The sequence below is a fragment of the Rhizobium oryzicola genome, from assembly GCF_030504645.1.
GTDB classification, from domain to species: domain Bacteria; phylum Pseudomonadota; class Alphaproteobacteria; order Rhizobiales; family Rhizobiaceae; genus Neorhizobium; species Neorhizobium oryzicola.
This window is the reverse complement of the sequence record NZ_JAUKWQ010000005.1, coordinates 1-57,671: the sequence shown is the minus strand read 5'-3', so window position 1 is coordinate 57,671 and position 57,671 is coordinate 1. Positions and strand designations below refer to the sequence as shown.

Annotated in this window: 47 protein-coding genes and 1 pseudogene (1 of these 48 running past the window's edge); 11 read left to right on the top strand and 37 right to left on the bottom strand. The window is 58.9% G+C overall.

From position 1 onward, the window contains the following. A protein-coding gene (gene mfd, locus Q2T52_RS16265) for a transcription-repair coupling factor (RefSeq protein ID WP_302077847.1) crosses the window boundary here: on the bottom strand, positions 1-2,226 show its 5' portion. 1,284 nt of this gene lie to the left of the window's left edge; the window shows 2,226 of its 3,510 coding nt (coding positions 1-2,226); its start codon is at positions 2,224-2,226; its stop codon lies off the left edge, out of view. Continuing rightward, positions 2,226-2,552, bottom strand: a complete 327-nt coding sequence (locus Q2T52_RS16260; RefSeq protein ID WP_302078153.1) for an FAD assembly factor SdhE — start codon at positions 2,550-2,552, stop codon at positions 2,226-2,228. The genes mfd and Q2T52_RS16260 overlap by 1 nt, the downstream gene beginning before the upstream one ends. Positions 2,553-2,646: 94 nt before the next feature. Between Q2T52_RS16260 and recG the strand changes: the two genes are divergently transcribed. Next, the gene (recG, locus tag Q2T52_RS16255; protein ID WP_302077846.1) at positions 2,647-4,752 is read left to right on the top strand and encodes an ATP-dependent DNA helicase RecG; all 2,106 of its coding nucleotides are present in this window, start codon (positions 2,647-2,649) and stop codon (positions 4,750-4,752) included. A gap of 43 nt (positions 4,753-4,795) precedes the next feature. On the opposite strand, the gene Q2T52_RS16250 is transcribed toward recG, so the two are convergent. From Q2T52_RS16250 to pcsA, 11 genes are all read right to left on the bottom strand, one after another. Continuing rightward, the gene (locus tag Q2T52_RS16250; RefSeq protein WP_302077845.1) at positions 4,796-6,277 is read right to left on the bottom strand and encodes an esterase-like activity of phytase family protein; all 1,482 of its coding nucleotides are present in this window, start codon (positions 6,275-6,277) and stop codon (positions 4,796-4,798) included. A 162-nt stretch (positions 6,278-6,439) separates the two neighbouring features. Next, entirely contained in the window at positions 6,440-7,135 is a 696-nt protein-coding gene (locus Q2T52_RS16245) for a DUF502 domain-containing protein (RefSeq protein WP_302077844.1), read from the bottom strand. Between the two features lie 109 nt (positions 7,136-7,244). Continuing rightward, positions 7,245-9,071 (bottom strand): glutamine--fructose-6-phosphate transaminase (isomerizing), encoded by a 1,827-nt coding sequence (gene glmS / locus Q2T52_RS16240; RefSeq protein WP_302077843.1) that lies wholly within the window; start codon positions 9,069-9,071, stop codon positions 7,245-7,247. A 107-nt stretch (positions 9,072-9,178) separates the two neighbouring features. Beyond that, entirely contained in the window at positions 9,179-10,540 is a 1,362-nt protein-coding gene (gene glmU / locus Q2T52_RS16235) for a bifunctional UDP-N-acetylglucosamine diphosphorylase/glucosamine-1-phosphate N-acetyltransferase GlmU (protein WP_302077842.1), read from the bottom strand. Positions 10,541-10,574: 34 nt separating this feature from the next. After that, positions 10,575-11,075 (bottom strand): GNAT family N-acetyltransferase, encoded by a 501-nt coding sequence (locus Q2T52_RS16230; protein WP_302077841.1) that lies wholly within the window; start codon positions 11,073-11,075, stop codon positions 10,575-10,577. A 37-nt stretch (positions 11,076-11,112) separates the two neighbouring features. Further along, positions 11,113-11,505, bottom strand: a complete 393-nt coding sequence (locus Q2T52_RS16225) for a pentapeptide repeat-containing protein (RefSeq protein ID WP_302077840.1) — start codon at positions 11,503-11,505, stop codon at positions 11,113-11,115. Between the two features lie 90 nt (positions 11,506-11,595). Further along, positions 11,596-12,669 (bottom strand): BMP family ABC transporter substrate-binding protein, encoded by a 1,074-nt coding sequence (locus Q2T52_RS16220; protein ID WP_302077839.1) that lies wholly within the window; start codon positions 12,667-12,669, stop codon positions 11,596-11,598. Positions 12,670-12,716: 47 nt separating this feature from the next. Next, positions 12,717-13,637 carry an ABC transporter permease gene (locus Q2T52_RS16215; RefSeq protein WP_302078152.1) on the bottom strand — a complete coding sequence of 307 codons (921 nt, stop codon included), beginning with the start codon at positions 13,635-13,637 and terminating at the stop codon, positions 12,717-12,719. Then, complete coding sequence (locus tag Q2T52_RS16210) at positions 13,634-14,725, bottom strand: ABC transporter permease (RefSeq protein WP_302077838.1); 1,092 nt, start codon at positions 14,723-14,725, stop codon at positions 13,634-13,636. The genes Q2T52_RS16215 and Q2T52_RS16210 overlap by 4 nt, the downstream gene beginning before the upstream one ends. Then, positions 14,715-16,304 (bottom strand): ABC transporter ATP-binding protein, encoded by a 1,590-nt coding sequence (locus tag Q2T52_RS16205; protein ID WP_302077837.1) that lies wholly within the window; start codon positions 16,302-16,304, stop codon positions 14,715-14,717. The genes Q2T52_RS16210 and Q2T52_RS16205 overlap by 11 nt, the downstream gene beginning before the upstream one ends. A 180-nt stretch (positions 16,305-16,484) precedes the next feature. Continuing rightward, positions 16,485-17,219, bottom strand: a complete 735-nt coding sequence (gene pcsA / locus Q2T52_RS16200) for a phosphatidylcholine synthase (RefSeq protein WP_302077836.1) — start codon at positions 17,217-17,219, stop codon at positions 16,485-16,487. A 140-nt stretch (positions 17,220-17,359) separates the two neighbouring features. Here pcsA and Q2T52_RS16195 point away from each other — a divergent pair, with 140 nt between their 5' ends. After that, on the top strand, positions 17,360-18,574 hold the full coding sequence (locus Q2T52_RS16195) for a UbiH/UbiF family hydroxylase (protein WP_302077834.1): 1,215 nt from the start codon (positions 17,360-17,362) through the stop codon (positions 18,572-18,574). A 6-nt stretch (positions 18,575-18,580) separates the two neighbouring features. Here the strand turns inward: Q2T52_RS16195 and Q2T52_RS16190 are convergent, their stop codons facing one another. The 9 genes from Q2T52_RS16190 to Q2T52_RS16150 form a co-directional block, all read right to left on the bottom strand. After that, complete coding sequence (locus Q2T52_RS16190; RefSeq protein ID WP_302077833.1) at positions 18,581-19,525, bottom strand: AEC family transporter; 945 nt, start codon at positions 19,523-19,525, stop codon at positions 18,581-18,583. A gap of 2 nt (positions 19,526-19,527) precedes the next feature. Then, on the bottom strand, positions 19,528-20,274 hold the full coding sequence (locus Q2T52_RS16185; protein ID WP_302077832.1) for a cytochrome c biogenesis CcdA family protein: 747 nt from the start codon (positions 20,272-20,274) through the stop codon (positions 19,528-19,530). A 130-nt stretch (positions 20,275-20,404) separates the two neighbouring features. Further along, positions 20,405-20,635, bottom strand: a complete 231-nt coding sequence (locus Q2T52_RS16180) for a hypothetical protein (protein ID WP_302077831.1) — start codon at positions 20,633-20,635, stop codon at positions 20,405-20,407. A 269-nt stretch (positions 20,636-20,904) separates the two neighbouring features. Then, entirely contained in the window at positions 20,905-21,213 is a 309-nt protein-coding gene (locus tag Q2T52_RS16175; RefSeq protein WP_302077830.1) for a PilZ domain-containing protein, read from the bottom strand. A 447-nt stretch (positions 21,214-21,660) separates the two neighbouring features. Then, positions 21,661-23,484 (bottom strand): TniQ family protein, encoded by a 1,824-nt coding sequence (locus Q2T52_RS16170; RefSeq protein WP_302077829.1) that lies wholly within the window; start codon positions 23,482-23,484, stop codon positions 21,661-21,663. 12 nt (positions 23,485-23,496) lie between these two features. Continuing rightward, positions 23,497-24,471, bottom strand: coding sequence for a TniB family NTP-binding protein (locus tag Q2T52_RS16165; protein ID WP_302077828.1), 975 nt, complete (start codon positions 24,469-24,471; stop codon positions 23,497-23,499). A gap of 2 nt (positions 24,472-24,473) precedes the next feature. Next, positions 24,474-26,732, bottom strand: a complete 2,259-nt coding sequence (locus Q2T52_RS16160; protein WP_302077827.1) for a TnsB C-terminal domain-containing protein — start codon at positions 26,730-26,732, stop codon at positions 24,474-24,476. After that, on the bottom strand, positions 26,722-27,420 hold the full coding sequence (locus Q2T52_RS16155) for a hypothetical protein (RefSeq protein ID WP_302077826.1): 699 nt from the start codon (positions 27,418-27,420) through the stop codon (positions 26,722-26,724). The genes Q2T52_RS16160 and Q2T52_RS16155 overlap by 11 nt, the downstream gene beginning before the upstream one ends. A 61-nt stretch (positions 27,421-27,481) precedes the next feature. Beyond that, on the bottom strand, positions 27,482-27,643 hold the full coding sequence (locus tag Q2T52_RS16150; protein WP_302077825.1) for a hypothetical protein: 162 nt from the start codon (positions 27,641-27,643) through the stop codon (positions 27,482-27,484). 656 nt (positions 27,644-28,299) lie between these two features. Between Q2T52_RS16150 and Q2T52_RS16145 the strand changes: the two genes are divergently transcribed. Next, positions 28,300-28,830: a PIN domain-containing protein gene (locus Q2T52_RS16145; protein ID WP_302077824.1), complete on the top strand. Its 531-nt coding sequence runs from the start codon at positions 28,300-28,302 to the stop codon at positions 28,828-28,830. A gap of 388 nt (positions 28,831-29,218) precedes the next feature. Here Q2T52_RS16145 and Q2T52_RS16140 read toward each other — a convergent pair whose 3' ends face one another. From Q2T52_RS16140 to Q2T52_RS16125, 4 genes are all read right to left on the bottom strand, one after another. Then, positions 29,219-30,337 carry a patatin-like phospholipase family protein gene (locus tag Q2T52_RS16140; protein ID WP_302077823.1) on the bottom strand — a complete coding sequence of 373 codons (1,119 nt, stop codon included), beginning with the start codon at positions 30,335-30,337 and terminating at the stop codon, positions 29,219-29,221. Then, a complete protein-coding gene (cap2-3, locus tag Q2T52_RS16135; RefSeq protein WP_302077822.1) occupies positions 30,330-32,570 on the bottom strand; it encodes an anti-phage 6A-MBL system cap2_3 protein in 2,241 nt (746 codons plus the stop codon). The genes Q2T52_RS16140 and cap2-3 overlap by 8 nt, the downstream gene beginning before the upstream one ends. Before the next feature lie 4 nt (positions 32,571-32,574). Next, the gene (gene mblB / locus Q2T52_RS16130; RefSeq protein WP_302077821.1) at positions 32,575-33,714 is read right to left on the bottom strand and encodes an anti-phage 6A-MBL system MBL-fold protein; all 1,140 of its coding nucleotides are present in this window, start codon (positions 33,712-33,714) and stop codon (positions 32,575-32,577) included. Between the two features lie 538 nt (positions 33,715-34,252). Beyond that, positions 34,253-34,501 (bottom strand): hypothetical protein, encoded by a 249-nt coding sequence (locus tag Q2T52_RS16125; protein WP_302077820.1) that lies wholly within the window; start codon positions 34,499-34,501, stop codon positions 34,253-34,255. A gap of 739 nt (positions 34,502-35,240) precedes the next feature. Here Q2T52_RS16125 and Q2T52_RS16120 point away from each other — a divergent pair. From Q2T52_RS16120 to hxsA, 7 genes are all read left to right on the top strand, one after another. After that, positions 35,241-36,281, top strand: coding sequence for a heparin lyase I family protein (locus Q2T52_RS16120; RefSeq protein ID WP_302077819.1), 1,041 nt, complete (start codon positions 35,241-35,243; stop codon positions 36,279-36,281). Positions 36,282-36,309: 28 nt separating this feature from the next. Beyond that, the gene (locus Q2T52_RS16115) at positions 36,310-37,350 is read left to right on the top strand and encodes a S1/P1 nuclease (RefSeq protein WP_302077818.1); all 1,041 of its coding nucleotides are present in this window, start codon (positions 36,310-36,312) and stop codon (positions 37,348-37,350) included. Positions 37,351-37,444: 94 nt separating this feature from the next. Next, the gene (locus Q2T52_RS16110; protein ID WP_302077817.1) at positions 37,445-39,574 is read left to right on the top strand and encodes a DNA/RNA non-specific endonuclease; all 2,130 of its coding nucleotides are present in this window, start codon (positions 37,445-37,447) and stop codon (positions 39,572-39,574) included. Between the two features lie 294 nt (positions 39,575-39,868). After that, the gene (locus Q2T52_RS16105; protein ID WP_302077816.1) at positions 39,869-40,096 is read left to right on the top strand and encodes a hypothetical protein; all 228 of its coding nucleotides are present in this window, start codon (positions 39,869-39,871) and stop codon (positions 40,094-40,096) included. Then, positions 40,093-41,499: a His-Xaa-Ser system radical SAM maturase HxsB gene (hxsB, locus tag Q2T52_RS16100; RefSeq protein ID WP_302077815.1), complete on the top strand. Its 1,407-nt coding sequence runs from the start codon at positions 40,093-40,095 to the stop codon at positions 41,497-41,499. Before Q2T52_RS16105 ends, hxsB begins: the two co-directional genes overlap by 4 nt. Further along, complete coding sequence (gene hxsC, locus Q2T52_RS16095) at positions 41,496-42,581, top strand: His-Xaa-Ser system radical SAM maturase HxsC (protein ID WP_302077814.1); 1,086 nt, start codon at positions 41,496-41,498, stop codon at positions 42,579-42,581. Before hxsB ends, hxsC begins: the two co-directional genes overlap by 4 nt. Then, on the top strand, positions 42,578-43,195 hold the full coding sequence (gene hxsA / locus Q2T52_RS16090) for a His-Xaa-Ser repeat protein HxsA (RefSeq protein ID WP_302077813.1): 618 nt from the start codon (positions 42,578-42,580) through the stop codon (positions 43,193-43,195). Before hxsC ends, hxsA begins: the two co-directional genes overlap by 4 nt. A 245-nt stretch (positions 43,196-43,440) precedes the next feature. On the opposite strand, the gene Q2T52_RS16085 is transcribed toward hxsA, so the two are convergent. From Q2T52_RS16085 to Q2T52_RS16075, 3 genes are all read right to left on the bottom strand, one after another. Next, the gene (locus tag Q2T52_RS16085) at positions 43,441-43,713 is read right to left on the bottom strand and encodes a hypothetical protein (protein WP_302077812.1); all 273 of its coding nucleotides are present in this window, start codon (positions 43,711-43,713) and stop codon (positions 43,441-43,443) included. Between the two features lie 68 nt (positions 43,714-43,781). Next, a complete protein-coding gene (locus tag Q2T52_RS16080) occupies positions 43,782-45,530 on the bottom strand; it encodes an AAA family ATPase (protein WP_302077811.1) in 1,749 nt (582 codons plus the stop codon). Between the two features lie 130 nt (positions 45,531-45,660). Further along, a complete protein-coding gene (locus Q2T52_RS16075; protein ID WP_302077810.1) occupies positions 45,661-46,275 on the bottom strand; it encodes a hypothetical protein in 615 nt (204 codons plus the stop codon). A gap of 220 nt (positions 46,276-46,495) precedes the next feature. Between Q2T52_RS16075 and Q2T52_RS16070 the strand changes: the two are divergent. After that, positions 46,496-47,061 (top strand): annotated as a pseudogene (locus Q2T52_RS16070) (IS5 family transposase); the annotation flags it as partial. A gap of 171 nt (positions 47,062-47,232) precedes the next feature. Here the strand turns inward: Q2T52_RS16070 and Q2T52_RS16065 are convergent. The 8 genes from Q2T52_RS16065 to Q2T52_RS16030 all read right to left on the bottom strand — a co-directional run. Next, on the bottom strand, positions 47,233-47,712 hold the full coding sequence (locus Q2T52_RS16065; protein WP_302077809.1) for a hypothetical protein: 480 nt from the start codon (positions 47,710-47,712) through the stop codon (positions 47,233-47,235). Positions 47,713-47,737: 25 nt separating this feature from the next. Then, positions 47,738-48,919: a hypothetical protein gene (locus tag Q2T52_RS16060; protein ID WP_302077808.1), complete on the bottom strand. Its 1,182-nt coding sequence runs from the start codon at positions 48,917-48,919 to the stop codon at positions 47,738-47,740. Positions 48,920-49,478: 559 nt separating this feature from the next. Further along, positions 49,479-50,072: a TRADD-N-associated membrane domain-containing protein gene (locus Q2T52_RS16055; RefSeq protein WP_302077807.1), complete on the bottom strand. Its 594-nt coding sequence runs from the start codon at positions 50,070-50,072 to the stop codon at positions 49,479-49,481. A gap of 370 nt (positions 50,073-50,442) precedes the next feature. Then, positions 50,443-50,598 (bottom strand): hypothetical protein, encoded by a 156-nt coding sequence (locus Q2T52_RS16050; protein ID WP_302077806.1) that lies wholly within the window; start codon positions 50,596-50,598, stop codon positions 50,443-50,445. A gap of 251 nt (positions 50,599-50,849) precedes the next feature. Further along, entirely contained in the window at positions 50,850-54,113 is a 3,264-nt protein-coding gene (locus Q2T52_RS16045) for an error-prone DNA polymerase (protein ID WP_302077805.1), read from the bottom strand. Continuing rightward, positions 54,110-55,621, bottom strand: a complete 1,512-nt coding sequence (locus Q2T52_RS16040; RefSeq protein WP_302077804.1) for a Y-family DNA polymerase — start codon at positions 55,619-55,621, stop codon at positions 54,110-54,112. Before Q2T52_RS16040 ends, Q2T52_RS16045 begins: the two co-directional genes overlap by 4 nt. Next, positions 55,542-56,294, bottom strand: a complete 753-nt coding sequence (locus Q2T52_RS16035) for an ImuA family protein (RefSeq protein ID WP_302077803.1) — start codon at positions 56,292-56,294, stop codon at positions 55,542-55,544. Before Q2T52_RS16035 ends, Q2T52_RS16040 begins: the two co-directional genes overlap by 80 nt. Positions 56,295-56,708: 414 nt before the next feature. Further along, a partial coding sequence (locus tag Q2T52_RS16030; RefSeq protein ID WP_302077802.1) for a penicillin-binding transpeptidase domain-containing protein occupies positions 56,709-57,671 on the bottom strand: 963 nt, incomplete at its 5' end.

Sequence of the window (57,671 nt, the reverse complement as noted above, 5' to 3'; positions counted from 1 at the left end):
GATGCCGGTGCCGAGCAGCGCATGGGTGCCGACGACGATATCCACCTTGCCTTCCGCCAGATCCTTCTTGGTCTGGTTCAGTTCCTTGGCCGTCACCAGACGCGAGGCCTGCTCGACGCGGATCGGAAGGCCGCGGAAACGTTCCTTGAAGGTCTTGAAATGCTGGCGGGCAAGCAGCGTTGTCGGCACCACGACCGCCACCTGTGCGCCGTTCATGGCCGCGAAGAAGGCGGCGCGCAGCGCCACTTCCGTCTTGCCGAAGCCGACGTCGCCGCAGACCAGACGATCCATCGGGCGACCGGCACCGAGATCATCGCGCACGGCATCGATGGCGTTTGCCTGATCTTCCGTCTCATCATAGGGGAAGCGGGCGGCAAATTCATCGTAAAGCCCTTCCGGCGTTTCCAGCACGGGGGCGCGTCGCGTCATGCGCTCAGCAGCAATGCGGATCAGCTGATCCGCCATGTCGAGCAGGCGCTTCTTGAGCTTGGCCTTGCGCGCCTGCCATGCACCGCCGCCGAGCCTGTCCAGCTGGGCTTCCGCAGCGTCAGATCCATACCGCGACAGAAGGTCGATGTTTTCGACCGGCAGGAAGAGTTTTGCCTGATCGGCATAATGCAGTTCCAGACAGGCGCGCGGCGCGCCCGCCGCCTCGATGGTGATGAGCCCGACAAAGCGCCCGATGCCGTGTTCGGCATGGACAACCAGCGAGCCTTCATCGAGGCCTGCCACTTCCGAGATGAAATCCGAGCCGCGCTTGCGCCGCTTCGAGCGCCGCACCATGCGGTCGCCCAGAATATCCTGCTCGCCGATAACGACCAGATCGCCGGTCTCGAAGCCGCCTTCCAGATGCAGTACGGCCGAGGCCGCCTCACCCTTTTCGAGATTCTTGATTTCCGAGAGCTTCTCGATCTGGCGGATGCGCTTCAGCCCGCGCTCGTCCAGCACCTGCAACAGGCGGTCCAGCGACCCCGCAGACCAGCCGGTGATCAGAACTTTTGAACCCTCGGCACGCCTGTCGGCAATATGCTTGACCACGAGGTCGAAGACATTCACCCGCTCGTCGCGGTCCTTCTGCTCCGCTTCGGCCTGCGCCTTCGCCCAGCGCGGGCCGGCATGCGCATCGAGCGTCAACACCCGCCGCGCCTCGGCATCCGCCTCGTTAAAGGGGGTGAGGCGGATAGCACCGGCGCCTTCCAGCAGGCTGTTGAAGCCCTTGCCATCAAGATACAGCTGGCCGGGCGATACGGGCTTGTAGGGTGCCGACTGCGCCTGCCCCTTGCTGACCGTGCCGGAATTCTGCCGTGCCTCGAAGTAATCGATGATGAGCTTGGAGCGCTCCTGCGCCGCTTCCCGCGCCGTGTGGTCTGTAACGATTCGGAAGCCCTTGAGGTAGTCGAAGGCGGTTTCCAGCCCCTCGTAGAACAGCGGCAGCCAGTGTTCCATGCCCGCATAGCGGCGACCTTCGGAGACGGCCTGATAGAGCGCATCGTCGCGGGTGGCAGCACCAAAGGTCGAGAGATAGGATTTGCGGAAGCGGCTGATCGTATCGGGCGTCAGCGTCACTTCGCTCATCGGGTTGAGATCGAGCGCGCGGGCCTGCCCCGTGGTGCGCTGGCTGGCCGGATCGAAGGTGCGGATCGTTTCCAGGGTATCGCCGAAGAAATCGAGGCGCACCGGCTCTTCCGTGCCGGGCACGAAGACGTCGAGGATGCCGCCGCGCACGGCGAACTCACCCACTTCACGCACCGTCGAAACACGGTCGAAACCGTTGCGCTCCAGCCGCGCGGCGATATCGTCCATCCGGATGTTGTTGCCGGGACGCGCCGAGAAAGCCAGGCTCTCGATGATCGATGCTGGCGCGATCTTCTGCATCATGGCATTGACCGTCACCAGCACGATGGCCGGATACGGCTTTTTGGCATGCGCAATCAGACCGGAGAGGGCCGCCAAACGGCGGGCCGAGACGTCAGCACTGGGAGAGACGCGGTCATAGGGAAGGCAGTCCCAGGCGGGCAGCGTGAGCACCGGGATCTCCGGCGCCACGAAGGACAGCATCTGCTCCAGATCGGCCATGCGGTGACCGTCCGACATCACGAAGGCAACCGACTGCCCTGCCCTTGCCATTTCGGCCAGCACCAGCGGCTCCATGCCAGCCTGCACATTGGCAATGGTCAGTCCCGCCGCTGATGCAGCGAGCTTCTTCGCGTCGAAACCGGCGATCATCAGTCGTTCCCGTATTTTTCTTTGAGGCTCGCCGCCGTCACGATGTCGAAGTCAGGCCGGTAGGAGGCGATCCGCTCGAACATCGGCGTCTGCAAGTGATCCGGCACCGGATCAGCGCCGGTAATCCAGCGGTTCAGATCCTGGTCTTCCTCGGCCATGATCTTTTCCAGTTCATCGAGTTCCGCATCGGAGAGCAAGGCAATCTCATTTTCGGCGAACTGGCCGAAGACAAGGTCCATCTCGCGGATGCCGCGATGCCAGCAGCGATAGAGAATTCTCCGGCGGCGAGGGTCGAGATCGGCGCTGGTGCGCGACAGTCCAGTCATGTGCTTCAAAACCTTGGTTGAGCCGCTGATATAGGACGGAATGATTGACTTGTCAGCCTTGCCAAAGGCGCAAATCCCTCGCATTTTCGCGCCCATGCGTCCCGCCCTGCTCGATCCCCTGTTTTCACCTGTCGCCAGCCTCTCCGGCGTCGGCCCGAAGCTTGCCGAACTGCTTGCGAAACTGACCAATCGCGAGGATGCGGACGATTGCCGCGTGGTAGATCTTCTCTTCCATGCGCCCTCCTCCATCGTCGACCGGCGCAATCAGCCCGGCATCGCGCTGGCGCCGCAGGGCGTCATCGTGACCATTACCGGCCGCGTTGACCGCCACCAGCCGCCACCGCGCGAAAAGCCCAACATGCCCTACCGCGTCTTCGTGCATGACGAGACGGGCGAGCTGGCGCTGACCTTCTTCAAGGTGAAAGGCAACTGGCTGGAAAAGGCTCTGCCGATCGATGAGCAGGTGATCGTCAGCGGCAAGGTGGACTGGTTCAACGGTCGCGCTTCCATGGTTCACCCGGACCTGATGGTGAAGGCTTCCGAGGCGGAAAACATGCCGCTGGTGGAGCCGGTCTATCCCATGACCGCAGGCCTGATGCCCAAGGTTCTGCGCAAGGCTGTGGACGGTGCGCTGGCGCGGCTTCCGCGTTTTCCCGAATGGCTGGATGCACCGATGCAGCAGCGCCAGAGCCTGCCCTCGGTCGAGGATGCCTTTCGGCAGTTGCATGATCCGCGCGACGGACATGACCTCGATCCACAGGCGCCGGCCCGACGCCGCCTCGCCTATGACGAGTTCCTGGCCGGCCAGGTCTCGCTGGCGCTGGTGCGCCAGAGGCTGCGTAAAGTGGCCGGTCGCCCGATCCAGGTGGAAGGTCGCATCGCCGCGGAAATCAAGGCAAAGCTGCCCTTTTCGCTGACCAATAGTCAGGCCCGCGCCATCGCCGAGATCAACGAGGACATGGCCAAGGATCAGCGGATGCTGCGCCTGTTGCAGGGTGATGTCGGCGCTGGCAAGACGCTTGTGGCGCTGATGGCCATGGCCAATGCCGTCGAAGCGGGCGGCCAGGCCGTGCTGATGGCGCCGACGGAAATTCTGGCGCGCCAACATCACGCGACGATCAGCAAGCTGGCGAGCGCGGTCGGCCTCGGCGTGGAGCTGCTGACAGGGCGGGTCAAAGGTCGGGAGCGTGATGAGGTGCTGGAACGCATCGCGTCCGGTGAAGCGCAGATTGTCATCGGCACGCATGCCCTGTTTCAGGATGCCATCGTCTATAAGGATCTGATGCTGGCTGTGGTGGACGAGCAGCACCGTTTCGGCGTGCATCAGCGCCTGCGGCTGACGGCCAAGGGCATCTCGCCGCACATGCTGGTCATGACCGCAACGCCAATCCCCCGCACGCTGGTACTGGCCGCCTTCGGCGACATGGATGTTTCCAAGCTGACGGAGAAGCCGGCAGGCCGCAAGCCGATCCAGACGGTGACGGTGCCGACCGAGCGCATGGACGAGATCGTCGCGCGACTGCGTGCTGCCCTGCGCGAGGGCAAGAAAGCCTACTGGATCTGCCCACTGGTCGAGGAATCGGATGCGTCGGAACTGATGTCGGCGGAAGAGCGTCACGCGACGCTCACACAGGCGCTCGGCCCCGGCATCGGCCTCGTCCACGGCCGGATGAATGGTCAGGAGAAGGATGCCGTCATGGCCGCCTTCAAGTCCGGCGAAATCCGCCTGCTGGTCGCGACCACGGTCGTGGAAGTGGGCGTCGACGTGCCGGATGCAACGATCATGGTGATCGAACATGCCGAACGCTTCGGTCTGGCGCAGCTTCACCAGCTGCGCGGGCGTGTCGGTCGTGGTGCAGAAGCCTCTACCTGTATCCTGCTCTACAAGGGGCCGCTCAGCGAGACCGGCCGGGCGCGACTGTCGATCCTGCGCGAAAGCGAGGACGGCTTCCTGATTGCCGAGGAAGACCTGAAGCTCAGGGGCGAAGGCGAGCTGCTCGGCACACGCCAATCCGGCACGGCCGCCTTCCGCATCGCCAGTCTCGAAGCGCATGCGGATCTTCTGGAAATCGCCCGTAAGGATGCCGGCTATCTGCTGGAAAAGGATCCTGAGCTTTTGAGCGAGCGCGGTGAAGCGATCCGCGTGCTACTTTACCTGCACCGCCGCGACGAGGCGGTGCGATTTTTGCGAGCGGGGTGATTTCCGGGCGCCGCTTTCACAGCGCCCGGCCGTAAGCAAACACTTACTTTTTCATACCCGGCAGCGTCACGCGGAAGACCTGGAACATGGTGTCCACGTCAGCGCCGCCTTCCGCCTTGTAAGCCTGGCCGACCTGGAAACCATCCTGCGTCAGGAAGTCGTTGTCGTTGGCAACGAACAGGAAGTAGTCGTCCGGGGCTGACGGATCGAGAACGCTGGCCAGCGACATGGCTTCCCACTTTTCCGACAGGTTGTTCTTGTCGTTCGGAGCGCCATTGTGCAGGCCGAAGCGGCCGAGTTCCGCATTGTCGTTGAGGTCGATGAACGGCGTGACCTTCGCAACGGTGACGGACGGATCGACAACGCCCTTCGGCGCCACCGGCTTCATGCCGTCGAACTCCGTGTTGGCGATATCGGTCGCGCTGGACAGGTCCACCATGTCGATCTTGCGGTAGAGCGAGGTGTCACCCTTCAGGCCCTGGCCGTTATTACTGTCGCGGGCCAGCATCAGAAAGGCCTTGTCAGAAAGCGCAACGATTTCGCTCTGGGCGGCAACGGTGTTCTTGCCCTTCACATCGAAGGACGGCAGCGGAACGACATATTCGTGAACGAGCTTCAACTCATCGATGTTGGAGGCATCATAGACGAGCGCGCGGGTGTTCATGCGGGTTGTGCTGTTGTCGCCACCGTCCTGGCGCGTCGCAGACTGGAGAAGCGCCACGACGAACTTGCCATCCGGCGTGATAGACATGCCTTCGAGGCCCTGGTTGTTCTGGCGGCCGGTATCGGGATCCTTCGGATCGGGCTTCTTGCCGTCGGCATCGACGTTGTTGGAAGAAAAGTTCAATTCACCCTTGCGCATCGGCAGAAGCGCCTTGGGCGGCTGCGTGGCCGAGATCATTTTGCCCGCGGCGCTGAAGTGATAGATGTAGGGGCCGTATTCGTCGCTGATCAGGAAGCTGCCGTCGTTCAGACGAACCACGGCTTCCGGATCGAGAGAGACCTTGCCGTTACGGGCCTGCGGCATGGCCGGCATCTTGCCAGCGGCGGCGCGCACGCCTGATTCCGGATCGAGACCGGTCATGTTCTTGCCCTGGTCGTCGGTGAGCAAGATCGTATCGGCAAGCTTGGCTTCAACGCCCGTCTGCTGCTTGTCGGCGGAAAGGGTCGCGCCGGAGGTAGCCGGCGTGAGGCGCACGTCGATCTTGTTCAGGCGATCGTTGTAATCAGTCGTGCCTTCCACGTTGTAGCCACGGTCCGGCAGAAGCCAGAGCGATCCCGTGTAGGCATCGCCATCCTTCTTCCAGCTCGTGGTATCGAAGGCCATGCCGGAGCCGGAACCGAAGGTTTCACCGAACTTGTCGCGCTGGTTTGCCGGAATGCGGCCGATCGCGACAAGGCCCTTGTTGGCGTAGGTCTTGCCGTCGAGCGTAATGCTCTCGCCGGCATAGGCGCTGATGGGCGCGACGGACAGGAGCAACGCCGCCCCAAGACGGCGGACGAAAGATGGGCTGAAGGATGTCATGGCAGGAATCCGGTTTCAGAGGGTTACGGGAAGCCCCCGGCACGAAGCCAAAGCCAATAATCCACCCAGCGCCCCACGCCGGCTCCCCTCAATGCGCTTCTATGTACGCATTGTAACAGATACGCGACAATCCCGGAGTTTCTGGAGCGCGCTGCGCAGCTTTTATTCGGGGAGCGGAACCGTCACGGGCGGAGCCCCTTGCGGCAGCGCCTTCGGGATATAATCGGGCGAGATCAAGCCCCCGGAGATCAGCAGCTTGGCCGCATCTTCCGGGCTCATGTCCAGCATGATGATCTTGTTCTTGGGCACAAATAGCAGGAAACCTGCGGTCGGGACCGGTGTCGGCGGCAGAAAGACTGCCACCATCTCCTCGCCCATTTCAGCAAAGCGCGCCGCGACCTCACCTTGCGCATCGGCAGAGATGAACACCAGCGCCCAGGTACCCGGCGTCGGGAACTCGATCAGCCCCACCTTCTTGAAAGAAGTGGACTGGTCTTTCAGCACGGTCTCGAAGATCTGCTTGAGGCTTTTGTAGATGGTGCGAACCAGCGGTGTCCGGTTGAGAATGGACTCGCCGAAATTGACGATGGAGCGACCGATCAGGTTCTTCCCCAGAAACCCGATCATGGTGATGATGATCATCGCCACAACGAGACCCGTGCCTGGAATGGCGATATTGAAGTAGTATTCTGGGTTATAGCGCTGCGGAATATAGGGCGTGACCCAGCTATCGGCCCAGTCGATAAAGGTGAAAGTCAGCCATATGGTGATGGCGAGCGGAGCACATATAATAAGACCGGTCAGGAAATTATTCCGAACCCGGCCAGCCATTGAGATCTTTTCCGGGCTGTCGCTCATGCGAATCCATCAGTCTGCTGCATTGCGGAAGTAAGGCGACAATGCAGGACCGGAAGCATAGACGCAAGCGGGAAGCCCAAAATTGCGCTGCCCGCTTGCCCTGCTCTGCTCACTCTACCGTGACGGATTTTGCCAGGTTGCGCGGCTGGTCGACATCCGTGCCCATGAAGACCGCCGTGTGATAGGCCAAGAGCTGGATCGGCAGAGAGAAGATCATCGGCGCGATCACCTCATCCACATCAGGCAGCACGATGGTCGCCATCGTCGGCAGCTTGGAAGCCGCAGCCCCCTTCTCATCGGTAATGAAGATGATCTTGCCACCCCGCGCCGCCACTTCCTGCATGTTGGACACCGTCTTCTCGTAGAAGCGGTCATAGGGCGCGATGACGATCACAGGCATGTTTTCGTCGATCAGCGCGATCGGGCCATGCTTCAGCTCGCCGGCGGCATAACCTTCTGCGTGGATGTAGGAAATTTCCTTCAACTTCAGCGCGCCTTCCAGCGCCAGCGGATAGCTGGTGCCGCGGCCGAGATAGAGCACATCCTTGTATTTGGAGAGATCGCGCGACAAGGCCTCGATCTGCGGCTGGATGAGGTTGAGCACGCGGCTCATCACGCGCGGCATCTCGATCAGGTGATGCACCAGTTCACGTTCCTGGGCGGCATCGATTGTGCCCCGCTGGCGTCCGGCCTTAATGGAAAGCGCGGCGAGAACCGCAAGCTGGCAGGTGAAGGCCTTGGTGGAGGCAACGCCGATTTCCGGGCCGGCGAGGATCGGATAGATCGTGTCCGCCTCGCGGGCGATGGTCGATTCCTTGACGTTGACAACGGCTCCAATCTTCAGGCCGTTTTCCTTGCAATAGCGCAGCGAGGCCAGCGTATCGGCCGTCTCGCCGGACTGGGAGATAAAGAGCGCCGCCTGCGTCGGAAGCAACGGCATTTCGCGGTAGCGGAATTCCGACGCCACATCGATTTCGACCGGAAGACGCGCATAGCGCTCGAACCAGTACTTCCCGACCAAACCAGAGAGGAAAGCCGTGCCGCAGGCGGAAATCGCGAGGCTGCTCACCGTGGCGAAATCGATCGTGCTGCCATTCGCCTTGATCGTCTGCGTGGCGAAGTCCACGTAATAGCCAAGCGCGTGGGAGATGATCTCCGGCTGCTCGTAGATTTCCTTTTCCATGAAATGCCGGTGGTTGCCCTTGTCCACCAGGAAGGCGGCGGCCTGGGAAATCTGCTTCGGGCGCGATACCGGCTTGCCAGCGTAATCGATGATCTCGACACCCTTCGAGGTCATGATCGCGCAGTCACCATCCACGAGATAGGTGATCTGGTTGGTGAAGGGTGCGAGCGCAATGGCGTCTGAGCCTAAGAACATCTCGCCCTTACCGTGACCAATGGCGAGCGGCGGCCCAAAGCGAGCGGAGAGGATTGTATCAGGATCATCCTGGAACATCACGACAAGCGCATAGGCGCCGGTGACGCGGTTCAGCATGGCGAGCATGGCGTCGCGATGGCCCAGACCTTCGCGGGTGTATTTCGCCAAAAGATGCGCCACGACTTCCGTATCCGTCTGGCTTTCGAACACAGCGCCTTCCGCGACGAGCTCATCGCGCAGCTCGGAGAAGTTCTCGATGATGCCGTTATGGACAACTGCAACGCCCTCCACGAAATGCGGATGCGCATTCGTTTCGTTCGGCACGCCATGGGTGGCCCAGCGCGTATGCGCGATGCCTGTTGTCCCCGGCAGTGGTTCGCCACCCAGCTTGCGCTCCAGATTGACGAGCTTGCCCTCCGCCCGGCGGCGCTCCATCACGCCATCATGGATGGTGGCAACGCCTGCGGAATCATAGCCGCGATATTCCAGCCGCCGCAGCGCGTCGACGAGCCTTTCCGCAACCGGCTCTTTTCCGACAATGCCGACAATACCGCACATGGGAACCTCTTCTGGTGAACTTGGTCGCGCGAATTCCTATCCGGCCACGAAAAATAGGCAATCGTCCGGCCAGTCAAATTCGATTTATTACTGTAATGCAGTTAATGTTAGCGCTTGCCGGCCTTCTCGGCTTTCAGCGCCAGCGCCCGCTCGCGAACCACCTTCGCTCGCTCCGGCTTCACCTCCTGGCGCGCGCGCCCAAAGGCCAGCGCATCGTCAGGCACGTTTTCGGTGATGACGCTTCCCGAGGCGACATACGCACCGTTACCGATGGAGACAGGCGCTACCAGCGCTGAATTGGAGCCGATGAAGGCGTTGTCGCCGATGATGGTCTCGTGCTTGTTCACGCCGTCATAATTGCAGGTAATGGTACCGGCACCAATGTTGGACCCGGCCCCCACGGTCGCATCGCCGATATATGTCAGATGGTTGACCTTGGCGCCCTCGCCAATCGCGGCATTCTTGACCTCGCAGAAATTGCCAACGCGGGAGGATGACGCAAGCTTTGCACCCGGTCGCAGGCGCGCGAAAGGACCGACACTCGCGCCCGAGGCAACATGCGCGCCCTCGATATGCGAGAAGGCGTGGATCACAACACCGGGTTCGATCACAACACCCGGACCAAATACGACATTCGGCTCAATCAGCGTGTCCTGGCCGATCTCGGTGTCATGCGACAGGAATACGGTTTCCGGGGCAATCATCGTGACACCCGACAGCATCACCGCGCGGCGGCGCGCTTGCTGCCAGCTGGCCTCCAGCAGCGCCAGTTCCGCTCGGGTATTGCAGCCCGCGAGTTCCGCTTCGGGCGCGTCGATCGCGACAACCTTGCCGCCAGACGCGCGGGCGATCTCAACGACATCGGTCAGATAGTATTCGCCCTTGGCATTCTGGTTGCCGATCTTTTCCAGCCATTCGAGAGCGCGGGCGCCATTGATCACCATCAGGCCGCTATTGCACCAGGTGACCTTGCGTTCCTCGTCGGTCGCATCCTTTTCCTCGCGGATGGCGACGAGTTCGCCGTCTTCGACGAGCAAGCGGCCATAGCCGAAGGGATTGGCGGCCTGAAAGCCGATGACGACGACATCAGCCCCTTCAGCCAGTTTCGCGCGTGCGGACAGAAACGTTTGCGGCTTCACCAGCGGCACGTCGCCATAGGTGACCAGCACGTCGTCATAGCCGTTGGCGATCGCATCCCTGGCCATCAGCACCGCATGGCCTGTGCCCTTGCGCTCGGTCTGGAGAACGGACGAAACGGACAGACCTTCGATGGAAGCCGCCGCCGTCACCTTGTCCGCGTCGCGCCCGACGACCAGCACCGCATCCCGCATGTCCGCTGCCCGAATCGACTGCATAACATGCGCAATCATCGACAGGCCCGCGATCGGATGCAGCACCTTGGACATCGACGATTTCATGCGCGTGCTATCGCCTGCAGCGAGGATAACGGCCAGACAGGTGCGGTGCATTCAGATTCTCCGTGTCGAAATCGACCGGCTTGTATCAGGAGTTCACGCCCGTGGCCAATTCACTGTCTGAAACATTCCGTAACTCGCAGCATTTGCAGATAACGCCCGGCTTGGTTCGATAGGTTCGAAAGCCCATCGCCTCGTAATAGTTCACGGCTTTCTCGTTGGTCTCGCCAATCGAAGCATCGATCTTCGAGACACCGGCCTTCAGCGCCGCATCGCGAGAGGCCGCAAACAGCGCTCTGCCCACGCCACGCCGCGCAGTACCAAGCTTCACATAGGTACCGATAATGCCCCAGCCGGGCGTCACGCCATATGGGTTGCCCTCGTTTGCCATGCGCAGCGACTGGAAGCCGATGATCGACCCATCCTCATCCACGGCCACGGAGCACTGAATCTCATCCGGATGTTCGATATAATGTTGCCGCACATAGTCCGGTGAACGCGGGCGCTCGCTCTTCCAGGATTCCAGGATTTCCGTCAGCAGCACGCTCATGGCCTCTGCGTCGGCAGCGGTGGCAGCGCGAACCGTCATAAAATGTCTCACAATTTCGTCTGTCTTGACAAACTTATTAACTCGGATTGCCGGCGCGGTAAAAGCGGATCATTTCTTCGATCGAAATACCGTCGATCGTCGCACCGGTCAGGGTGCAGTCGGAAATCTCGACACCGGACAGATTGGCGTCGGTGATCCTGGCACCGGAGAGATTGACATCATTGATGACGATGCCGGACAGATCAACGTCATTCAGTGTCAAGCCCGTCAGCAGGCAATCGGAAATCGAAATGCCCGAGAGATTGGCATCGTCGATCCGGGCGCCCGAGAGGTTGACGTCGGTGATGACGAGACCGGACAGGTTCACATCGTTCATTTGCCAGCCGGTCATGTTGCTACTGCTGAACCGCGAGCCGGACAGGTTGCTGTCGTTGACATCAAGAACTTCGATCGTCTGATGCAGTTTCATCGTCCCAACTCCAGAGCCAATAGCGCAAAATGAAGAAACCCGCGCATGGTAACCATACGCGGGCTCGACGTCGATGGTATGAAACCGCTCTTACTTCGGCAGCTTGTCGTCTACGCCTTCGACGTAGAAGTTCATGCCGAGCAGCGTGCCGTCATCAGCCTTCTCGCCCTTCTTCAGCCAGGGCGTTCCGTCCTGCTTGTTGATCGGGCCGGTGAAGGGATGCAGTTCGCCGGACTTGATCTTGGCTTCTGTCTCTTCGGCCATGGCCTTCACGTCGTCAGGCATGTTGGTGTAGGGCGCCATGGTCAGGATGCCGTCCTTCAGGCCGTCCCAGATCTGCTCCGACTTCCAGGTGCCGTCGAGCAGCGCCTTGGTGCGCTTGACATAGTAGTTGCCCCAGGTGTCGACAATCGCTGTCAGCTGCGTCTTCGGGCCGGCAGCGATCATGTCAGACGCCTGACCGAAAGCATAGATGCCGCGCTCGGCAGCAACCTGCATCGGCGCCGTCGTGTCGGTGTGCTGAGTCAGGATATCAACGCCCTGGTCGATCAGAGCCTTGGCGGCATCGGCTTCCTTGCCCGGATCGAACCAAGTATTGGCCCAGACGACCTTCAGCTTGAAGTTCGGGTTGACCGATTTCGCGCCGAGTTCGAAGGCATTGATGCCCATCACCACTTCCGGGATCGGGAAGGAAGCGATGTAGCCGGCGACGCCCTTCTTCGACATCTTCGCGGCAATCTGGCCGAGGATGTAGCGGCCTTCATAGAAGCGCGAATTGTAGGTAGCGAGATTGGGACCGGACTTGAAGCCGGTCGCATGCTCGAACTTTACCTTCGGGAACTTTTCGGCAACCTTCACGGTCGCGTCCATGAAGCCGAACGAGGTCGTGAAGATCAGCGCGCAGCCGGAACGGGCCATGCGCTCGATCGCGCGTTCAGCATCCGGGCCTTCCGGAACGCTTTCGAGGTAAGGCGTTTCCACCTTGTCACCAAAGGTCTTGTCAACCTGCTGGCGGCCGAGATCCTGCGCCTGCGTCCAGCCGCCATCGGTGCGCGTGCCGACGTAAACGAAACAGACCTTGGTCTTGTCCGCAGCCTGGGCGCCACCGGAGAAACCACCAAGGGTGGCTGCCGTTGCGGCCAGTGCGATAATCAGCTTCTTCATTCTTGGACCCCTATTGGTTTGAAGCTTTGGAGAGGGAGACTGCCACATTACCGATCCGGTACGAACGGCTTGCCGAGGCATGCCGGCGTGTTGATCAGCGTCGTGCGGCGATTATGCGAGATGATGATGAGGACGACAATAGTTACGGCGTAAGGCAGCATCGACAGGAACTGTGACGGCACACCAATGCCGAAGGCCTGCGCATGCAGCTGAAGGATACCGACAGCGCCGAAAATGTATCCGCCAGCCAGGACGCGTGCCGGGCGCCACGAGGCGAACACCACGAGCGCCAGCGCGATCCAGCCGCGACCGGCCGACATGTTTTCGACCCATTGCGGCGTGTAGACGAGCGACAGCTGGGCCCCGGCAAGGCCCGCACAAGCACCGCCGAACATGACCGCCAGATAGCGCGTTCGGATGACATTGATGCCGAGCGCATGGGCCGAACCGTGGCTATCGCCAATGGCGCGGATTTTCAGGCCCGTGCGGCTCTTGAACAGGAACCAATGCACGCCGATGATCAACGCGATCGAGAGATAGAAGGTCAGGTCCTGCCGGAAGAGCAGCGGACCAACAAACGGGATATCCGACAACAGCGGAAAGACGATCGGCTGCAATTTGACGCCGGGAATGCCGACAAAACTTTCGCCAATCTGCCCGGAAAGGCCAAGTCCGAGAAGCGTGAGTGCCAAGCCGGTCGCCACCTGGTTGGCAACCAGCGTCAACGTCAGGAAGCCGAACAGCAGCGAGAACAGAGCACCGCCCAGAATGCCGGCGACAAGACCGACCACCGGATAGCCGGTGACATGCGCAGCACCAAAGGCGCAAACCGCGCCCATGATCATCATGCCCTCGACGCCGAGGTTCAAAACACCAGCGCGTTCCGTCACCAGCTCACCGGCGGCAGCAATGACCAGCGGCGTCGAGGCGGTGATGATCGTGAGAAGAATAGCCTCCAACATGATCAGTGTTTCCCTTCAGCCAAGGTCTTACCCGCACCAAAGATGATCCGGACGCGGTAGAGGATCAGCGTATCGCAGGACAGGACGAAGAACAGGATGAGGCCTTGGAAAACACGCGTCACCTTGTCCGAAATGCCGATCGACAACTGCGCCGCTTCACCGCCGAGATACGTCAGCGCCAGCACGAAACCGGAGGCGATGATGCCGAGCGGATTGAGGCGACCGAGGAAGGCCACGATGATCGCCGTAAACCCGTAGCCCGGCGAGATGCTGGGCTGCAGGTGGCCGATCGAGCCGGAAACTTCCGAGATGCCGGCAAGACCAGCCAACGCACCCGATAGCATCAGCGAGAACCACACCATGCGGCGGGATGAAAAACCGGCAAAGCGCCCTGCGCGCTCGGAGCGTCCGAGCACGGTCACTTCAAAGCCCTTCAGCATGTAGCGCATCATGAACCAGATCAGCACGGCGGCCAGAAGCGCGAAAATGATGGAGGCATGCGCACGACCGGAGTCCAAAAGCGGCGGGAGGACGGCATCGCTCGAAAAATCCAGCGAGCGCGGGAAATTGAAACCCTTCGGGTCGCGCCAGGGGCCGCGCACCAGCCAGTCCAGAAACAGCTGCGCGATATAGACCAGCATCAGACTGGTCAGGATCTCGTTCGTGTTGAAACGGGTCTTCAGAAGCGCAGGTATCGCGGCAAACAGCGCGCCACCGAGCATGCCCATCACCATCATCAGCGGCAGAACGAGTGGCGAATGCCAGCTGGGCACCAGCACCGGCAGAATGGAGCCGGTGATGGCTCCCAACGTGAACTGGCCCTCGGCGCCAATATTCCAGTTGTTGGAGCGGTAGGCAACGGAAAGGCCAACCGCGATCAAGATGAGTGGTCCGGCCTTGATCGCCAGTTCATGCAGCGACCATACTTCCGTCAGCGGGTCGATGAAGAAACTGTAGAGGGCAGACAGCGGCCCCTTGCCCAGCAGCCAGAAAAGGATCGCGCCGAAGACAAGTGTCAGCAGCAGCGACAGGATGGGCGAGATCACGGAAAACAAAGGAGAGGCGCTACCGCGCCGTTCAAGCTCAATGCGCAAGGGCAGCCTCCGCCTGTGCAGACTGGTCGTGACGGGTGGAGTCGTGAATACCGCCCATCAACAGGCCGATCCTTTCCAGCGAGAGTTCGCCCGCCGGATAGGAGGGCGAGAGCTTTCCTTCTGAGATGACGGCGATGTTAGTTGCCACTTCGAAAATCTCGTCGAGATCCTGGCTGATGACGATGACCGCGGAACCCGCCCGCGCCAGATCGATCAGCGCCTGGCGGATGCGGCTGGCGGCACCGGCATCGACACCCCAGGTCGGCTGGTTGACGATGAGTACTGAGGGCTTGCGGTCAAGCTCGCGGCCAATGATGAATTTCTGCAGATTACCGCCAGACAGCGAAGCGGCATTCGGGTCGTCACCGCTCTTGCGCACATCCATTTCGCCGCAGATGCGTCGCGCCGTTTCGCGGATCGCGTCATGACGAATGACCGAAAGTAGTCCACCGGACAGGAAGCTCTTCCGGTCAGACCGGCTGCGCGACAGAAGCAAGTTATCGGACAAAGACATATCCGACACGGCGGCATGGCCATGCCGTTCTTCAGGTACGAAGCCAGCGCCGAGAAGACGACGGCCGTTAATGCCAGTGCGGCCGACAGCCTGCCCACGAATGGATACGGACGCATCATCGGCAACCGGATATTCGCCGGACAAAGCGTCGAACAACTCGCCCTGACCATTACCGGCAACACCGGCAATGGCCAGCACCTCGCCGGAACGCACTGTCAGCGAAACATTTTTCAAGGCCACCGCAAAGGGTGTGCGGGCAGCGACCGAAAGACCTTTTGCCTCGATCAGCACATCACCAAGCTGCGGTGCCTCTTCCCGGTGTACGGCAGCGACATCAGCCCCCACCATCATACGCGCCAGCGAAGCCGGCGTTTCCTGCTTCGGATCGCAGGCGCCCGTCACCTTGCCGTGCCGCAGAACCGTGGCGCGGTCGCAGATGCGCTGCACCTCTTCCAGACGGTGGCTGATATAGAGAACGGAGCGGCCTTCGGCCTTCAGCTTGAACAGCGTCTCGAACAGGCGATCCGCCTCCTGAGGCGTCAGCACCGATGTGGGTTCGTCGAGAATAATGAGTTTCGGGTTCTGTAGCAGCGCCCGCACGATCTCGATGCGCTGCCGTTCCCCGACGGAAAGGTCGGCCACATGGGAATTCGGATCGAGTGGAAGGCCATAGGCCTTGGACAGGGATGCCGCTTCCTCGGCGATCTTGGCGAGCGGAATGCGCGGATCGAGAGACAGTGCGATATTTTCGGCAACGGTCAGCGCTTCAAACAGCGAGAAATGCTGGAACACCATCCCGATGCCAAGCGCCCTCGCCTCACCCGGCGAACCGATGGAAACGCTTGAGCCACCCCAGACGATATCGCCGGCATTCGGCTGCAAGACGCCGAACAGCATCTTGACCAGGGTCGACTTTCCAGCGCCGTTTTCACCAAGCAGCGCATGGATTTCGCCGGGAGCGATCGAAAGATCGATCCCGTTGCATGCGGCGAAACTGCCGAAATACTTGGTCAGGCCTCGAACCGACAGAAGCGATCCTGCTTCCACACTCCGCGCGTCAGTCACTCAGATCCCCTCATCCACACTGCGCGCACCTTCTTCCGAGGCTTCTTTCGCAATATGCTATTTCATCCTTCGCCTAGAAATTAGGCGACTTCGAATTGATACTCTTTTTGTTGCCGTGCACAACAGAAAAGCGCAAGCATCGACAGGATTTAAAACGGTTCATAGCCCTTGAGGCCACGGTCAATTCTGGCGTCCAAGGCGGGGGAAAAGCTGCAACACGCCGCCGATCACGTAAAGATAAAGGCCCGTCAGAACCACGCCCCAAACCAGCCATGCCGGCGAGTGGAAATTGAGGATCAGCGAGTAGCCTGATAGCGCGCACCACAAGAGGAAGATGGCGAGATTGACCGGGCGCAGCCGCTTGACGCGTACGGGATGCAGGAAGTGGATCGGTAGAAACGTCAGGAAGACCGACACCAGCACAACAGCCATGGCCGTCGCTTCGCTTGCCTGGATGACGAAGAGCGTCAGGATCACCATGTTCCAGACAACGGGAAAACCAGAAAAGAAGTACTCGTCCGTCTTCATGCCCATATCGGCATAATAGATGGCGCTTGAAACCACGATCATGCCGGCGGCCACGAAGGACCAGGTCTCGCCGATCATCCCGCTTTGATAGAGCGCGAAGGCCGGCAACAGGACATAGGTGACATAGTCGATGATGTTGTCGAGCGTATCGCCGGACCAGTTGGGCAGCACTTCCTTGACGCGAACCTTGCGGGCGATCGGCCCGTCGATACCATCAATCAGGAGCGCGAGCCCCAGCCACCAGAACATGTGGACAAACCGATGTTCGGCCGCGGCGACCACGCCCAGGAAGGCAACGAACGAGCCGGAGGCCGTCAGAACATGAACGGAAAAGGCGCGGATTTCCGCATAAGGCACCTTCCGGTAATTGAATATACGTCTGATCACGCCCTGCTCCGCCTGACTGTGAGGAGACGTATGCGGCCAATCGGCGCGCTTTTCAACCTTCTTCACCCCGTGGCGCCTCAAGGCATGGATAAGTGATGCTCTTTTGCATAAATAGGGGAAAACTCGCAGGAAGACGAACCATGCAGGATTTCGAAGTCGCCGTCATTGGAGATGGCCTGGCAGGATCGGTCGCAGCCTTGGCGCTCGGCCGCGCAGGCCGCAAGGTGGCCCTTGTCGCACCGAAAGTGGAACGGGCGGATTCGCGCACCACCGCGCTGATGGACCAATCCATCCGCTTCATCGACAGCCTTGGCATCTGGGACAAAATTGCCGAGGACAGCGCGGCCTTGTCCGTCATGCAGATCCTTGACGGGACCAAGCGCCTGCTGCGCGCGCCGCCGGCGCAGTTCCGGGCTGCCGATCTCGGCCTCTACGCCTTTGGCTACAATATTCCAAACAGCGTTCTGAACAAGGTTCTGGCTGAGGCGGTGGCCAGCGAGCCGAATGTGACACGGATCGATGCCAGTCTGGATACCCTCGCGCTCACCGGCGGGCTTCCGGTTCTGACGCTTGGCAATGGAGATGAGATCAGCGCAGCGGCGGTCGTCGGCGCCGATGGCCGTGCATCTCGTGTGCGCGAGGGTGCAGGCATCCATGTGCGCCGCTGGGCCTATCCGCAGACAGCGGTCGTCCTGAACTTCGCCCATGAGATTCCCCACGGCAATGTCTCGACGGAATTCCATACGGAAACCGGTCCCTTCACGCAGGTGCCGCTTCCGGGTTCACGCTCAAGCCTCGTATGGGTGGTGAAGCCGGAGGAAGCGCAGCGGCTCCTGTCCCTGTCTACCGCAGAGCTTTCGTCGGAGGTCGAGCGGCGGATGCAGTCCCTGCTCGGCAAGGTGACGGTGGAAGATGGCGCCGAAGCCTGGCCGCTGTCCAGTCTGATGGCCGATCGTTTCGGGCGTGACCGGATTGCGCTCGTGGGTGAGACAGCCCACGTCTTCCCCCCCATTGGCGCGCAGGGCCTCAATCTCTCGCTCAGGGATGTGATGGCGCTCGTCGATCTCCTGAAGGATGATCCCCTGTCGCCTGTCCCTGCCAATCTGGGCGACCGCTTCAACCGCCACCGTCGTCCCGATGTGATGACCCGAACGCTGGGCGTCGATCTGCTGAACCGGTCTCTTCTGTCCGATTTCCTGCCCATGCAGATGGCACGCACGGCCGGCCTTCACCTGCTGACGGCCGTGGGGCCTATGCGCAATTTGCTGATGCGGGAAGGCATAGAGCCCGGACGCAGCCTGCGCGATTTCGCCGATGGAATAAGACAGTCCTTCCAGAGGAAGAAGACGGGATAACCAGGCTCAGATAAAGCCTGCGGAAATGAGATAAAGAATCACCGGCAAGGTCAGGATCGACAGCAGGGTCGTCACCAGCACGAGAGACGATGCCTGCTGCTCCCAGATGCCATAATGCTGGCTGATGACGAAAACATTCGTTGCCGTGGGGAGCGCTGCAAGAACAATCGCGGCATGAACCCAGACCTCATTCATCCCGCCGATCACGCCCAATATCAGACAGACGACCAGCGGCAGTACCAGCAGTTTCGTCCCGGCGATGAAGAACAAGTCTGCCGAAAAATTTCGCGCGGGCCGAAGCGCCAGTGTGACGCCCATGGCAAAGAGTGCGCAGGGCGCTGCCGCTTGCGCAAGATAATCGACCAGCCTCGCCAGGGGTACAGGAATAGCGGTGCCGCTCGCCGCGACGATGAACCCCATCACCGTCGAGACGATGAAGGGATGGAGCGCGACGCGCCGAAAAATGTCCAGGGTCAAGGCCATGGCGGAACGTCGTTCACCGCCGCTCAGCGACATGAGCGCCGGCGCCACGATGAAATGCAGGGCATTTTCGAAGCAGACGATCAGTGCCACGGGTACGGCAGCCGTTTGCCCCAGCACCAGCAGCGTCAGGCTCGGCCCCATATATCCTATATTGCCGTAGGCGCCACCAAAGGCCTGCATGGTGGCTTCCCCAACGGACTGCCGGTTCCCAAGGCGGGCGATGGCAAAAATGACCACGAACACAAGGTAGACGGCAGCAAGCTGTGCGGCGATGAAATCCAGCCGCGTCAGTTCTTCAACGGGCGTCTGGGAGACTAGCTTGAAGAAAAGTGCCGGCAACGCGCAATATACGACAAACACATTCATCCATCCCAGTGCCTCCACACCCTGTCGGCTGACGCGCGCGGCGATGAAGCCGATCAGGATCAGGCCGAAAAAGGGGATGAGAAGTGCGAGAATGGCAGTCACGGCTATCCGATCTGCTGAAGTATCGGAAAGCTTTGCTGGAACCAGATCGCCATGTCGCTGATGAAGCCGAACAGGAAGGCAAGGCCGGTGACGACAAGGAGCGCGCCCATCGCCTTTTCAACATGTCCGAGGTGGCGACGAAAGCGTGTCAGAAATCGCATGAACGCACCGGAGAAACCGGCCGCGATCCAGAAGGGCACGGCAAGCCCCAGCGAATAGATTGACAGGAGGATGGCGCCATCCCCAACCGTCTGCCGCGAGGCAGCAACGCCCAGGATCGCACCAAGCACCGGGCCGATGCAGGGCGTCCAGCCAAAGGCGAAGGCGAGGCCCATCACATAGGCGCCGGAGAGCGTCGCAGGCTTTCCGCCTCCTTGAAACCGCGCCTCGCGCGCCAGCAGTCCGATGCGAAATGCCCCGAGAAAATTCAGGCCCATCACGATGATAATCAGGCCGCCGATCTTCGACAGAAGATCCATATGCTGGCGTAGCAGCACGCCGATGCTGGTTGCACCCGCACCAAGGGCGATGAAGACGGTGGAAAAGCCAAGCGTGAAGAAGAGGGCCGAGAAAAGCACGGCACTTCGTTCAGCCGATGCCGGTGCCCCCTCCTGCCCCCGGAACTGTTCGACCGAAATGCCGGCCATGTAACAGAGATAGGGCGGCACGAGCGGCAGAACGCAGGGCGACAGGAACGACAGCGCGCCAGCCAAGAGCGCGCTCAGCAGGGATATTTCAGCAATCGACACAGGGCTCAACTCCGGGATGGGCACTCTCTCATATCCGGCGCAACCACCCGATGCCAATCACCTTTATGCGCTCGCGATGTCGCAGGCCGGTTGGCTGCGGACCGAAACTCAGGTCCAGCAGAGGCATCCATCAATGCTCTATGCTTGGCCGCTCCACGGGTTCGCCTTCCTTGCAAAGCGCATTGGCCAACCGGATGACATAGTCTTCAGCCGCATCGGCCAGCGAAACGGCAATCTCCTCGTTTCCAAGGCCCTGTTTCTGCAGTCGCTTGACCATATCCAGCATGGCCGCCTCGACCGTGAACCGACAGAGGAGACTGGGCTCCCAAGGATCATCCGTCCCGTGAATATGTTGAACCATGCGCTGACGCTCCGTTAGCATCTGCAGCATGCCACAACTGTAAGGTTACTCAAGGAGACGATTAAAAGAGAGTTAACCCTAAGCCATGTCGGTGTATCGATCACGTGACGCATTACTGCAAATGGAGGATCTCACCGCCAGTGTGTGACGGATAGCGAACTTTGCTTCCGTGACGAGAAGAACGGATGGCGTGACCGTGTTCAATTACACGAGAAAGCTCAGCCCATTCGCGCGCGCGCCGGCCGGGCTTCAGCAAGAGATCAATCTCATTATGCCGGCTTTAGTTCTATGCCAGCAGTAACACCATCGGTCCACCGCACTGTGCCACGCACCTGACCGGTCACAGCGCTCTCGATTTGAACCTTGGTTCCAACAGTCGCAACATTCTCCTCACTGAGAGAAACTGCCAATCCGCCATCCGAAAGATTGGTGATGGTAACGGGGATGGACCACTCCTTGCAACTCATCATCCCTTGCATATCGCATTGGCTGCGCATGGTGCGCCTGGCTTTGAACTTTAGAACCTGTGCGAGAATATCCTTGGATTTCGCCACTTGAGAAAGAATCGACTGGTTCATTGCACGCCCGTATTTGCTTGTAACCGCTACCAGTCTGACACTCTTTGATAAAGGAATAGTTGAGTAGAATATCAAATTTAAACTCAGATTGCTGCAATCACAGCCGCGCGCCTCAATGAGCATACTGGCTGCAGATCGTCATCGTGCTCCAAGTTGCTTCATCAAGACGTTGACAGACATGTCACCGGCTGTGGATGGGTCACGCCTCAGCTATTCTAGATTTTTCCGGAAGACCAGATCGTTCTTCAGCTAACAAGCTCGATCTGCTAGTGATTGCGCGGCCTTGGTTTGTCCCTACGCCTGATCTTTCTACTGAAATATAAGCGTAATTTTCATTGCTTGTGAACTCGTGTGGGCGTTACGTTGGATTTGATTTGGGCACGTTCGCGAACCAGGCACAAATAAGCCCGCCGAAGCGGGCTTATGCATCGAGTTTCGTTGATAGTCCTAGAGTTTATATCCGGATTCAGAGAGTTCGGTACGGCTGTAGAACCGAGCAACGGATCCTGAGGGTTCGAAGATCGGTAGGACCCCGGCATCGTCGAGCTCCTTCTTGATAAGCGCCCGATAGCCCTTGCACGACTTCGCGATCATCGAGAGCGATGCGTAGGCTCCCAAGAATTCGTTCAAGGATTCGCGCTCCACAAACTTCACGGTCCTTCCGGTCTCACGCCGGACGATCTTCTGCCGCAGGTACCCCCTTCCGATCAAATCCGAGACAGTGATCGATGCGGTGCCCAGCGCCAACTCGACCTCCTTCAGTCGGACAAGTTCATTGTGGCTTCCCGCGGTGGGGCTAACATCTTCGACCAGAGCCCGTTTCGAAAGGAGAATCCTTTTTAGAAGTGGCCCTTCCCCCGGCAGGATCGAGGCTGCAAGGCAGCCGTCGAGGATCATCGCGACCAGCGTATGAAACTGTCGTCTCCACAAGCGAGCTGCAGCGGACAAAGTGTATGAATTGTCGGTGGAAGCCGCCAATGGCATGCGGCTTGCCAACCTCGCCGAAAAATCTTCCACCGCAGTCCGGGGAATGCGCGTATATGCCCTGACATCGTTGCCCCGCTTTTCGACCTGTTCGAGGATACCTGCCGAGAGGAGATCATGCACCCTCTGCTCCGTGGTACCGAGCACGAACGCAGCCTCAGTTGTCGTCAGCGTCTCGGCAGCCGCCTCCAGGATCGGGCGCAACGCTTCGGCTGCGAAATAGGTGGAACCGTCGGGCAGCCCGTGTCGGAAGTCCGGGTCGTTCGATGCCATCAACGCCCTAATTCTCTCCTTCGGCAGGCCGAATTCGGCGTGGGCCGAGTTGACGCAGTAGATATGTCGTTCCTGCACATCCTTCAGGATGGTCTGGCCGACCCCGAACGGCATGCTCCTTTCGAGCGCGTTTTGGATGAGATCGATAACAGGAAAGTAGCATGCATTCTCAGCGTTCCGGCGCAGCCACCGTGCCATCGGTCCGATTACGGCCTCGATATATTTGGTCGATGGCCGCTTCCGGTCGATTACGTCGGCGATGACCTGGCGCACAGAGCTTCGACCTCCCGCTGCAATGAGGAAGCCTCGTTCGCGAAAATCGATATCTTCGTCGCCGGCCGCATTCACCTCGCCATGAAGCTTCAAGAAATCCCCGAAATATCGTGAAAACTCGACCGCAACATGGGCTTCCAAGGAACCCAAGAAGTCGTCCGGGGCAGGCTTCAGGATGCGATCCCTCAGATATCTGTCCAGCCGGGGCGTCGAGCTCTGCGTCCGGTTAATGCTCGCGTCCTCGACCAGCGCGAGATTCGTATTCACAAAGTGAGTGAAGTCGTGGACGTCGACGGCCGCCGCCACCTCGACCGTCGTGATACCGCATCCGTGGTCTGGGCAGCCGCCGATTCCGCGGACAGACCACCATGCGCGGCGATAGGCCCTGCCTACAAGCCGGCCTGCTTCTCTTTCCTGGTCGCTCATGACGCAGGAGGCGCAGAAACGCATTGTGCGGCCCGGCCGCATATCCTTGCTCAAGGTCGCGTAGCCGAGTCTCCAGGTCGCACCCTGCCCTGTCACGTAGGTCGCAAGCCTTCCCAAACGAGGGGACGGCATGTCGGTCCACGTTGAGACAACGGCCAGAGCGTCCTCATCGCCATGAAACAGATTGCCGGCCGTGATTTCCGTATGCAAAAGGAAAGCACGCAGGGAAGGATATCCATTGGCGGCGGCAAGCCTCGCCACGAAGTCGACCAGATTTTCGTCATCGTGGAAAGGGAGCTGAACGGGAAGTGCCATTTCTATTCCTCCTCAATTTCCAATGGACGCGAGATCTGCGAGAGCATTGTGCGGATCGATCTCACTCCAACGCTTCGCGATGTAGATGTTGTCGCTCGGCAGACACCCTGTTTCGCGCTGGTAGTTGAATGCGAAGGCGCGCAGGTCGATCCCGCGTTTCCCCTTTCCCATGGCCAGGAGACACGCCGCCTGGACTGCTTCGATGATGCTTCCGTAGCAGCCGCGGTTGGCGTGACAGAGCCGTCCCAGGAAGTCGTTCGTCCTGAGTTCGTCGGGGATGAAGAGAGAGCACTTCTTCTCGACAATCTCGGCAAACACCTCTTCGATCTTCGCTTTTTCGTTGGTAAGGCTGATGGGCACGAAGCGCATCACGCGGGAACGATTCGCAAGCTGATCGTCGCCGGTCAGCAGATCGGCAAGCTGCGGAACGCCCGAATAGATCGTGTGAAGAGGCCAGTCCACGATCTGCATGAGGCTCTTGAGGCGTTCCTGTACGTCAAGAACCGTAGCCTTGGTCTTGTGACGCAGCAGATGCTGAGCCTCGTCGACATGGAGATAGAGGATACCGCGTTCGCGAAGCTGGGTCCGCAGGGTATCGTAGAGGTCGCCCTCGGTCACCTTCACCTTAGTGGGTACCCCAATCGCATTGAGGATGGCGACGGCGAAGTCCTTTGCCGTGCACTGTTTTGGGGCCTCGATGCTCAGGATGGGGCTATAGAGCTCGCCATACTCATTGGTTCGTTTCTGGAACTCAGGAATGAGGCTGAAGTGATGGCGGAGAGCGAAGGACTTGCCGCTCCCGGATGCTCCGATAAGGAACAGCGCCCGACGCCTCGATCCACCGCCATTAAGGCACGCCTCGGCATTCTCGATGAGTTCGCGAAGCTCCTCCCGAAGACGGCTGTCTCGCTGATGCTCGATGTAGCTACGATACAGGTCAGCACGAACGGAGCTGGGAACGGTCGTATGTTTCAACAGATTGTCCACGTTCAGTACTCCTCGTAGTAGCTGTCGGGCACGATGTCGGCATCGACATCCACATCGATATCGGCCGCAGAAGCTTGATCTTCCTCCACGGTGCGGGGCTTCTTCTTCCTCGCATCGCGCTTGCGGGCCTCATGGTAGTCCGGCACGGCGCGTGTATCGGCGAGCGTTCCATTGCGCAGGGGATCCTCAGGAAGAGCGAAGGGCTCGTGGAGCACGGACGTGCCTGCGGTTCGGACTGCTTCCCAAGCCCCGAAAAGTTCGGCCTCGATGATGTCGTAGTGCTGGGCGTTGAGCACGCGAGGTGTCAAGTTAGCACGGAGTGCAGCAGCCTCCCCGATAGCCCGCAGACGATTGATCGCGTTGTACATGGCCTCGAGGCCTGCTTCCGCTTCGTCTGCATGCTGCCTGCGCAGTTGCCGGCGGGCCTCCATCCATTCGTAGAGCGACACTGTATCATCGATGCCGACGAGGTTCTCGACGACGAACCAGCCCTTGTCACCGCGTACAGCGATGTGCCTGAGGTTCTCAGGATCGACCTTGATCTCGAACTCCATCTGGCCGTACTTAGTGCGCTGCCGATGAAGTTCGTCGTTTCCATAGGGCACGCCCATATAAGTGATGCCATATCCGCTGATACGGCGCTTGTGACGCACGCCGAAGATCTGAAGCATCTCCTGCGGATTCTGGTTCGGGAACTCGATCCCGTGCTCCTGCGCAGCGCGGACCCAGGCATTGTGCGGCGTGCCACCGCCAAGTCCGCTATGGGGCTTGTTGTGGTAGATGTCGCAGACCGCGAAGACGAAAAGCTTGATGAGTTCGTCGACCTGCAGGGTGATGCGGTGCTCCGGCTTGTAGTCGCCCTTCTCAGCGATCGAGCCAAACGTACGCCCCTCGAACCAGCTTGCAAGGAGGGGGCCGATGGAGTGAAACAGACTCTCGATGAACGGACGTGCCTGAGGCTTTCCAGCCTGTGGGCGATTGAAGGTGATACCGGCGGAACGCATCACGCCCTCGACATGGTCGTTCGCGAACTCCGTGCCGTTGTCGCTGAAAATGTCGCGCGGCTGGACAAGGCCGCTCCAAGGCGTCGACGCACCGACGAAATCAGAAATATGGCGCTTGTCGGACATGATCATGCGGATGGCGGCGACGGCTGTGACTGCATTGGGATTCAGGCTGGCGCGAAACGCGAGCACGTAGCGGGTGGCGACATCGATCGCAGCTACGAACCAGATGCGCTTACCCTCGATGGCCGCCCGATATGCCGGTGGCAGGATCGACCACATCCCGGTTTCCACGAATAGCGACATGAGATCGACATTCCAGAAATCGATCTCGATGCGTTCGCCGATGGAAAGGGCACTGATCCCGCGCTTCGCGGCCGAAAAGTGCTTGATCGCGGAAGCGCGTCCATGACGGCCGTCCCATTTGTCGAAGGCGTCGAACTTTGCGATGATCCCCTCGAACTTGCCCCTCTTGATCTTGCCGAGCTTCCGTTCCCGGCCGGCGTTCTCCGTAATCAGTGCAGCCCCATAATCGAGATATGCCTTTGCCATCGAGGGTTTGGTAGGGGTCATGTATGCAAGGGCATGCCTATGGGCGAAGGCCAGCGCCTCGACCTCCTCGGTCGGACGAAAGTGCTGTCCAGGACCGTGATGCCGGTGGACGATCGCCAGAACCTGTTCTCCGCTCTCATGGTATCGCTTGTAGTCGCGGCGGAAGGTCTTTACCGACGGCGTGGGGAAAGCATTGACTTCGATCATCAAGTCAGCGCGACAATCGGGGCCGGATGCGTCGAGATCCAGCATCTCCGTCAAAATCTCGTTACGCCAGCCGCGAAGCTTCGCCTCGAAGATTTCCTTCGACCACCGGGGCTTCCTGCCAAGCGCTGCGCGCTCCATGTCGAAACGCTTGATCAGCCCTTCGCGAAAAAGCGCCAGATGGCGCCTCTTTCCACCGATGTCCTCGAAGGTCTTGTCTCCGAAGATGAAGCGCAGCTTCTGGGCCTCGGGAGCGTTGTACTTGTAGCGAATGCTCGCGGCCCCGCTAGAAAGCCGCGTGTAGATCTCCTGGTGATCCTTGAACACCTCCTGCTGGCCATCGGCTTCATTGCGGAAGCGCCAGCCGTCGGAGTCGACGCGCACCGGCACCCAGTCGACGTTGTTGTCGGAATAGCGATCGATATGGCTCATCTTCACCACGGCATGGTGGAACACACGAGGCATCGGGAAGTGGGACGTTTTCTGGAAGTCATGCAGCATGGTCGATACCTTTCGTCGAGAAATGGGGAGTGGCAGGCTGGGCAGCGCCGGAATTGGCGACCCTCAACATTGTCAGATCGTCGATACTTCCGGAGCCTTCCGTAACGAGGACGAGGTCGTCGATAAGGAGGAGCACCGCCGTTCGCCGCGCCGCACGATCCGGGCAGCCGCGAAGAAGTTCGCCGAATTTGAACTGCCCGCCGAGATTGCGGACGATAGCGAGCGTGCGCGCGTATTCCGCATCGTCCCGCATCCGCCGGGCACGCAAAATGCGGCCGGCACGTTCGAAAGCGCCGTAGGTGGCATGGCGCTCTGTCAGAAGCCGAATATCGCCTACCGCAGCCGGCGCGATGATCCCGCTCTTGGACTTCTTCAGGAATCCCAACGCCCGGACCCGGTCGATCATGTCACGCATGGCCGCCTCCTTCCGGGCGTGCTTCACCACCACCGCGACCATTTCTCCGCCATCGAAGACGACGCTGTAGTCGCAGATGTGCTCGCGGATCTCGCCATCGGCGTCGCGGTAGAGAAGCACGGGATATTGGGAGTAGATCTTCCGGACATCCTTGCGGAGCTGGAGAACCGTGGAGACGCGCCGTTCGAGATCGCTCTCGTGATAGACGACCGTCTCATTAAAGATCGAGAAGCCACGCAGCGTCCTGCCATGGGTGTCAGGAGGCCTGCGCACGGCGTTCGTCGCCAGCGGTTCGTTCCAGAAGATGGTGTCCGTCGCAGTCGAGCTCGCGACGCTACCGGGTTATTCCGCTGTCCATGACCTCCGCCGCACCGGTCTCGGTGAAGCGGTTGGCGGTGCCGAAGACACGCGGATTCCGAAGGGGAGGAACGCTGAGAAAGCCGAGGCCAGCGCGACTGAGAGCAATGTGCTGGGAGACCTGACGTGCAAAATGCATGGAGCACCTCTTGACGATAAGCAGATTGAAACACACCAATGACCTCAAAGGCGGAATTCCGCCCTAAGAAGTCAATTTGACGGTATGCCTATCCTGCTCATGTCTGGCTCCTGTGGTTAGACTGCCCTGGTACCGGCCGGCCACTTAAAAAGCGAGCCCCTTCGTAAGAAAAATTACCCGGTACATTAGGTTGAGGTTAACTCGCCATTAGGAGTGTGTCAAATCCGTTCAGAACAAATAAGGAACAGACGATAAGTCGTTGAAGCATTCTCTCCAAGCCCGATCACGTGCTCGCCCGACACGATCTTGGGTAAAATTGCAGTATTGATCCGATATCACGCTAGAGACTTTCACGGGCATAGTTGCCCCTCGACGCTGTTGCTGGTCCTTACCGATTACTCGATAGCCAGGGTCGAACGATGAAATCGACTGGCTCAATGTCACTAGCTGTCATTCCAAAGAAGTATTGTTCAGCGCAGGACCTGGACGGCAGATGAAACGTTGAGGGCACCGACGAGGGAAATCAGCTTCACCGCTGCATAGGATTCAACATTTTTTAGGTGCTGCCCCGCTGTTAACAAAGCCGACGTCTTTGACGCCGTACATTTCCCCGGCACCTGCCTAAGCAACGGTGCTGAATCCTTAGGAGACAGAAATTGAAATATCTAATAACCGCTTGCGTGCTCAGCGAATTTTCCAAACGTAGACCAAAACTCGGATTGCTGAATTTCTTCGAGCGATCACAGATCGCCATACCGTTTGGCACATGCCTGACGATCGAAAGAGGATTGGAGGCTCTATCCAAAAGGGATGCCTGCAAGGCAGCCGAGCTTCGCAAGTTCTACGAGGAACTGCTTACAGGCGTTGAAGTGATCGGGAACAGGGACAGGGATATCGCACGCGTTCTGGCACGCATCCTTGACCACGCGCCTCTCCGCAACACATGGCTTCCCAACGAACGCGCAAAACTGCCCAGCTATGGGCACTATCCGATGGTTGCTGCTGCCTCAATCGTGACAGAGCTACCGATCGCTGCTGTTAAGACGAGAGATCTAGAGCGTATCGATTCCGTGTTTCCCCTGCCCGGCATATTTAACCCCGCGCTGATGCTGCACCAGATGCCAAGCCAGCAACCATACCCACCTACCAGTGCGGCTGCGCCACCTCACAGCAGCGCAGCCGAATAGCAACTTCAGAACCTTCGGCAGAAGGCCTTTCCGCCGGCTAGGAAGCAGGGCAGACCTCGAAGCCTTGCCCTCCACAGCGGCATCCTAGACCACTGTGGAACATCCGATCGCGGAAGCGGCGTCTAAGCCCGCCGCTTCCTCTATCCGATACCGCAGGTATGACGCCAACCCGTTAATAAATGGCGTCCAATTCACAGGTCCGTCATTGGCGTCGAAGCAGGCTGGAGCGTTGCTCTCTTCCCAGGAAAATATCTAAGTTGTCGCTTGTGACTTCGAACGTGTAGCGTAGAATTCGTGAACGATCCGAGCGGCTCCCGCCACAGGCAACCTGAACAGCAAATGGTGGTCTCCGCTACTAACGCCGCGAAAGTCCGCCGGGAAAGCAGGATCAAGCGCGCATGTAAGTGACTAAAGTGGCTTCGCAAACCTCCGCGCCATGGCGCGAAAGAAGATCGAAGTCGTCCTCCGATATCTTTGTCAAGTTCGTCGGGTAGTTCAGCGAGAGAGCGCTCTGCTCGTCGGTGAGCCGCTCCGCAAGCGCGGCTGGCTCCATGCCGAACTGCCGCATGGAAACGCCCATTCGAATCAGGACGCCCTTCACTTCTCCACGCTGGATCGATCCCATCAGCATGCGCGATCGTAGTGCCCGTATCTGATCGCTTGCGATGTCGAAGAGGCGCGGCGAGTTGAGCCTGCCCTGAAGCATCCCGGTGATCGAAAAAGGCTTCGGGGGCGTCAACGGCCCCGAGGCATCGCTGCAGATGAGGAAGTCGCATCCCTGAAGGCCGTCGGCAGGCTTGTAGAGGGCCTCCAGACCCATGTTCTCGTATGCCCCGCCATCCCAGAGCCGAACGCGCCGCATGGGCCGTGAAATCTTCTCTTGCGGCTTCTTTGTCGCCCGGTCCGTCTTCCACCAGCCATGTTCTGGCAGCTCTAGCCGTAGGACACCGATCGCGTAAGGAACTGCTGCCGACGCCGCGATAGCCTTCGCGATCGGGACGTCCGGGCTGAAGTGACGCCCGAACTGCCAGTCTCCCATCATCCTCTTCGAGAACCGCCAGTTCTTGCCGGTCTCGAAGCAGGTCGTGTTGATATGCCATTCGGGCGTGTCGGGCAGATCCTTCACCGATCCTCGGACGCACCAGCGAGCGGAGAGAAGTTCGGAAAGTATCTCGGCTCTTCGGAAAAGGATTCGAATGTTCTCCCGAATAATTCCACGCCAGCCCAGCGCGCTGAGGCTGAACAGGTCGCCGGCCGTAAGCCTTCCCCGAAGCACGGGATAGATCTCGTTTAAGAACTGCTCGGAGGTAGGCCATTTGAAATCTGCGTGGGAGAAGATCGCGCCGATTATCAGGCTACCTCCGGAAACAGTAGACATCTGCGCAACTTCCTCGAGACGGCCCAGCTTTGCAAGATGCCGGAGAACGCCTAGGTGGAATACCGCCGCACGGACACCGCCGCCCGAAAGCGCAAGACCCAGCCGCGTCCTGTCTACAGCTTTATCCATCTGACAGCCTCCTCGTTCCGGCCAACAGTACCGACATGTCGTCTTCCGCGACGATCAATGACACGGCAGGTAGGCCGTCGAGTTCCATGGCGTCCCTCAATTGCCTAATCTGTTCGAGATCGGTGCCGCTTGGACGTGAGGAACGGCCGACCGGATGAGAATGCCATTCGCCGATGTAGCGGATCTGGTTTCCTGTTCGGGCGGCAGCATTCTCGATGTCGGTCCGTAGCCGAGAGACGCCGCGAGTAAACGAAGATGGGGTGCCGATGCTGTCGCTGGGCGGAGGAAGGGCTCCGACGACATCAACGCGACGGCGTTCGAAGTCGAACATTCCCATAAGCGGTCCACCGGTTTCCGATGGCAGCGCCGTCAAGCGGCGTTGCCGGAGTTCATCTATCAAAGCGGCCGGCAAGACAACCGACCATCCGTCGGCCGTCATTGTCGTCATGTTGCCAGAAACCGGAGTAATCCGGACACCGTCCTCGTTCATGGTCCAGATCTTGACCGCAGCGTCCGGCGTTCTCACACCGGATGCAATCCCTGCAGCGATCAGCCCCGAGAGCACCTGGATCGAAGCCATCGGAATCTTGTTGGTGAGAGCTCTGCACGCCCCCGTGTACTGCATGCGATCGACGGAGCCGAGATGATCCGCAAGGGAAGGATTCATGAATATCTCCCGAAGATATAGCGTCTCGAGATCGCGAAGTGTCAGGGAACGCGCCCCGTCCTCGATCATGAGGACCGCGGACTTCCCATCGGGGGTGAAGAACGCGCAGAGACGCCGCGCAGTGCCTGATAGATCGGAGGCCCATCGGGAAACTGGAACGGAAGCCGAGGCATCGAGGATGAGTTCGGCATCCCCAATCTGCTGATCCAATGTCGCCTTGTCCACCGGGGTCAGGACGTTGTCGACGACAGCACGCACATCGACGTCGTCCCTGACCCCCATGAGCCTGTTTGCAAGCCCCATTGCCTTGCTTCTGCCGACGAACTGGTTGTTGAGCGTATGCCTCGCCACGTTGTGCGGAAGAAGCGTGTCGTCGTCCACTATCGTCCATTTGAACAGACCCTGTCGGGCGAGGATTTCCGAGATCGCCGAACCGGCCGATCCAGCGCCGATCATGACGATGCGACGTTCGTCGGCATGCGGCTCGCCAGAGAGTCTGGCCGCTCCGGCTGCATCGAACTCCTTGTGGACGAACGACATGGTTACAGGAACGTCCCGCACCCCGTCCATCGACACGTGGGCACCGACAGTGGGGAGGAAATTGACCTCCTTCGCCTCGCCTGAGACGTTGCGCAGGAGGAAGCCCATCTTCTCTCCGATCTCTCCGGGGCTGTATGCCGTCACGAAAGCTACCGTCTCGCACGTTCCGACATCACCGGTTGTCGGATCGATCTGGGGCATTGTGACCAAGAGGCAGGTGATGCGCTTGCCGTCTCCTATTTCCTTCTTGCCATTCACCCAGTCCTTGATGGACTGCTGTAGCAGGCTCGGAAAATCGACCCCAGCATTGACCAAGAAGTCCGACAACTGTCCGAGGTCTCGGGGCGCCCTCTTCATCCGCTTCATCTGCTGCGGCTCGATCGCGCAATGGAAAGCCATCAAGCGGATATCGTCACCTGCCACGCTCGACGGCCTCGATCCTCCAATGAAGATGCACTGCGCCTCTTTGTCGACGGCCCAGGTGAACAGGCTAGACCCCAGACGGGCCGCCTCCCAGAAATCGTTCTTCAAGATGATCTGGTTGAAAGTGTCCGGCAGGAATAGAGGGTCGAGGGGCTGTCCTGCCCCGTGAAGCTCGCCTTGGCATGCCTTCTCGAACCAGCCACTCAGACGCCCCATAAGTTCGGCGGCCGTGTAGAAGCTTCGAGTGTCTTGCCATGGCCGGTCGTCGACGCAGATGCAGGCGGGGAATCCTTCCGGCATCAGATTCTGATGCGGAGTGTCAGGGAAATCCGGGCGGGCAACCAGAACCGCGAACGACATCGAGCCGGTCCGCGCGAAACACACGGTCAAGGATTCCACCGGCCGTATATCATAGACCGGACGCTGCGGCCGCTCGACCACCAGGTCGAAGGAAAGAAGATCGAATTCTCTGAACCTTCGGCACTCTCCGAGTGTGGCGTAGCTCTCGCCTGGCCCCACGACATAGTCGTGAAGCGCCGTCGCAAGAGGATTGGCGAATTCTTGGACGTCGACGACATCCGATCCTTCAGGCTGCCAATACATCCGGTCAGCCGTTCCTGCCGGCGCGCGTCGGTGTCGAGGCGGCAACGCTGGTCGCGGTCGCCGCCGCGGCGAGCATGACTGCTACACCTTGGGCAGTGATCTTCAGATGGATCGGCTTCGGCCGGGCTTCGCTCGGCGTCTCCATGGTGACGAGGAACTTGCCGTTCGAATCCTTGATGATTTTGCGGTAGTAATTCGCAGCCTGACGGTGCGGCGGCTGCACGTCCTTGTCGGCTTCCGTCCCCTTCAACGGGATCGGCTTGCTGGGCGAGACTATTATCTCGTTCTCGCGGGCAAGCTCTTCGAAAAGCCACTTCACATCTTCGACCGGCTCCGTCATGTCCTCGCCCTTCTCCGGCGAAAGCGACAGGTAGGAGCAGTGATGGAACAGCTTCAGGACGTCCCAGTGCAGGCGGCCCTCGTTGGCGTGCTCCCGGCTCGTACGGACGATCTGGGACAGGCTTTCATGATCGATGTCTGCACCTAGCAGAGCATAGGATTCCTTCTGTCCCTCGCGCAGCGTCATTTGGACGACGATCGATCCCTGGTTACGGTCAATCAGACCGGCATCCGTCCGCCACGCGAAGGGGCTGTGCACGAAAAACTCGGCAGATTCCGCCCCCCACTTGTTGAATCCCGGAACCAGTTCGCCTGCGTTGACGATGCAGTGCATCCGGGACTCGAGCGTAAGACCATTTTCCTCCAGATAAGATTTGAGCGCCTCCGGACGAGAGAAAACCTTGATGCCCTTCCCTTCCTTCAGACGATACCTAGCCTCCTGCCGGATCACGCGGGCGTCATCGTCGAGAGCGACCTCCGTCAGGACACCTGCCGGTACCCAGAGCTCGTCGATCTTCATGCGGTCGCCGCCCTGATATGCGGCCGCATGCTCGAACCAGAAGAACTCGCTGGAGCGGAAGATGTGGTCCTTGTCAAGATGGGTGAAGGCGACAACCCGGAAGGATACCTGACCGGCTTCGTCCATGGCATCGCGGATCGCGGTCGGGAGGTCGATCCGCTTGTCGGAGGGATCTTTCTCGTTGCGCATATGCGCGTAGTCCATCAGGACGACCTGATTGTTCGCAAGCTGAATAAAGGTCGTGTCAGCATTCCCGGTCGGGAAGAACTTCATGTGTGCCGTCATCTGCAGGGATCCTCGTAACCGCGCCGCATTGGTTAACATTTTACATATCAACCAGAAGATGGGTGCGACATGTATTGTCCGCAAGAGGTTTGTTCACATTTGTTCCGATTCACACTGAAGAAATCACAGATCCGGGACGTCGGCGTCATTCACCGACAAGCCTTTGGCTGGGTTGACGTTTTGGAGTCTCTGGAGGCGGGGATGCTCAACTGGTTCCACGCATTCACTCCGCTCTGACCGCAGTGCTTAGCTACGATGAATGATGGCCGCTCCTCAATCGGTATTCGCGGTATGCGCGCAACTGGCCGCCGCGTCGGCGTGCCGGTTAGGAATTGACTTTCTCCGCTCGCAGTCCAATCCTGTCGCTAGCTAGTTCCAGAAGACGGTCATTTGCCGGAGCGGCAACTCCCCTATGGTCTGTTCCTAGCGAACTGGATATCGCGGAAATCGCCCGCGCCCATGGGAATTTCTAAGAGCCACCCCGTGCCACCAGCGCAAAGGCAACACATTCGTTGGGGTGGCGCTTGCAATTAGCGTATCAGCTTCCGACTGCGTCGGATGTGCACTTTTTCACAAAGCTATTCTTCGCGGCACCCGCGAGTTTTTTAGAAGCCGCTTGCGCGTCGCAAGCCGCGGCCGCATCTTTCTCGCATTTCTTGGTGAAACTGGTGAGCGCCGCGCCCGCGAGCTTCTTTTCGGTCGCTTTGGCTTTGCAGGTAGCCTCCTGAGCCAGTGCGCTTCCCGCCAGGCAGGTGGATAGAATAGCGATTCCCAGCAATCTGATCATGGGTGTCCTCCAATTTAGCCTCAAATGCTGTCGAGGCAGCGAAAGTCTACTCAAACCGCCTGCTTGGTAAAGGCCAATTTTGGTCCGGGTTACATTCACGCTCTGACCAAAAAGTAGATTCAATGCCACAACTCCGTAGATTTTTCCGACTATAGTTGAGCGGCATAACCGTTGCGTAGAATTCACAAGCAAATAAACTGATACGTGATAAGTGAGCTTTGAGGCGAGCGTGCATGAATTGGTGGATCTGGCTCGTTTGCATCATTGCAGTGGTAGCTGCCCTGGGTGAAGTGGTCGTTGGCTTTGGCCGGCTGATTGGGTGGTTATAAAGATCCGCCTGCAGCCCGACACCCAGCGACGCCTATTGAAATTGTGCTGTGTGGCAGTCGGCGTTTTACCCGCGTTTGCGGCCTCACCACCGAGTTTGAGCCCGCTTGAGCGCGGTATGTATGCGGGCCACGTCCGTTGAATAGATACTGATCAACACCGAGCAAGCTGGCGCCTCCGTGTGAATTTTCCGCCTGTCATGGCAATGCCATAAGCATGTTGGATGCTCCTATATTGCAGACCTGATCCAAGTTTGATGGCGGCTTGCGGCTCATCGGCCTGCGTTCTGATTAAGCTTGACACCCGAAAACGAACTGCTACCAAATCAACATCAGAAGTTGCATTCGAAATCCTCACGAGACTATCAGTGTAGTTATGGACCGCATGAGCATTGCATCCGGTGGAGGAGAAAATGCGTGGTTTTTTCGCGCCGATTTTATTGATTTCCTTGTTCGCCTGTTCACACGCCGTCGCAGATTCGGGCTTGGCTATCGTTTCGGAAGACTTCAGCGCGGCACCGTCGGATAAGTACTGGTATGTTTGCCATCGTCCCGAAAACAGTTTCAGCTTTGGGAAGACCGATGACGGCAAAACAGCTATGGTCGCGACGGTCAAACCAGAACCAAAAACCTTCGCTTTTCTGAAGGAACATCACGGGAGCTGCCTAGATGAAGGTAGTGTTTATCAACGGGATGGGGACGAGCGAGCCGAAATTTGGGAATCTGATGCAGTCAGGCTGAAACTTGGAGCGGACGTCTGGTACCGTTTCGATATGTTTATCGACGAGAGCCTAAACGCCGCCTCCAAACGTTTCATCTCTGGCCAATGGAAAGAAGATAAGGCTGCACGCGGCGGACCGCTGCTCGCGCAACGGTTCACCGGGGGCCGATTCATCATAACTGTAGAACAGGACAACCACGACCCCGCGCGCAAGCAGGATGATGTGCTGTGCAGGGTGCTGATCGCCGACCAGTATCCACTTTCGCTCTCGCCGGCCGGCTGGCCCCACGATGACAAGACGAAGGATATCCCGCCGCGGCTCGCAGCCGGCTCATATTCGACGACAATGATGATGGCAGGCACCACCCCCGATGTAGCTAAGGATCAAGGGTGTGCTCGAGACATCAACGTGACCCAGTATTCAACACTTCCCTCACCGTTCGGAAGGTGGACGACCATGGTCTACCATTTCGCGCTGAGGCCCGATCAGCACGCCTTTGTCGATATCTGGGCGAACGGGCATAAGATTGCGTCCGTCAAGGGACGCATCGGATACCAGAAGGAAGGAAATCGGTCGACCGAGTATTTCAAGTTCGGCCCGTACCGGGACCCCGAATCCTACGAGACTGTTACAAAACTTGCGAATTTCATGCGGAGCGGATCGAGACAGGACGCCGACCCGACGGGCAAGCTGACGCCCGACGGACCCTCCGGCACAGCTACCGATCGCTAGAAATATCCTCGGGAAACGGAGTTCCGGTATGCGCGCACCCCTACTTGCAGCAGTCTTAGCTCTACTTTGGTCGACACAGGCGAGGGCATGGTGGGACGAAGGCCACATGCGCATCGCAGCTATAGCCTACGAACAACTCACCCCCGCCGCACGCGCAGAAGCAAACAGACTGCTACGAATGAACCCGGACTATCGGGAATGGGCCGCGGCAGTCCCGGAGCCTCCCGACCATCGACCTAAAGACATTGATCGCTACATTTTCGTCCGTGCGGCCGTCTGGGCGGACGACATTAAGACCTATGCTGCGTATCAGCAGGCAAGCAACGGGGGAAAGGATCGCCTGAAGGACGAGGCAACAACGTCGACCGCCGGTCGAAATATTGGGTACCGAGATCTCCTGATACACGGCTACTGGCACTTCACGGATATCGGCTTCCGGCTAGACGGGCTGCAACTTCCGCCGCAAGATCCCGTAGACGCGGTCACACAGCTTAAGCTATTTGCTGCCGCCCTTCCCCGCTCCGCCGGACAAACGGATGACGTTCGGTCATACGACCTGACATGGACACTGCATCTCGTGGGCGACATCCATCAGCCGCTTCATGCCGTGACGCTTTACGACAAACGTTTTACCAAGAAGCATGCCGAAGCGACGCCGCCGGAACCTGACACCGGTGACCGTGGTGGAAACGAGATAATTGTCGTCCCTGCCAACGGCGTTCCAGTCAACCTTCACGCTTACTGGGACAGCATTTTCGGCGGCTATTCGACAGTCTTCGGAGCCCTGTTCGACGGCTTCAACACGAAGGTGGTGGATGGCGTGCTTATGAGCACTTCGAAACTACCGGCGCCGCTTGCGGATAAAGTTGCCATCGAAGACCCGGCCGCATGGGCGACAGAGAGCTTCGATCTGGCCAAACAATACGCCTACGCGGATCCGGTCCTGACAGGTGATAAGCCTCAACTGACTCGGGAGTACGAGACCGCGGCGAGGAAAATTGCAGAGCAGCAGGCGGCACTTGCTGGCGCCCGTCTCGCGAACCTCCTGAACAGGGCGCTCGGCCAATGAGCTGAACCATGCACGCCACTGGAGAGATGCTTTCTGTTGGTGTGACCTTCTTCGATACTTGCCATCGCCATATCGATTTATTCCGAGGGGACCGATGAAGCTTGAACACGTGAAGATTGTCGAAATGCCGGCCGCAGAGCAGTCGCTATTAGCGGGGGTTCCGGCTGGTTCCACCGTCGAATATATCGCGAAGCGCCCGAAATTTCTCACGGCAGACGGACAGACGGCTACGCCGCTGGAGCAGGAAGCCCTCTTCGAGCGCAACGACCTCCTAGAAGTCAACTTTCTCGACCGTTGCATTCTCGTACGCCGTTGCGTCGGCCGGATCGAGATCAAGTCGGCCTCAGTGCAAGGATGGGCCACGGGCTTTCTGATCGCGCCGGGCATGGTCCTCACGAACAATCACGTGTTCTCAGATGCGGCTGCGGTTGGAACATCAAGAATCGTTTTCGATTACTGGTTCGATGTAGCCGGACAGCGTCCACAATCGACGGACTTCTTCGAGTTCCAACCAGAACTATTTTTCGTGACATCCAAAACTCTGGACTACACCGTCGTTGCCGTTTCTCCCACATCGCTGGCTGGCAACCAGATCAGCGACAGAAGCTTCCTTCGGCTCATACCTGAAAGCGGGAAAATCCAGGAAGAAGAGTTCGTTACGATCTTCCAGCATCCCGAAGGCAATCCGATGCAGGTGGCCCTCAGGGAGAACGAGGTCACTCGTGCGAGACAGGACGAGGACTTCATATGGTACCGCGCCGACACAGCCCATGGCTCATCGGGGGGATGCGTGACGAACAACAGCCTTCAAGTCGTTGCGCTTCATTCAGGTGGATGCCTGAAACGTAACGGTGAAGGCAAGATCATGCTCGTCAATGGCGGGCTTGCGGACAGCACTGATGGCCTATTGGAAACGGACGTGCAGTGGGAGGCAAACAGAGGTTACCGCGCCAGTCGCATCGCTGCTGACCTAGTGGAGCAGACCAGGAGGTTATGGCCGCAGAGGCTTGCCGACATTGAGCGGGCTCTTCGGACGGGTGATGTGATGTCCACCGCCATTCAGCCAACAAACTTGAGACCACAAGGCGCGATCGGGCGCGCTGATGCATCAAAGGAACAGGAGATCCAGATGGTTCAAGGCAGCGGAAGCACGGATGGTCAGACGCTTTCTGTGAGTGGCCAGCAATCATTGGGTAGCGTCGTGCTCCCTCTGCAGCTTCGGGTTTCGCTGGAGGTCGCCGGTACCAGCGCCCCCGTACTGGCGACCGCAGGATCCACGGGCCTTGCCTCCACCCAGCTTGAGACAGAAGCGTACAAAATGCGGACGCCCATCATTTACGATGGTCTGAGCTCCCGCGCCGGCTTCAATTCGCGCTTCCTTGATCCCGCGAGAGACGTTCCCCGCCCAGTCATTACGGAAGAAGGAAAGGCCATCCTCGCGCCTCTCCTAGAGGGGAGCGAGGTGGAACTGAAGTACGCGCACTTCTCCGTCTGGATGCACAAGGAACGGCGGCTAGCGCTGTTCACCGCTACGAACGTCGACTGGCGAGATCGAAGGAAGGTGGTCGACGGCAAGAGCACATCGCGCGCCAGCCTCGCCGGCTGGTCAGACAAGGCTAGTTTCGCTGAACGCTGGGCCCTGGATCCACGTATGGATCCGCGGTACCAACTGCCCGACGAGTTCTATAACAATGATCGCGGCGCATTCGACAAGGGACATATCAGCAGACGTGATGACGTTTGTTGGGGTGCGACGTTTGCAGAAATTCAAATGGCGAACGGAGACACGTTCCACGTCACGAACTGCTCGCCACAGCGCAAGGAGTTCAACCAGGGCGCCATGGGCCAAGAAAACTGGGGCGATCTCGAAACGGCAATCCAAACGATAACGAAGAAGGAACTGCAGCCCGCCTGCATATTCGCGGGTCCAATGCTGAGGGCGAATGACGGATGGTTCGAAGGCGAAGACACCTCCGGCGCCGCGCGGATCAGGATCCCGAGCGAGTTCTGGAAAATTGTGGTGGTGAAGGGGGTAAACGATTTCGAGGTCTACAGCTTCCTGCTCAAGCAAGAGGTAAGAGACGTCACGGAGAATGAGTTTTATGTGACGGACGAATGGCTCGCCGCATATAAGCCAGTATCTGTGATCCAGGAGGGGATGCGCGGTTGGCTGGACCTCTCGGAACTCGCAAGATACGACCAGCATGGTAAGGCCACGGCTTAGCGAGTGGCGGCTTTCCGTTCGTTGGCCACGTTTAGATGTTTCGGGCTGGAGCGGATAGGCGCACTTGCTGCGGCTTCCAATGGTCTGGTTCAATTGGGTGGTGCTCTGAACATGATCAGAAGCCACTCGTCGCGGTCGGGCATTCGGAAAGCAGCCCCTGCGCCTGGGGACTGTGTTGAACTGATGTGACCTCAGAAGCGCACGGACAGGAAAACACTAAACAACTCTTCCGCTCAATTTGCATTATTGACAACCCATGTATACTACGGCTTCTCAACCTAATCAGGTCCGGCCGTGCTCATAGAAATAGCCCCTGTCTTCGCACCCTATCTTGACGAAGCACTGCTTCGCTTTTCGTATCTCCATCCTGAGGTGGAGGTCTTCAAGCGCGACGGATGCGTCGAGATCACAAACGAGGATCCCGCGGTAGCTGCCTCGCTGCGCCACACCGTCTACAGACAAAAGATCTACAAGGAGACATTCGCCTTGCGGCAGAGCTTGATCGAAAGCCTGACTGGATGAATGTAGTCCCCCTGAAATTTAGACCAATGGCCGACGACGGGTTTCTTTTCTGCGACGACGCCGGAGGTTTCTTTAAGAGCGACGAGGGCTACCTCGAACGCTATGCGACAGACGCCCTCACCTTTGAAGACTACCGCTTCCTTACCTCGAACGGCCATGCCTTCGACGAAGGAAACCACGTAGCCCGTCACGCCTTTCGGTATCGATGGGCGCGACGCTTCCATATTCCGAGCGAACTCAACTACGTGATCCTAGTTCCGACGCTTCGGTGCAATCTGTCCTGTGCTTACTGCCAAGTGAGCCGCGTCAACGAGAACACACCCGGCCATGACTGGAGCAACGAAACGCTTGCGGCAGTGATCGCTTGGCTTGAGAGCCTCTCTACTAAAGAAATAAAGATCGAATTCCAGGGCGGAGAACCGCTTCTGAGGCTGGACCTCCTCGAAAAGGTCCGGAGCTTTGTGCGCTCTAGGTTCGAGCACTCGAGCTTCGTGGTCTGTACCAACCTTCAAGAAGTGACCGAAGAGGCTTGGGATTTTCTTGCATCTGACGACACGAATGTCAGCACGTCGCTCGATCCGACGGTTGACCTGCACCAGCGCCATCGGACGGTGGGCTCCGCTTCGACGCAGCAGTTCTTGCGTAACCTCCGGCGTGCTGTCGATCAATTCCCAGCGCGGGTGTCGGCGCTTCCTACGTTCGACATCGACGCCCTTCCGGATCCTTCGGCAGTCATTGAAACCTACGCATCCTTCGGCCTTGCGTCGATCTATTTGCGTGCGGTAAATCACCAGGGCTTTGCGAGGAAGCGGTTTCGTACGCGTGAGACACTACAAACTTGGGTCAGTTATGTCAGGGCATTTATCGCGGCTTTGATCGACTACAACTGGAACTCAGAAAGCCCGATGGAGGAGTACTACTTCTCGCACTGTCTACGCAGAGTGATCCGCGGAGGACATGACGCCCACGTCGACCTTCGAAATCCAAATATCGTCGGTAAAAGTTATGTCGTCGTTGATCACGATGGTGCTTTCTATCCGACCGACGAAGCAAGAATGATGAGCCGCCTCGGCCAGATCGACCTGCGCATGGGCAACGTTCGCGATGGAATGGATCGCCGCGTTGTCGACACGGTAAACGCTGAGGCCACCAACCTCTTCGACGCCGACTGCATACATTGCCCCTATCAGGCCTTCTGCGGCGTTGACCTCATCGATGACCTCTCGCGGTACGGACGTATCGACCTTCCACGCCACGAGACGAACTTCTGCCAACGGCATATGGCGATCTTCGACCTCGCATTCGAACTACTTTACTCGAACGACCCCAAAGTTCGACATTCCTTGGCTCTGTGGTCTGGGCTGGAAGACATCGATCCCACCCTTGTGAGAGTCCATGCATGATTCAGCTCCGCCTTCCCGTCGAGCCCCTTCCAATAGTGGAGCCGATCATAGTCCGCCTCCGGGACAACGGATCTAACGCGGGGCCTGCAGACGCGGTCCTAATAGACATCCAAGGATCGCGACGAGAATATGATCTAGATGGTTTTTCGCTCGTCCTTGAAGCTCCCGCGGGAACGCCTCTCGACCAGGACGTGATCATGCTTGTCCCCGGCCAGGCAAGCGCGCGCCGACTGATCAGGGGGGACTCCAACCACAACACACTGCTCGTGACCGAGCAGTGTGACCAACTCTGCATCATGTGCTCGCAGCCTCCGAAGAAGCACCACATAGACCTTTTCCCGCAACTGCACGCGGCAGCGTCACTCGCGCCGCAGGGAGCTTACATTGGGATCTCTGGGGGCGAGCCCCTGCTCCACAAGCGCGCGCTTTTTGAAATGTTGCTTTCGCTTTCGCGGCAACGGTCCGATCTAAAATTCCATGTGCTGACGAACGGCCAGCACTTCGACACGCAGGATCGCGCGTTGATCGAGGAGATCGGCGTCGACCGAATTCTATGGGGGATCCCGCTCTACGCCGCGGACGGACAGCTTCATGATGAGATCGTCAATAAGGAAGGGGCGTTCGACCGGCTGCTGAAATCGTTCTCCGTTCTATTCGAAGCCGGAGCATCAGTTGAACTACGGACCGTGGTTCTGGAGCAGAACTACCAGGTCCTGCCCGAGCTAGCGTCTTTCGTCGGAACCACCCTCCCGTTCGTCGAGCGCTGGGCGATCATGCAGCTCGAAAGCATAGGCTTTGGGCGCAAGAACTGGAGTTCAATCTTCAGGGACACATCAATCGACTTTTCAAGTATCGCGCGCTGTATCAACATTGCCGTGGCCAGGGACGTGCCAGTCCAACTCTACAACTTCCCACTATGCTCAATTCCTGCGCGGTACCGCGAGTACGCTCCGGCGACGATCTCGGACTGGAAGAACAAGTTCGAAGCCTTCTGTGATGACTGCTCATCTCGTCATCGATGTGGCGGCTTCTTCGCCTGGTACGACCATTCTCATGGCTTCAAGGAGCTCGGCCCAATATGAAACGGCGCATCTTCCTCATTCCATCGCTGGTCGCGGCCGGGTTTCTGCCAACCAAGGCAGACGCTATGCCCGGCGTCTCTACGGAAAAGAAGCCTTTCCCTCAATCCATTTTCGAGCGGCTGAGGATCCGGCATCTGTTCACCTTGGCGGGACATAGATCGCATTCCAGCCACAGCTCACACTCGAGCCATTCCAGCCACTCTTCGGGCACAAGCGGCGGATATGTCAACCGAAGCTATACGAGTCCGACCTACGAGCCGACGACGCCAGCTCCATCGCCCTCACCTGCGCCGGCGCCACTCTACTCTGCTCCCGCAGTCACGCCGACCCTGCCATCGGTGCCGGCCAATCCTGCTCCCACGCAGTCCGCGATAGCACCGGCGCAGAACCCGCCTATGAAAGTGCTGCCCGGCAACTCGAACAAGTTCAAACAGATCGTCATACAAGTACAGTCGGGATTGACGGCCTATGGGTACTATAGTGGCCCACTTACGGGCGCAGTCGACGAGGGGACGCGCGCAGCGCTGCGGAAGATGCAACAGGACAACAATCTGAAAGTGACCGGGACCGTAACTGCGGAGGTCCTGAACGTGTTTGGAATATCTGCACAGTAGCAGGAACGGCCCGCCGCCCGGATCCCAGAGTCAGCGGTTTCGGCGAGGAAATCTGGGAGGAATCGACGAGGCGCTCGCGAGGCTGACGCTCATCGAGACTTCTGTTTCGGATCACACGGCATGCGTATCCCGAAAATGCCCTCTAAGCGAGGTAGACTGCTGACAGGGCAGCATCAAGTCCCGGAGGGCAGCGGACCGCCGGAACTCGCGACGTACGGATCGGTTAAGCGTCCAGTGATCACCGTTTAACGTGCAGGATCATTTGGCCTATTCAAACGGGATCGTCCTCCGCGTTTTTTGATCACCTCGGCGAGTGTCGGCCCCTTCTCCATCAAGACGTCCAAGAGATCATCGAGCGCAACCAGACAGACCAGCCCGCAGTTGCCTTCAATGATTGTCGGTTTTCCTCCGGAAGCTGACGTTGTCAAAATAAAGAGCCGTCGCCGCGCTTCGCGAAGCCGAAGTGGCACACCTCCGGCTTCGAGGATTGCCTTTTCCACGAGCACGCGCGCCTCCATCGTGCCGCTTTCCTTCAGGCTTCGTACGACGATCTTCCAATCGACCTCCCTTTCAGTCTCTCCTCTCGTCATGGCTTGTTCTCCCGCAGGATGCGGCGAACGCCTTCACCATCAATGACCGCCTCGTTCACCAAAACGTCCGCGATCATCTCGATAGCCCGCCGGAATTCGCGGACAATGGCACGACTGCGATCCATCTCCTGCCGAAGCAGGCGTTCCACCCTTGCGGCGACTACGTGGTTGTTCTGCCGGACGCGGTCCCGTTCCTCAACGGAGTCTAGATTGAAGAATGAGAGACCTTCCCCCATTCCGAGGCGGACCTCGATCATAGTGGCAATGTCGCTCGCCACATGGAGGTCGGCGCCTTCCGCGGCGCCCGCGCCTTCGAAAGCCGTGCCAAGGATTTCCTCCTCTGCAGCTCTACCCGCCAAGGTCAGAGCAATGCGGTTGAGAAGTCCTTGCCGGTCCCAGAGCTTATGCTCATCCATTTCAAAGAACGCGTATCCCAGCGGCTGAGGTTCGCGTACCTCGTACGGTACCGCCACCGTCTGCAGATGGGCAACTCCGAGGCAATGGCCCACGACCGCGTGCCCAGCTTCGTGGATAGCCACCATTCGCCGTTCGCTTCCAACAATCATTCTTGGCTTGGGCAACCCGGCCAACGCCTCGGCAATAGAGACGGTGCCATTTGTTCGTCGAGCAGCTCTTCGGGCGTCACGGCCTGCCCTTTCAAAATCGGCTCCGGTGAACCCTGTTGTCGTGGCGGCGATACAATCGAGATCGCCATCAGACAACGTTTCTCCGAAGTACCTCCTCGCGAGGTCACGCCTAGTATAAAGATCAGGCAAGGGAATATGAATATGCCGATCAAGCCGCCCTGCCCGTTTCAGTGCAGGATCAATGCGCTCGGGATGATTGGTCGCTCCAACCACAACGACACCTTCCAAGCGCTCCGCCCCATCCATGAGTTCCAAGAAGAGGTTGATGACCTGTGTCCAGTAAGTTTCATGAGCGTTGCCGAAGACGCGGTTGCGATCACTGATCCCATCAATTTCATCAACAAGGAGAATGGCGGGACTTGCGGCGATCGCATCGGAAAAGCTGCGACGCATGGCCGAGAGAACGTCGCTCAGGTAGCCGGAAGATTCCCACTTCGCGACTGATGTTGCAATCAGCTTGGCTTCACAGGTTCGAGCCAAAGCCGCGGCAAATGTTGTCTTTCCCGTGCCTGGCGCACCGCTTAAAAGAAGGCCTCGGTCAACGTCAGTCCATGCGATTTTTCCCTTCCGCCAATCACGCAAATCTCTCGCAAGTGCCAAACCCCACGACTGGGCTTCGCCGTATCCGACCATTTCTTGTAAGGTCGGCCCGGCTGAGACCCCTTTTCCTACCGCCGTTTCTGCAAGTCTCCGAACCACGTCTGCAGCCGCCCGTCCGGGACGGAAGGCAGCGAACATTAAGTCCGGCGGATACTCCAGCATCCTCTTCGCATCCGCCAGATCGATGACTTGCTCGGAAAAAACCTTGGCCGCCGCCACGAGATGTGCCGGTCGCACCGGATCGATTTCTACCACCCGGTCGCAGGTCGCCGCGATGATACCTGGAACGGTCTGCTCGTTAGGCCACAGGACTACCAGCACCGGTGTTTGTCGAAGCATATTGGAAATTGCTTCGACATCTACCACGCCGCGCCTATTGATTTTCGGGCCCGTTACTGTGGCCCTTGCCAGCTCGGGGATACTCGCAAGTAGGATCGCGGCTGCGGCCTCGTATTCGTCCACCTTGGCTCCGACAGGCAAACGAAGAACGGCCACCATCTGCCTTCCTGGAGCCCTTCGCAGAAATAGCCCGCTGCGGCGTAGTCCCCTTCTGAGCGCGATCCCGTATGCAACGCGTTCGAGCGTTACTGATCGGTGGGCGACTTTTCGGTGATCCATGCCCCCTTCCTCAGCGCTGAATCCGACGGAGGATCGTCTCTGGACCGATCATCGCATCATCAATTTCCATCGAAATAAGCCGGTGCAGCACCATCCAAGAGATGCCTGTCATTGGCGGGACCTCACGGAAGACCGCGGCGCTTTCCGCCACCGTCAGCGACCCCAAGTCTTCGAGTGCTGACAGCATCCTGATACGATCATTCAGCGGGGTCCGGCAGTGTGCGTATCGCAGCATGTCCTTCGCGTTGACTAGCCGAAATCCGCCTTCTACTTCTTCGCGCGGAACGCCGCGATACCGAAACCCGGCAAGGGCTGCGCCCTCCTTGATCTCCGGAAGCTCCTTCCCCTCGACGGCGTCGAGAAGCATCCTGGTGCCGCCCTCGTAGTCGACCAGGAAGTCCGGGACGTGAGGGCCCGTCTCAGTTTCGAATTGAAGCGGCAGGCAGAGCCAGGCGACGACACTGGGGTCGACGTCAAGAATACATCCCAGATCACGCGCGGAGCGCGACCTGAACATCGGGTCGGCGGAACAACGGACGGTTCCTCTTGGGTAGAAAAGTTTGGTGGAGGCCTCTGCATAGGCGGCGTACAGCGCCGCAGACGTGTCGACGGGCGAATAGCTCATCATGAACATCCTCGAACAGAAAAACAATGCTCGTGCCGCCACGGGGCGGCTCTGCCGTTCAACCTATTCGCGATATTAAAAGGAGCTTGATCATGGCGAACAAAATAGGAACATACTCGACAGAGTCAATATGCTTACTTCTGATTCCTGCGGAAAAGTCGTGTTTGGTCTAGGGTGTGTGGGGATTCACAAATCAGCGCGAATGTGATTCACGCTTTGGATGGATCGTTTTGTGCTGACAGACGCCCAATGGGCGAAGATAGAACCGCATTGTCTGGGAAAAGCGATGGATCCCGGTCGCAGTGGAAGAAACAACCGGCTGTTCATTGAAGCCGTGCTTTGGATTGTGCGCACGGGCAGCCCATGGCGCGACCTGCCCGCTGTGTTCGGCAACTGGAGCACGGCATTCCGCCGGTTTCGCGACTGGCGTGAAGCCGACATTTTCAAACGCATATTCGATGCCCTCTCTGAAGAACCGGACATGGAATACGCCATGGTGGATGCCACCATCGTCAAGGTCCACCGACACGGTCAGGGCGCAAAAGGGGGACTCAGAGCCAGGCCATTGGTCGCTCAAAAGGCGGAATGACAACCAAAATCCTGGCGCTGACCGATGCTTTGGGCAATCTGGTCCGGTTCGAATTGCTGCCGGGCCATCGCTTCGACACGGTCGGCGTCGCGCCGCTCATCGATGGCATCGAGTTCGGCGCGCTACTCGCCGACAAGGCTTTCGATAGCAACAACATTGTGGCCGACCTGAACGAGCGCGGCGCGAAAATCGTCCTAGGACGCGGGTTTGCATTCGGCCATTGGTGCGCCTGCTCCACCTAAACTGACCGGTGCCACCGCTCCAACGCGCTGAAACTGTCGGCGGCGGCGGCAGCGACGAATGTCATTAATGCCGCCTTTTTGGACACGAGGCAGAGTTCGAGCGTTCGGCTCGTCACGACCGAACAATCATGCGGGTGACATCAGAAGCTCTGTAAATTCTGACCGCGGCTGTAGCACCGTAGAGTCTGCGTCCCATTCTATCGCATCCTCGTCGCTGGGCGTCGGGTTCGAAAGATGCGCCCAGTGTGGAGCTGGTGGGTGCTCTATCAGTATATCGAAAGACGCCGGGGTGCAGCGCACGTCGGTTGCAGTTACATGATCGCAATTGAGATCCACGTTGATCGTCAGGGCGCTCTGATCCCCATATGGCTGAGCGTCAGGGATGGATGCCCGTATGAATGAACCGTCATCGGATTCTACGCAGACAAGGAATGCCTCTTCGTTCCTCGCAGCCTCGAACTTCATGACGTTTCCTCTCCACGAGCTCGCAACCTCGGCGACCCTTATGGCAACCCTGGCTGCGAGTACTGATGTATTGCTGTCAGTCGTGAAAGAGGGCATCAGCTCACACCTTGATAGAACTACTATAAGCGTCATACGAGTCATACCAGGTGTCAATAACTTAATTGGTTCAGGTAATATTGAAGGTCACGGAGTCGCTTTCGTTATCGACTTCGGTTTCCGCGCTGAAGTCGGTTCCTAGCTCTTCATGGTAATCATTGCTTTCCTGCTCGCTGATCTCAAGCAGACGTTTCGGCGCTGGTTTTGGCAGACTGAGTAGGTCGGCAGGTATGAGCGAGTCGGAGAATCGATATCCACGTGCTCGATCGAAGATAAGATTGAGCTGCGGGTTCACCGAGTTTGTCAGTATCCGAATATCCGGAGCGGCTGACACGATGTAATCCATCACGCCGCCGAGATCTTTTACTGGAAGCTCAAGCCCATAGCGCGGCGTTTCCTCAAACATCGCTCGATCGACGACCTCCGTAAGGGTTGGCGCCGTCGCGGGAATTTTGACCGGGCTCAATGGGAGACTTGCATCTCTCGACAGTACCGTCGATGCGATCTCCCTGGCGTCTATCATTTTTGGCAAGGCGGCAGCATGCCAAGCTACGTAGAAGCACCAAGGAACGCTTTTGCCATTCAGGCTTTGACCGCGCAGATCCGTGCGCAACAAAGTCTCTAGCTGATAACGCGGCGTACCTCGCACAAATTGCTTCTTCGCAATCGCGAAGGCATCGTTTTTCAAAGAGTGAGAAACTATGCCGGATGGATGGTTGCTGCTGGCTGCAGCCTCCAACACAGTCAGGGCATCTTTCGACAATTGCAGCGTACCATTTGCTGCCCGCTTGTTCGTGACATGATCAATGCTGATACTCATGTCCTTCCCGCTCGCAAGCTTGGCCTGCAGCAGGACGAGACGGTAAGGCCGATTTGCGTCTTTACCCGGAACGCGAAACAAAAATCCCAGGTCTATCCCGGAGCGCGCTTCGTTAATCTTTGTCTGATGAATCCACCGGAGTTGCGGTAGCGAGCGGGTTCCCCTGAAGCGTCTATACGCTCTTGCGAACCATGTCAGATTAGAAGCAAGGCTGCCCGCGAGGCTCGCCGTCAGGTGTTCTTCGTCAAAACCGAACGAAGCCGAAGTTCGTATCATGTTTGCGATCGACAAGCTGAAAGCGAATCTGAAAAGATCACGTGGCGAAATCTGCTCCAAAGCGACAATTTTCGGTTTCACTTCCTCACGGAGCGAAGCTCGGATCAAGCCAAGGTTGGTAAGTTCGTCATATACGAATTGGATTTCGTCTCTCATAGGGCACCTCGCGCCCTGCCCTATCCTCCAAAGCTCAATATTGCATGAAGGATTTCAAGCGCCGCGGGCTCCCCCGCAGCGCCTGACATGTCGCTATGCCCGGTTCCAGAGCCGGTACACTAGTTCCACTCCTAGTCGATGAATACGAACTGGGCCTTCGGGGAGAGCAATCTTGACCTCGCCCCTAATATTTATCCAGTTTTGAGTTCGCTCCGGTGGTTTTGAGTTGCTATATTCGGGGCGGTAGCGGCGTGTTGCGGTGCGGAACGATTCTGGCTTCGCGGGCGCGTACGGCATGTCCTGTTATCGGTCTGAGACGCGGCATCTCAAAGGTTGTTTAGGCTCTCAGCTTGGGCCATGTCCGCACGAATAGAGAGGTCGTGGATGATCGCTCAAGAAAGGCTTTTGGAGTTGGCGGATGACTTCTTAGGAGCTGTTGGCGAAAAGACGTCGAGTATCTTTAGTCCCAGCTCTGCTCGAACTTTGTTGCGCAGCTCGCCGTCATTATCGGGGATCGAGTCCGCGATCTGGATTGCCATTCCGACAGCATTGATTCGTTCTAGCGTCCTGACGTACTCCCCGCCTGGCTCATCGTCGAGCGGTAGATGATTAGAAATGTGGCAGCTATAAACTCAGTCAACACACCGGATGCTGCAGCAAGCAGCGAAGCATTCATATTATTGCTGGCGAAGCCCTGGACTATACCATATCCCACCATGATGAAGCCAGCGGTCATCACTACCATCGTGATCCAGAAAATCTGTTTGATCTGCGCCAGGTTGCGTTCGAAATAAAGTTCTAACCTGCTTCTTGCCAGATCCCAAAGAGGGCGGGCCTTGTCAGGATGCTCGTCGACAGCTTGCTCGGCTCGTTCAATCTTCGCGGAAATCTCCGCTTCTTGATCCACCGAGAGCGCAGTCTCGAGATAGAACCAGACAAGAATTGCGAGACCTATAAGGATGTTACCTATGCGTTCAAGAAAGTAATCGAAAGTCAGGTACGATGACGCTACCCCCAGAAAGCCTGCGGCAACCCCAACAAGTGAAACCGCTTTGAGAGATCTTTTGTCAGATTTCCAGATTTTCTGAAAGGTGAGAAGAGGATTGTTTTGAAGCACACCGCCGAACATCGGGCCCCGCTCGGTTTCCGCCAATACTGGTCACTCTCCTTACGGCATCGGCAAGATTCTTCAATGACCTAAGTCGTAAAAGGTCCAGCGAACCATTCCACGACCGCGCCGCCTGCCTGCTCGAACTCCCACAGGTATAGGTCGAAATGCCCCCCTTGATCATCACCAGCTTCTTCGGCTCGAGCGCCCTCTCGTAGGCCGCTGGCTCCGAGTCTGCCATTGCGAGGTAGTCATGGGTGATAACGACCATCAGGAGAGGCGGCGGCGACACGCGCGGCGCCTGGACGCCCGGCTCGTACATGCGCGCCATTCGCGTCGACCTGATCGTGACGTCGTTCGTCCAAATCCGCGGCGGGATTTCCTGCAGGTGGAGGTCATCGGCATCCCTCGCGCGCTATGAAGCTACGACCGACGGATCGGAACTGACGATCGCCTGCGCGGGCTCGTTGTCGGCCAGCACCGCACGCTCGTCTTCGTAGAATCGAGCTCCCAGAGCGGCTACCGCCTCCCCCGGAACCCGCTGAAGACCGGCTTCGTAGCTTGATGTCATCGGCACCTGCGAGACGACCGCCCTTATCCGCCTGCCGGTCGCTTCGCACCGGAACATCGACCGATGGTCGATACCGACAAACTTTGCGCCGAGCCCATCTTCATCTCGCGCTCACCCTCGGGCTTAAGTCCAAGCTGACAGCAAAGGTCCGCAGGGCCAGCAGCAACTCCGTCAATGCCTCCGAAACCGAAAGCTGATCGACTTCATTCACACCGATCTAAGTCCGATGCGGGTGATGAGCGCAACTCGATTCACTGAAAATTCCGGCTCTTCACCTTCAGCGTATCGATATGCAGATCCGGGATAAAGATGTCCCTCGCTTCAGGAACGTGCCTCGAGCGATCCCGCGAATCCGGGCTACCAGGCGAGCCATGGGCGAACTCATCGCCTCGCCCTGTCGGCAGCTTGAAAGCAACATCGCGGTCGGCAAGGCTCGACAGGTCGCCTGAGAGATCGAAGAGCTGCTGGGCAACGAGATGCACGACCTCCCCTTCCCTCTGAATGCGGCCGTTGATGGCCACCATCGATGACCCCAAGACAACGCGCCGCCTCTTTTCGAAAAGGCTCGGCCAGACAACGACATTCGCCGGGCCCGTCTCGTCCTCAATGGTGATGAACATTACGCCCTTGGCCGAGCCCGGTTTCTGCCGGACGAGCACAACACCCGCCGTCATCAGCCACCGTCCGTCGGGCGCATTCATGGCATCCGCGCAGGTGACGATGTTGCGCTTCTCCAGGTCTCGCCGCAGGAACGAGATAGGATGCTCCCGTAGCGTCAGACCGACATGACTGTAATCCTCGACGACGTTATGACCTTGCGTCATCTGCCGCAGCTCAACCTCGGGCTCCTGCTGTTCTGGAATGACGACGGCCTCGCGTTCGGCGGCAGCCGCGAAGAGAGGAAGTGGCTCGTCGCGCAGCGCCTTTATGGCCCAGAGCGCATCGCGCCGTTCAAGCTGCAGCGACGGTAAAAAGGCGTCGGCCTCCGCCAATTGCACCAGAGCCTCGGTCGGCACATCCGATCGCCGCCAGACATCGTCGATACTCTCGAAGTTCCTGTCCATCCGTGCGGTGACGATGCGGGCGGCGTCCGTGACCGCCAATCCCTTCACCATGCGCATGCCGAGCCGGACGGCATGACGACCCATGTCGCCGATGCTCTCCAGCGTGCAGTCCCAGCGCGAGCTGTTGATGCAGACCGGGCGGACTTCGACACCGTGCTTGATGGCATCACTGACGATCTGTGCGGGCGCGTAGAAACCCATGGGTTGGGAGTTGAGAAGTGCGGCACAGAAGACATCCGGGAAGTGGCACTTCACATAGTTCGAGGCATAGGCAATCAGAGCGAAAGAAGCGGCATGGCTCTCCGGAAAACCGTAGGAGCCGAAGCCTTCAAGTTGAGAGAATGTCCTTTCGGCGAATTCGGCCGAATAGCCGTTGCGGATCATGCCGGAGACGAGCTTGTCCTTGAAGCGCGAGACACCACCGGTGAACTTGAAAGTCGCCATGCTCTTGCGAAGCTGGTCCGCCTCGCCGCCGGTGAAGCCGGCGCAGACCATGGCAACCTTCATCGCCGACTCCTGGAAGAGCGGCACCCCGAGCGTCTTGCCAAGAACGGCCTCAAGCTCCGGCGTCGGATACTCGACCTTCTCCTTGCCTTCACGGCGACGGAGATAAGGATGCACCATATCGCCCTGGATGGGGCCCGGCCGGACGATCGCCACCTGCACCACGAGATCGTAGAAGGTCCGCGGCTTCATGCGCGGCAGCATGGCCATCTGCGCGCGGCTCTCGATCTGGAAGGTGCCAAGCGTGTCGGCCTTGCGGATCATGGCGTAGGTGGCACTATCTTCTTGGCGGATCTTTGCCAGATCGAGATCTTCGCCCTTGTGCTCGCGGATCAGGTCGAAGGCTTTGTTCATACAGGTGAGCATGCCGAGCGCCAGCACATCCACCTTCATGAATTTCAGCGCCTCGACGTCATCCTTGTCCCACTCGATGATCTGCCGGTCCTTCATGGTAGCAGGCTCGATCGGCACGAGGTCATCGAGCCGGTCATGGGTCAGGACAAAGCCGCCCGGATGCTGACCCAAGTGACGGGGTGCGCCCATAAGCTCCTGGGCGAGCTTCAGCGTGAGGACGAGGCGTCGATCATTGGGGTTGAGGTTGAGCTCACGGACATTGCGATCACTCACCTCCTCCGACCAGGACCACATGCCGGATGAGAGCGCCTTGATCACATCCTCGGGCAACCCCAGCGCCTTGCCGACATCGCGGATGGCACCCTTGGCACGGTAGCGGGTGACGGTCGAACAGAGAGCGGCCTTCTCCTTGCCATAGGTCTTGTAGATCCACTGGATCACCTGTTCGCGGCGCTCATGCTCGAAGTCGACATCGATGTCCGGCGGCTCGTCGCGCTCCTTCGAGACGAAGCGCTCGAAGAGAAGATCATTGGTGTCCGGATCGATCGAGGTGATGCCGAGAATGTAGCAGATGGCGCTGTTGGCCGCCGAGCCACGCCCCTGGCAGAGGATGCCTTGGCTGCGGGCGAACTTGACGATCGAGAACACCGTCAGGAAGTACGGCGCGTATTTCATCTCGCGGATGAGATCGAGCTCGTGCCTGACCGCCCGCAGAACCTTCTGCGGCAGACCTTCGGGATAGCGGTTCGGGATGCATTCGCGCACGTAGTGCTCCAGCGATGCTTGAGCATCCATGCCGGGCACGATCGCTTCCTCCGGATACTGGTAGGTCAGCTCTTCCAGCGAAAACGTGCAGCGCTCGACGATCTCCATCGTGCGCGCAAGCGCCTCCGGGTAGCGGGGGAAAAGTCGTGCCATCTCCAGCGGCGGCTTCAGATAGCGGTCGGCATGCCGCTCGCGCTCGAAGCCGATATCATCGATCGTCGTGTTGTTGCGAATGCAGGTGACGATGTCCTGGAGCTGGCGGCGGCCCGGCTCATGGAACAGCACGTCATTGGTGACGACGGTGCGCACGCGCGCGCTTGCCGCCAGGTTGGCAATCTCATGCAGGCGAAGCTGATCGTTCGGACGGCGGCGCAGGCAAAGAGACACATAGGCGCGAGTGGCGAAAATCTCCCGCATCTTGCGAAGCTGCATGGCACAGGTGTCGTCGGGCAGATCGGGCACGAGAATGCCGATGAGCCCTTCGGCATAGAGCGCGAGATCCTCCAGGTGAAGGATGCAGTTGTCCTTGCCGCCCCGGCTTTTGCCGAGCGTGATCAGCCGTGTCAGCCTGGAATAGGCGGCACGGTTCGTCGGATAGACGAGAATGGACATGCCGTCAGCCAGATCGAGCCGGCAGCCGACGACGAGACGCACGCCCGTTGCTCTCGAGGCCTCGAGCGCCCGCACGATACCCGCCAGTGAGTTTCGGTCGACGACGCCGAGCGCGTCGATACCGAGCTCCTTGGCCCTGGTGAAAAGCTCAAGCGCCGAGGATGCGCCGCGCAGGAAAGAGAAATGTGTCATCACCTGCAGCTCGGCATATCTCATGCGAAGATCCCATGGCAGAACCACGCGTGATCGCCGGTTTCCGGATCGACACCATCACCTGAGCGGAAAATCCAAAGCCGCTCCCCTGCCTCGTTCTCCACCAAGAAGTAATCGCGCACGGCATCGAACTCCGCGTCCCGCTTCCACCACTCGCCGAAGATGCGCTCCGGACCATCGGCCCGGATCACCTGATGCCGCTTGCCGCGCCATGTGATCGAGCGCGGCGGATGATCGGGCATTAAGGCGATGACGGTGATGCGTTCCGGGCGATCAAGCAGCCGCACGGGGCGCCGCCAATGGCTGACCCAGGTCTCGGCCAAGGGCTCGACCGCAGCACCTATCCGTCGGACGCTGCGTTCGGGCACATCGGAGGCAACAGGTGCGAGCCGGAAGATGCGCAAGCCGCGATTGCCGAGAATATCGATCAGGGGGGTGATGTCAGGCGTCTGCTCCTCAACCAGACAGGATGCGTACTGCGCACTGACAAGCGGCTCTGCGATGACGGCGACAAGTTTCAGTCTTTCGATCCCGAAGCCAGGCTCGATCTGCTCGGTGCGATCCTTGAAGAGCTTCGTCAGCCACGCGACGTCGCGGGCGGGCTTTGCCGTTCCGGCACGGATTGCCTGACGGGTGCCGTCCACCTTTTCGACGATGAGGTCTGCGCGGCGAACGCCAAGTCCACGCCGTTCAAGCTCGTCGATAAGCTGGACGATGAGGCGGCCCACATATTTGTTGATCGTCTCTGCCGCGCCGATGGGTTCGGCAAAGGCGCGGGAGACTTCGATCCATTCTGGCGCGCGGATCGGCTCGATCGGTTCGGCCAGGTGGCCCAGCATCTGATCGAGGCGCCGGCCGACTTCAGGACCGAACCGGAGGCTCAAGGGAGGGCGCGGCGTATTCGCCAATTCGCCGATCGACCTGAACCCCAACATGCGCAGATCGTCGACGATCTTCTCCGGCAGGCGCAGGAGCGACAGAGGCAGTTTCTCGACGGCCCGGAACGTCTCCCCGCGCGGCACAATCACGGTCTCGCGACGGATTGCACGCGCGCATGCATGCGCCGCACCCCAGGTGTCGGCAATCGCGACCCGCACCATCAGGCTTTTTCCGCGGAACCGGTTGGCAATCCGCTCCAACATCGGCTGCTCGCCACCCTGCAGGTGATCTGCACCTTCCGTATCCATGACGATGCCGTCCAAACCATCGACAGCCACGATCGGCGAATAGACCGTTAGCGCCCAGAGCGCGATCCGCTCAAGTGCAGTCGCGTCGGCCATAGGGTCGGCATCGACCAGCATCAGATCGCGAAAGATCGCCTGGGCCTTGGCGGCAGGCATGCCGACGCGGACGCCTGCCTTGCGCGCCGCTTGATCCGCGGCAGCGACCCATCGCTTGGATCCGGATTTGGCGATCACGGCAATCGCCTGCTCAGGCGGAATGGCGGGATCGGCTCGCCGTATTCTGTCTGTCGAGAGACCTGGGAAATAGATGGATACGACCCTTGTCATCGCAGGCTCCAACCTCAAACTCGGCACACTCGCCCGCACGCGATCTGATCAATTCCAAAAGCCACCGTGCCCTTCCCACCCCTTCGACAGGCAGAGGTTCGGAGGGGAGCACGCTTACCCGCCACCTGGTGGTGCTTGCCGTCGGCTGGCCAAAGTCATTGGCCTCGGTCTGGCGTCGCCAGCGCCTGACAACGATCGCCATCGTGCCGGTCCGCTCGGCGGCCAATTGCAGGCGGCGCGACGCGACCATGGGAAGCCTCACCAGTTCTCCAACCACGGCCCCCAGCCCGCCATAGGAGAGACATTCCTCCATGCTTGCCAGCACCTCCTCCTCCCGATCCGCTTCCACGAAGACAACGCGATCGGGATGCAGTCCGACCTGCGCAAGTGCCGGCATGAAGAGATCAGGACGTGTCAGGCACCAGGCAATATGCCCGTTGGTACGGGCCGCAATTCCAGCGGCAAACAGCGCCGCGGCCGCCCCATCCACGGTTCCAGACCCGCCACCTGCAAACTCATGCAGAGCCCCGTGAGCCAGACCGCCACCTGAAAGGACCGCGTCGATCTCCGCCACGCCGAACGGCAGGAAGCCCGCACGCCATGCAGTTCCGCCTTCGAGGGCGGAAATGCGTTCGCGCAGATCTGCGAGCACGGTCTCGCGGGCAGCCGACATCGGTTACCAATCCTTCCGAAATCGCGGTCATTACGGACGGTGTTCCGTCGCTAAAATACGTTTGTTCATGATATGTTCCGAAAGAGGAAATGAGTCAACACGCCTGAGGGGCAGGAATTCAGTCCTAAGAATTAGCAGGTTTGCGGATTTGAAAACGGAATCAAAATCCTAGCAGACACCTTGCGGCCCGGAAAAACTTGAGCTCGATTAACTGTCCTAACCAACTACGGTCGGACAAGAAGAGGCCTGGGGATTGCTTTCGCTCATGGTCCGCTTTGCGCCTCCATTTCGGCCGTTGAAGCGATGCCCTATGATGCCTGAAAGCGGACACCTCCATGGAGGTGGGGTGTGCCGTGTGCGGCTTTAGCAGTCATGCGACGAGGAAAGTCCCACGAGATGGGGCTTCTTCCGCCTTCAAAATAGACCCGTCGCTCCATTCTCAATTGCCTTTTTGACCGTTGGACTAACCTCGCTCTGCTTGCCCTCATCTTCGATGGTGACCATCGCCGGGGATGGCCCTGTGCCAGGCTTGAACGCCTCAATTACGGAGCTTGGATCGTCGGCGGATGTCAGCATTCCGGTGTGGAGGCCTATGTGGTATTCCGTCATTCCCTGCGGCATCTGGAACTGGGATACCGCCACATGCGCCAGAGCCGCATTCATAAATTCGTTGAAGACCGGAGCGGCTAAGGCGCTTCCGGTGCCTCCTTTGCCCAAGCTCCTCGGAGCGTCGAAGCCGATGTAAACTCCTGTTACCAAGTCAGGCGTGAAGCCGACGAACCATGCATCATTGTTCCCGTTGGTGGTTCCAGTCTTGCCCGCAACGGGTCGGCCAAGTTTAATCCTTTTCGAGGCGGTGCCTTCTTCAATGACGCTCTGCATCATCGTTGTGATCTGGTATGTCGTCATGGGGTCGAGCACCCGCAGCCGCGTGTCCTTAAGCTGAGGCTCTTGCCCCGCCAGTGAAGCGTCTCCATTGCAGTTGATGCATTCGCGTTGATCTTGACGGAAAATCGTCTTGCCCGCGCGATCCTGCGTGCGGTCGACAAGGCTCGGGGTAATCTGCATTCCTCCATTGGCGAACACGGAGTATGCCGTCACCATCCTCATCAGCGTCGTCTCGGCAGAGCCGAGAGACATTGAAAGCACAGGGTTTCGCTGGTCGTAAATCCCCAAGCGCTGCGCATATTCCATCACCGTATCCATGCCCACCGCCGATGCCAGCTTTGCCGCCATCACATTTCGGGAGTGCTCGATCCCAAACCTGAGGATCACCGGACCGGCGTACTCGTTGGCGTCGTTCTTCGGAGACCAACTCTGGCTGCCCAATTGGAACTCCACGGGTTCGTCGCGGATCACGGTGGCGGGCGAGAAGCC

Bases quoted from the DNA above. Each gene is read 5' to 3' on its own strand.
- Q2T52_RS16225 (WP_302077840.1), bottom strand. From the start codon at position 11,505: ATGAAACTGCATCAGACGATCGAAGTTCTTGATGTCAACGACAGCAAC.
- Q2T52_RS16110 (WP_302077817.1), top strand. From the start codon at position 37,445: ATGAAGCTTGAACACGTGAAGATTGTCGAAATGCCGGCCGCAGAGCAG.
- Q2T52_RS16230 (WP_302077841.1), bottom strand. From the start codon at position 11,075: ATGACGGTTCGCGCTGCCACCGCTGCCGACGCAGAGGCCATGAGCGTG.
- Q2T52_RS16120 (WP_302077819.1), top strand. From the start codon at position 35,241: ATGCGTGGTTTTTTCGCGCCGATTTTATTGATTTCCTTGTTCGCCTGT.
- Q2T52_RS16140 (WP_302077823.1), bottom strand. From the start codon at position 30,337: ATGGATAAAGCTGTAGACAGGACGCGGCTGGGTCTTGCGCTTTCGGGC.
- Q2T52_RS16065 (WP_302077809.1), bottom strand. From the start codon at position 47,712: ATGACTCGTATGACGCTTATAGTAGTTCTATCAAGGTGTGAGCTGATG.
- glmS (WP_302077843.1), bottom strand. From the start codon at position 9,071: ATGTGCGGTATTGTCGGCATTGTCGGAAAAGAGCCGGTTGCGGAAAGG.
- Q2T52_RS16160 (WP_302077827.1), bottom strand. From the start codon at position 26,732: ATGCTGCATGACTTCCAGAAAACGTCCCACTTCCCGATGCCTCGTGTG.
- hxsC (WP_302077814.1), top strand. From the start codon at position 41,496: ATGATTCAGCTCCGCCTTCCCGTCGAGCCCCTTCCAATAGTGGAGCCG.
- Q2T52_RS16050 (WP_302077806.1), bottom strand. From the start codon at position 50,598: ATGACATCAAGCTACGAAGCCGGTCTTCAGCGGGTTCCGGGGGAGGCG.
- Q2T52_RS16040 (WP_302077804.1), bottom strand. From the start codon at position 55,621: ATGACAAGGGTCGTATCCATCTATTTCCCAGGTCTCTCGACAGACAGA.
- Q2T52_RS16195 (WP_302077834.1), top strand. From the start codon at position 17,360: ATGCAGGATTTCGAAGTCGCCGTCATTGGAGATGGCCTGGCAGGATCG.
- Q2T52_RS16220 (WP_302077839.1), bottom strand. From the start codon at position 12,669: ATGAAGAAGCTGATTATCGCACTGGCCGCAACGGCAGCCACCCTTGGT.
- recG (WP_302077846.1), top strand. From the start codon at position 2,647: ATGCGTCCCGCCCTGCTCGATCCCCTGTTTTCACCTGTCGCCAGCCTC.
- Q2T52_RS16125 (WP_302077820.1), bottom strand. From the start codon at position 34,501: ATGATCAGATTGCTGGGAATCGCTATTCTATCCACCTGCCTGGCGGGA.
- Q2T52_RS16250 (WP_302077845.1), bottom strand. From the start codon at position 6,277: ATGACATCCTTCAGCCCATCTTTCGTCCGCCGTCTTGGGGCGGCGTTG.
- Q2T52_RS16045 (WP_302077805.1), bottom strand. From the start codon at position 54,113: ATGAGATATGCCGAGCTGCAGGTGATGACACATTTCTCTTTCCTGCGC.
- Q2T52_RS16150 (WP_302077825.1), bottom strand. From the start codon at position 27,643: ATGCATTTTGCACGTCAGGTCTCCCAGCACATTGCTCTCAGTCGCGCT.
- Q2T52_RS16260 (WP_302078153.1), bottom strand. From the start codon at position 2,552: ATGACTGGACTGTCGCGCACCAGCGCCGATCTCGACCCTCGCCGCCGG.
- Q2T52_RS16170 (WP_302077829.1), bottom strand. From the start codon at position 23,484: ATGGCACTTCCCGTTCAGCTCCCTTTCCACGATGACGAAAATCTGGTC.
- Q2T52_RS16035 (WP_302077803.1), bottom strand. From the start codon at position 56,294: ATGTCGGCTGCCCGCGAGACCGTGCTCGCAGATCTGCGCGAACGCATT.
- Q2T52_RS16085 (WP_302077812.1), bottom strand. From the start codon at position 43,713: ATGGAGGCGCGCGTGCTCGTGGAAAAGGCAATCCTCGAAGCCGGAGGT.
- Q2T52_RS16080 (WP_302077811.1), bottom strand. From the start codon at position 45,530: ATGGTGGCCGTTCTTCGTTTGCCTGTCGGAGCCAAGGTGGACGAATAC.
- Q2T52_RS16060 (WP_302077808.1), bottom strand. From the start codon at position 48,919: ATGAGAGACGAAATCCAATTCGTATATGACGAACTTACCAACCTTGGC.
- Q2T52_RS16180 (WP_302077831.1), bottom strand. From the start codon at position 20,635: ATGGTTCAACATATTCACGGGACGGATGATCCTTGGGAGCCCAGTCTC.
- cap2-3 (WP_302077822.1), bottom strand. From the start codon at position 32,570: ATGTATTGGCAGCCTGAAGGATCGGATGTCGTCGACGTCCAAGAATTC.
- glmU (WP_302077842.1), bottom strand. From the start codon at position 10,540: ATGCACCGCACCTGTCTGGCCGTTATCCTCGCTGCAGGCGATAGCACG.
- hxsB (WP_302077815.1), top strand. From the start codon at position 40,093: ATGAATGTAGTCCCCCTGAAATTTAGACCAATGGCCGACGACGGGTTT.
- Q2T52_RS16115 (WP_302077818.1), top strand. From the start codon at position 36,310: ATGCGCGCACCCCTACTTGCAGCAGTCTTAGCTCTACTTTGGTCGACA.
- Q2T52_RS16245 (WP_302077844.1), bottom strand. From the start codon at position 7,135: ATGAGCGACAGCCCGGAAAAGATCTCAATGGCTGGCCGGGTTCGGAAT.
- Q2T52_RS16075 (WP_302077810.1), bottom strand. From the start codon at position 46,275: ATGAGCTATTCGCCCGTCGACACGTCTGCGGCGCTGTACGCCGCCTAT.
- Q2T52_RS16175 (WP_302077830.1), bottom strand. From the start codon at position 21,213: ATGAACCAGTCGATTCTTTCTCAAGTGGCGAAATCCAAGGATATTCTC.
- hxsA (WP_302077813.1), top strand. From the start codon at position 42,578: ATGAAACGGCGCATCTTCCTCATTCCATCGCTGGTCGCGGCCGGGTTT.
- mblB (WP_302077821.1), bottom strand. From the start codon at position 33,714: ATGACGGCACACATGAAGTTCTTCCCGACCGGGAATGCTGACACGACC.